The organism is Phenylobacterium sp. (assembly GCF_031425575.1).
Lineage (GTDB): Bacteria > Pseudomonadota > Alphaproteobacteria > Caulobacterales > Caulobacteraceae > Phenylobacterium.
Genome location: NZ_JANPJP010000081.1, coordinates 1 through 45,417 on the forward strand (window position 1 = coordinate 1; position 45,417 = coordinate 45,417).

Annotated in this window: 44 protein-coding genes and 1 pseudogene; 22 read left to right on the forward strand and 23 right to left on the reverse strand. The window is 68.4% G+C overall.

Annotated elements, in window-relative coordinates; all coding sequences use genetic code 11:
* Positions 1–248, reverse strand: a 248-nt coding sequence (locus tag RMO97_RS04380) for an NAD(P)-binding protein (protein WP_310539323.1), incomplete at its 3' end; no start/stop codon positions are given.
* Positions 249–358: 110 nt separating this feature from the next.
* On the opposite strand from RMO97_RS04380, the gene RMO97_RS04385 reads away from it, so the two are divergent.
* Positions 359–1,255 carry an aminoglycoside phosphotransferase family protein gene (locus RMO97_RS04385; protein WP_310539324.1) on the forward strand — a complete coding sequence of 299 codons (897 nt, stop codon included), beginning with the start codon at positions 359–361 and terminating at the stop codon, positions 1,253–1,255.
* A 139-nt stretch (positions 1,256–1,394) separates the two neighbouring features.
* Here RMO97_RS04385 and RMO97_RS04390 read toward each other — a convergent pair whose 3' ends face one another.
* From RMO97_RS04390 to RMO97_RS04400, 3 genes and pseudogenes are all read right to left on the reverse strand, one after another.
* A complete protein-coding gene (locus RMO97_RS04390; RefSeq protein WP_310539325.1) occupies positions 1,395–3,539 on the reverse strand; it encodes a malate synthase G in 2,145 nt (714 codons plus the stop codon).
* Between the two features lie 129 nt (positions 3,540–3,668).
* Positions 3,669–4,154: a DUF2083 domain-containing protein gene (locus RMO97_RS04395; protein ID WP_310539364.1), complete on the reverse strand. Its 486-nt coding sequence runs from the start codon at positions 4,152–4,154 to the stop codon at positions 3,669–3,671.
* A gap of 6 nt (positions 4,155–4,160) precedes the next feature.
* Positions 4,161–5,078: pseudogene (locus RMO97_RS04400) on the reverse strand (ImmA/IrrE family metallo-endopeptidase); the annotation flags it as partial.
* 146 nt (positions 5,079–5,224) lie between these two features.
* Here RMO97_RS04400 and RMO97_RS04405 point away from each other — a divergent pair.
* The 3 genes from RMO97_RS04405 (at position 5,225) to RMO97_RS04415 (ending at position 8,738) form a co-directional block, all read left to right on the forward strand.
* Entirely contained in the window at positions 5,225–6,817 is a 1,593-nt protein-coding gene (locus tag RMO97_RS04405) for an isocitrate lyase (RefSeq protein WP_305338124.1), read from the forward strand.
* 495 nt (positions 6,818–7,312) lie between these two features.
* Positions 7,313–7,981 (forward strand): HAD family phosphatase, encoded by a 669-nt coding sequence (locus tag RMO97_RS04410; protein WP_310539326.1) that lies wholly within the window; start codon positions 7,313–7,315, stop codon positions 7,979–7,981.
* 85 nt (positions 7,982–8,066) lie between these two features.
* Positions 8,067–8,738 (forward strand): hypothetical protein, encoded by a 672-nt coding sequence (locus RMO97_RS04415; protein WP_310539327.1) that lies wholly within the window; start codon positions 8,067–8,069, stop codon positions 8,736–8,738.
* 8 nt (positions 8,739–8,746) lie between these two features.
* Here the strand turns inward: RMO97_RS04415 and RMO97_RS04420 are convergent, their stop codons facing one another.
* A complete protein-coding gene (locus tag RMO97_RS04420) occupies positions 8,747–9,934 on the reverse strand; it encodes a serine hydrolase domain-containing protein (protein ID WP_310539328.1) in 1,188 nt (395 codons plus the stop codon).
* Positions 9,935–10,005: 71 nt separating this feature from the next.
* Between RMO97_RS04420 and RMO97_RS04425 the strand changes: the two genes are divergently transcribed.
* The 5 genes from RMO97_RS04425 to RMO97_RS04445 all read left to right on the forward strand — a co-directional run bounded on the left by RMO97_RS04425 (position 10,006) and on the right by RMO97_RS04445 (position 13,299).
* The gene (locus RMO97_RS04425; protein ID WP_310539329.1) at positions 10,006–10,599 is read left to right on the forward strand and encodes a helix-turn-helix domain-containing protein; all 594 of its coding nucleotides are present in this window, start codon (positions 10,006–10,008) and stop codon (positions 10,597–10,599) included.
* 95 nt (positions 10,600–10,694) lie between these two features.
* The gene (locus tag RMO97_RS04430) at positions 10,695–11,066 is read left to right on the forward strand and encodes a YciI family protein (protein ID WP_304783130.1); all 372 of its coding nucleotides are present in this window, start codon (positions 10,695–10,697) and stop codon (positions 11,064–11,066) included.
* Complete coding sequence (locus RMO97_RS04435; RefSeq protein WP_310539330.1) at positions 11,063–12,319, forward strand: RNA polymerase sigma factor; 1,257 nt, start codon at positions 11,063–11,065, stop codon at positions 12,317–12,319. The genes RMO97_RS04430 and RMO97_RS04435 overlap by 4 nt, the downstream gene beginning before the upstream one ends.
* A 97-nt stretch (positions 12,320–12,416) precedes the next feature.
* Positions 12,417–12,827 carry a VOC family protein gene (locus tag RMO97_RS04440; RefSeq protein WP_310539331.1) on the forward strand — a complete coding sequence of 137 codons (411 nt, stop codon included), beginning with the start codon at positions 12,417–12,419 and terminating at the stop codon, positions 12,825–12,827.
* A 118-nt stretch (positions 12,828–12,945) separates the two neighbouring features.
* On the forward strand, positions 12,946–13,299 hold the full coding sequence (locus tag RMO97_RS04445) for a YciI family protein (RefSeq protein WP_310539332.1): 354 nt from the start codon (positions 12,946–12,948) through the stop codon (positions 13,297–13,299).
* Between the two features lie 3 nt (positions 13,300–13,302).
* Here RMO97_RS04445 and RMO97_RS04450 read toward each other — a convergent pair whose 3' ends face one another.
* Positions 13,303–14,247 carry a DUF808 domain-containing protein gene (locus RMO97_RS04450; protein ID WP_310539333.1) on the reverse strand — a complete coding sequence of 315 codons (945 nt, stop codon included), beginning with the start codon at positions 14,245–14,247 and terminating at the stop codon, positions 13,303–13,305.
* 148 nt (positions 14,248–14,395) lie between these two features.
* On the opposite strand from RMO97_RS04450, the gene RMO97_RS04455 reads away from it, so the two are divergent.
* Entirely contained in the window at positions 14,396–14,818 is a 423-nt protein-coding gene (locus tag RMO97_RS04455; protein ID WP_310539334.1) for a hypothetical protein, read from the forward strand.
* On the opposite strand, the gene RMO97_RS04460 is transcribed toward RMO97_RS04455, so the two are convergent.
* A complete protein-coding gene (locus RMO97_RS04460; protein WP_310539335.1) occupies positions 14,815–15,840 on the reverse strand; it encodes an AraC family transcriptional regulator in 1,026 nt (341 codons plus the stop codon). The genes RMO97_RS04455 and RMO97_RS04460 overlap by 4 nt on opposite strands.
* Before the next feature lie 84 nt (positions 15,841–15,924).
* On the opposite strand from RMO97_RS04460, the gene RMO97_RS04465 reads away from it, so the two are divergent.
* Positions 15,925–16,725 (forward strand): DUF2306 domain-containing protein, encoded by an 801-nt coding sequence (locus RMO97_RS04465; RefSeq protein WP_310539336.1) that lies wholly within the window; start codon positions 15,925–15,927, stop codon positions 16,723–16,725.
* A 37-nt stretch (positions 16,726–16,762) separates the two neighbouring features.
* Here the strand turns inward: RMO97_RS04465 and RMO97_RS04470 are convergent, their stop codons facing one another.
* From RMO97_RS04470 to RMO97_RS04480, 3 genes are read right to left on the reverse strand one after another with little or no spacing between them, the layout of a single operon-like run.
* Positions 16,763–17,353, reverse strand: a complete 591-nt coding sequence (locus tag RMO97_RS04470) for a hypothetical protein (protein ID WP_310539337.1) — start codon at positions 17,351–17,353, stop codon at positions 16,763–16,765.
* A gap of 2 nt (positions 17,354–17,355) precedes the next feature.
* Positions 17,356–18,582, reverse strand: coding sequence for a M48 family metalloprotease (locus RMO97_RS04475; protein WP_310539338.1), 1,227 nt, complete (start codon positions 18,580–18,582; stop codon positions 17,356–17,358).
* Between the two features lie 8 nt (positions 18,583–18,590).
* The gene (locus RMO97_RS04480; RefSeq protein WP_310539339.1) at positions 18,591–19,265 is read right to left on the reverse strand and encodes a hypothetical protein; all 675 of its coding nucleotides are present in this window, start codon (positions 19,263–19,265) and stop codon (positions 18,591–18,593) included.
* A 155-nt stretch (positions 19,266–19,420) separates the two neighbouring features.
* On the opposite strand from RMO97_RS04480, the gene RMO97_RS04485 reads away from it, so the two are divergent.
* Entirely contained in the window at positions 19,421–20,665 is a 1,245-nt protein-coding gene (locus RMO97_RS04485) for an MFS transporter (protein ID WP_310539340.1), read from the forward strand.
* A gap of 24 nt (positions 20,666–20,689) precedes the next feature.
* Here the strand turns inward: RMO97_RS04485 and RMO97_RS04490 are convergent, their stop codons facing one another.
* Both RMO97_RS04490 and RMO97_RS04495 read right to left on the reverse strand, forming a co-directional pair.
* Positions 20,690–21,133 carry a hypothetical protein gene (locus RMO97_RS04490; RefSeq protein ID WP_310539341.1) on the reverse strand — a complete coding sequence of 148 codons (444 nt, stop codon included), beginning with the start codon at positions 21,131–21,133 and terminating at the stop codon, positions 20,690–20,692.
* A 25-nt stretch (positions 21,134–21,158) separates the two neighbouring features.
* Positions 21,159–22,823, reverse strand: a complete 1,665-nt coding sequence (locus RMO97_RS04495; protein ID WP_310539342.1) for a class I adenylate-forming enzyme family protein — start codon at positions 22,821–22,823, stop codon at positions 21,159–21,161.
* A gap of 219 nt (positions 22,824–23,042) precedes the next feature.
* Here RMO97_RS04495 and RMO97_RS04500 point away from each other — a divergent pair, with 219 nt between their 5' ends.
* Positions 23,043–23,759 (forward strand): TVP38/TMEM64 family protein, encoded by a 717-nt coding sequence (locus tag RMO97_RS04500; protein ID WP_310539343.1) that lies wholly within the window; start codon positions 23,043–23,045, stop codon positions 23,757–23,759.
* On the forward strand, positions 23,756–25,180 hold the full coding sequence (locus RMO97_RS04505; RefSeq protein WP_310539344.1) for an FAD-dependent oxidoreductase: 1,425 nt from the start codon (positions 23,756–23,758) through the stop codon (positions 25,178–25,180). The genes RMO97_RS04500 and RMO97_RS04505 overlap by 4 nt, the downstream gene beginning before the upstream one ends.
* Here RMO97_RS04505 and RMO97_RS04510 read toward each other — a convergent pair.
* The 6 genes from RMO97_RS04510 to RMO97_RS04535 form a co-directional block, all read right to left on the reverse strand.
* Complete coding sequence (locus RMO97_RS04510; protein ID WP_310539345.1) at positions 25,164–26,270, reverse strand: FAD-dependent oxidoreductase; 1,107 nt, start codon at positions 26,268–26,270, stop codon at positions 25,164–25,166. The genes RMO97_RS04505 and RMO97_RS04510 overlap by 17 nt on opposite strands.
* Before the next feature lie 13 nt (positions 26,271–26,283).
* The gene (locus tag RMO97_RS04515) at positions 26,284–27,096 is read right to left on the reverse strand and encodes a DUF1499 domain-containing protein (RefSeq protein WP_310539346.1); all 813 of its coding nucleotides are present in this window, start codon (positions 27,094–27,096) and stop codon (positions 26,284–26,286) included.
* A gap of 80 nt (positions 27,097–27,176) precedes the next feature.
* Positions 27,177–27,788: a CDP-alcohol phosphatidyltransferase family protein gene (locus tag RMO97_RS04520; protein ID WP_310539347.1), complete on the reverse strand. Its 612-nt coding sequence runs from the start codon at positions 27,786–27,788 to the stop codon at positions 27,177–27,179.
* A 99-nt stretch (positions 27,789–27,887) separates the two neighbouring features.
* Positions 27,888–28,037 carry a DUF2256 domain-containing protein gene (locus RMO97_RS04525; RefSeq protein ID WP_310539348.1) on the reverse strand — a complete coding sequence of 50 codons (150 nt, stop codon included), beginning with the start codon at positions 28,035–28,037 and terminating at the stop codon, positions 27,888–27,890.
* Positions 28,034–29,572, reverse strand: coding sequence for a cryptochrome/photolyase family protein (locus RMO97_RS04530; protein ID WP_310539349.1), 1,539 nt, complete (start codon positions 29,570–29,572; stop codon positions 28,034–28,036). The genes RMO97_RS04525 and RMO97_RS04530 overlap by 4 nt, the downstream gene beginning before the upstream one ends.
* Positions 29,573–29,758: 186 nt before the next feature.
* Positions 29,759–30,991 (reverse strand): cytochrome P450, encoded by a 1,233-nt coding sequence (locus RMO97_RS04535; RefSeq protein WP_310539350.1) that lies wholly within the window; start codon positions 30,989–30,991, stop codon positions 29,759–29,761.
* 285 nt (positions 30,992–31,276) lie between these two features.
* Here RMO97_RS04535 and RMO97_RS04540 point away from each other — a divergent pair, with 285 nt between their 5' ends.
* Positions 31,277–31,516, forward strand: a complete 240-nt coding sequence (locus tag RMO97_RS04540) for an AbrB/MazE/SpoVT family DNA-binding domain-containing protein (RefSeq protein WP_310539351.1) — start codon at positions 31,277–31,279, stop codon at positions 31,514–31,516.
* Positions 31,517–31,519: 3 nt separating this feature from the next.
* The gene (locus RMO97_RS04545; protein WP_310539352.1) at positions 31,520–31,909 is read left to right on the forward strand and encodes a PIN domain-containing protein; all 390 of its coding nucleotides are present in this window, start codon (positions 31,520–31,522) and stop codon (positions 31,907–31,909) included.
* A gap of 187 nt (positions 31,910–32,096) precedes the next feature.
* Here RMO97_RS04545 and RMO97_RS04550 read toward each other — a convergent pair whose 3' ends face one another.
* Both RMO97_RS04550 and RMO97_RS04555 read right to left on the reverse strand, forming a co-directional pair.
* Positions 32,097–33,137 carry a LacI family DNA-binding transcriptional regulator gene (locus RMO97_RS04550; protein ID WP_310539353.1) on the reverse strand — a complete coding sequence of 347 codons (1,041 nt, stop codon included), beginning with the start codon at positions 33,135–33,137 and terminating at the stop codon, positions 32,097–32,099.
* 100 nt (positions 33,138–33,237) lie between these two features.
* On the reverse strand, positions 33,238–34,569 hold the full coding sequence (locus tag RMO97_RS04555) for a pectate lyase (RefSeq protein WP_310539354.1): 1,332 nt from the start codon (positions 34,567–34,569) through the stop codon (positions 33,238–33,240).
* A 117-nt stretch (positions 34,570–34,686) separates the two neighbouring features.
* Between RMO97_RS04555 and RMO97_RS04560 the strand changes: the two genes are divergently transcribed.
* From RMO97_RS04560 to RMO97_RS04575, 4 genes are all read left to right on the forward strand, one after another.
* Positions 34,687–35,517, forward strand: coding sequence for a 2-keto-4-pentenoate hydratase (locus RMO97_RS04560; protein WP_310539355.1), 831 nt, complete (start codon positions 34,687–34,689; stop codon positions 35,515–35,517).
* Positions 35,518–35,599: 82 nt separating this feature from the next.
* Complete coding sequence (locus tag RMO97_RS04565; protein ID WP_310539356.1) at positions 35,600–36,886, forward strand: MFS transporter; 1,287 nt, start codon at positions 35,600–35,602, stop codon at positions 36,884–36,886.
* A 73-nt stretch (positions 36,887–36,959) separates the two neighbouring features.
* Positions 36,960–38,216, forward strand: a complete 1,257-nt coding sequence (locus tag RMO97_RS04570) for a cytochrome P450 (RefSeq protein WP_310539357.1) — start codon at positions 36,960–36,962, stop codon at positions 38,214–38,216.
* 398 nt (positions 38,217–38,614) lie between these two features.
* Positions 38,615–41,143 carry a TonB-dependent receptor gene (locus RMO97_RS04575; protein WP_310539358.1) on the forward strand — a complete coding sequence of 843 codons (2,529 nt, stop codon included), beginning with the start codon at positions 38,615–38,617 and terminating at the stop codon, positions 41,141–41,143.
* A gap of 120 nt (positions 41,144–41,263) precedes the next feature.
* Here the strand turns inward: RMO97_RS04575 and RMO97_RS04580 are convergent, their stop codons facing one another.
* The 3 genes from RMO97_RS04580 to RMO97_RS04590 are packed head-to-tail and all read right to left on the reverse strand — an operon-like array spanning position 41,264 to position 43,350.
* Entirely contained in the window at positions 41,264–41,992 is a 729-nt protein-coding gene (locus tag RMO97_RS04580) for a dienelactone hydrolase family protein (protein ID WP_310539359.1), read from the reverse strand.
* A gap of 7 nt (positions 41,993–41,999) precedes the next feature.
* Positions 42,000–42,569 carry a hypothetical protein gene (locus RMO97_RS04585; protein WP_310539360.1) on the reverse strand — a complete coding sequence of 190 codons (570 nt, stop codon included), beginning with the start codon at positions 42,567–42,569 and terminating at the stop codon, positions 42,000–42,002.
* A gap of 10 nt (positions 42,570–42,579) precedes the next feature.
* Positions 42,580–43,350, reverse strand: a complete 771-nt coding sequence (locus RMO97_RS04590; RefSeq protein WP_310539361.1) for an SDR family oxidoreductase — start codon at positions 43,348–43,350, stop codon at positions 42,580–42,582.
* 122 nt (positions 43,351–43,472) lie between these two features.
* Here RMO97_RS04590 and RMO97_RS04595 point away from each other — a divergent pair, with 122 nt between their 5' ends.
* Both RMO97_RS04595 and RMO97_RS04600 read left to right on the forward strand, forming a co-directional pair.
* The gene (locus RMO97_RS04595; RefSeq protein WP_310539362.1) at positions 43,473–44,972 is read left to right on the forward strand and encodes an FAD-linked oxidase C-terminal domain-containing protein; all 1,500 of its coding nucleotides are present in this window, start codon (positions 43,473–43,475) and stop codon (positions 44,970–44,972) included.
* On the forward strand, positions 44,950–45,417 hold a 468-nt coding region (locus RMO97_RS04600), incomplete at its 3' end, for an FAD-binding protein (RefSeq protein ID WP_310539363.1). The genes RMO97_RS04595 and RMO97_RS04600, both read left to right, overlap by 23 nt.

Consider the following 45,417-nt stretch of genomic DNA (forward strand, 5'->3'; position numbering starts at 1 on the left):
AGGATCGAGGGGCCGTCGGCGATGGCCTTGGCCTGGGTCCACGGCTTGAAGGCGTAGCCCAGGGTGAACATGTCGCTGTCGGAGCGGATGCCCGGATATCGGAACAGATCCCAGGTGCCGCCGATCGCGTCGCGGCCCTCCAGGATCACATAGGATCGGTCGGGGCAGTTGGCCTGCAGGTGGTAGCCCGCGCCGATGCCCGACAGGCCCGCGCCGACGATCACCACGTCGAAATGTTCGTTCGCCATACCCAATCCTCGAAGTGTTGCGTGGCAGCATAGACACATGCCGCGCGGGGAAAGGAAGCCCCCAAGCCGCCGCACTCGCCAAGCTTGGCCAGGGGTGGAAACATCGCGCCATGACCGAGACCAAATCCAAGCGCATTCCGTTCGACGCCGACCTCGTCCGCCGCCTTGTGGCCAGCCAGTTTCCCCAGTGGGCCCACCTGCCCGTCCGCCCGGTGGTCTTCGGCGGCAAGAACAACACCACCTTCCACCTCGGCGATGAGATGAGCGTGCGGCTGCCCAGCGCGCGGGCCTATGTGGCGCAGGTGGAGAAGGAGCAGGCCTGGCTGCCGAGGCTTGCCCCTCATCTGCCCCTGCCGATCCCCGAGCCCGTGGGCCTGGGGGAACCGGGCGAAGGCTATCCCTGGCCTTGGTCGGTCTATCGCTGGATCGAGGGCGAGACCGCCAGTCTGGAGCGTATCCCCGACCTGCCGCAATTCGCCCGCGACCTGGCGGAGTTCCTGAAGGCGCTGCAGGCCCTCGACGTGACCGACGGCCCGGCCGCCGGCCAGCACAACTTCTTCCGTGGCGGCCCGCTCGCCACCTATGACGACCAGACCCGCAAGGCGATCGAGGACCTGGGCGACAGCATCGACGGGGCCACGGCCCTCGCGATCTGGGACCAGGCCCTGGCGGCCGAATGGACCAACCCGCCCGTCTGGCTGCACGGCGACGTGGCGGCCGGCAACCTTCTGGTGAGGGACGGCAGGCTCAGCGCCGTCATCGATTTCGGCATCCTCGGCGTCGGCGATCCTGCCTGCGACCTGGCCATCGCCTGGACCCTGCTGCACGGCGAAGCGCGCGCGGTGTTCCGCGAGGCCTTGCCGCTGGATCCCGGGACCTGGGCGCGGGGCCGCGGCTGGACGATCTGGAAGGCGCTGATCGTGGCGGCGGGCCTGCCCGGGTCGAGCGAGGAGGAGCAGGCGAGGAGCCGGGCAATCATTGTGGATTTGGTGGGGGAGCACACATAACCCCGCTCATCCCCGCGAAAGCGGGGACCCAGGCTTTTTCTCCCAGCTCAAGTCACGGCGCGCATCTGGCTGTTTGAACTCAGCAAACCAAAAACACCTGGGTCCCCGCTTTCGCGGGGATGAGCGGTACGTGGGAGCCCTAAGCCAACTGCGCCTTACGTTCACGACGGCGGCGCGACAGGATGTGCTCGGTGTAGCCGTTGGGCTGCGACCGTCCCTCGAACACCAGCTCCAGCGCCGCCTGGTAGGCCACGCTCTCGGGGTTTCCGGCCATGGGCTGATAGAGCGCGTCGCCGGCGTTCTGGCCGTCCACGACCTTGGCCATGCGGGCGAAGGTCTCGCGGACCTGGTCCTGCGTGCAGACGCCGTGGTGCAGCCAGTTGGCGATGTGCTGGCTGGAGATCCGCAGGGTGGCGCGGTCCTCCATCAGGCCCACGTCGTGGATGTCGGGCACCTTGGAGCAGCCAACGCCCTGGTCGATCCAGCGCACCACATAGCCGAGGATTCCCTGGACGTTGTTGTCCAGTTCCTGGGTGATATCCTCGGCGTTCCAGTTGGAGCGGGCCAGCGGCGGAGTCAGCAGGTCATCGAGGCCGGTGGCGGACTTGGCGGCCGCCATGCTCGACTGCAGGCCGGGCACGTCCACCTCGTGGTAGTGCAGGGCGTGCAGCACGGCGGCCGTGGGCGACGGCACCCAGGCGGTGTTGGCGCCGGCCTTGGGGTGGCCGACCTTGGTGGCCAGCATGTTCTGCATCTGGTCGGGGGCGGCCCACATGCCCTTGCCGATCTGCGCCTTGCCGGGGAAGCCGGTGGCCAGGCCGATCTCGACATTGCGCTTCTCATAGGCCGGCAGCCAGGGCTCGGCCTTGATCGCGTCCTTGCGGACCACGGGGCCGGCTTCCATGGCGGTGTGGATTTCGTCGCCGGTGCGGTCGAGGAAGCCGGTGTTGATGAACACGATCCGCTCGCGGGCGGCGTGGATGCAGGCCGCCAGGTTGGCGCTGGTGCGGCGCTCCTCGTCCATGATGCCCAGCTTGACGGTGTTGCGGTCCAGGCCGAGCGCGTCCTCCACCAAATCAAACAGGCGGACCGCCAGGGCGACCTCGTCGGGCCCGTGCATCTTGGGCTTCACGACATAGACCGAGCCCGCTGGGCTGTTGAGACGCTTGCCCTTCAGGTCGTGCAGGGCGGCAGTGACGGTGACCAGGGCGTCCACCACGGTCTCGAACACCGGCGCGCCGTTGAAGCGCACGGCGTCCAGCAGCATGTGGTGCCCGACATTGCGCACCAGCATCAGGCTGCGGCCGCGCAGGGTCAGGCCCCCGCCCTTGGCCGAGGCATAGGTGCGGTCGGCGTCGAGGCGCCGGGTCTCGGTCTGGCCGCCCTTCTGGAAGCTGGCCGACAGGTCGCCGCGCATCAGGCCCAGCCAGTTGCGGTAGACGCCCGCCTTGTCTTCGGCGTCCACCGCGGCGACGGAATCCTCGCAGTCCTGGATCGCCGTGAGCGCGGCCTCCACCAGCACGTCGGAGACGCCCGCAGCGTCGTCCTTGCCGATATTGTGGGCGCGGTCGATCTGGATCTCCAGGTGCAGGCTGTTGTGGGCCAGCAGCACGCCCTCCGGCGCGTCCGCCGATCCCCGCCAGCCGGCGAACTGGCCCGCGTCCTTCAGGCCGGTGGTGGCGCCGTCCTGCAGGCCGACCGCCAGGGCGCCGTCCTTCACCACATAACTCGTGGCGTCCGAATGCGAGCCCGTCGCGAGCGGCGCGACGCGGTCCAGTAGGCCGCGGGCGAAGGCCACCACCTTGGCCCCGCGCACCGGATCATAGCCCTTGCCGCCGGTCGGCGGCTCCAGGGCGTCGGTGCCGTAGAGGGCGTCATAGAGGCTGCCCCAGCGGGCGTTGGCGGCGTTGAGCGCAAACCGGCCGTTCGAAACCGGCACCACCAGCTGCGGCCCGGCGACCTTGGCGATCTCCGGATCGACGTTCACCGTGCTGATCTCGAAGGGGGCGGGCTCGGGCAGCAGGTAGCCGATCTCGCGCAGGAAGGCGATCTCCTCGGCGACGCTGAAATCCTTGCCCTTGCGCGCCTTCCACCAGGCGTCGATCTTTTCCTGCAAGGCGTCGCGGCGGGCCAGCAGTTCGGCGTTGCGCGGTGTGAAGTCGGCCAGGATCGACTCCAGGGCGCCCCAGAACTTGGCGGCGTCCACCCCGGTCCCGGTGAGCAGCTCCTGCTCCACGAAGGCGTGCAGGATGTCGTCGACGGTCAGGGTGCTGCTGATGTCCATGTGCGTACCGGGCTCTCGGATTGGGCGTTCAAGGGCCCGCCGCACCGGCGACGCACCCCACTCAACGGCCGCTTTACTGCACGGAAGCGCGCGGCTTTGAAGCCCCCAATTTCAGGGAGGGGCCAAGTTTCAGCTGTCGGAGAAGCCGAAGGGCAGGCTGGTGCGGCGGATGTCATCGGGCAGGATCTGACGGCCGATGGGGGGCGCCGAGCGGGCCGTGCATTCGGTGCGGTGGCACAGGCGGCAGGTCACCCCGATGGGGGTCGCGGCCTCCGGCGGCAGGTTCTGGGTATAGACCAGCTTGCCGGCGTGCTCGGCGGCGCAGCCGAGCGCGATGGCCCGCTCCACCCGGGGACTGCCGAAGGATCCGCCGCCGGCCGTCACCGTGCGGGCGATGGAGAAGAACCGCTGGCCGTCGGGCAGTTCCAGCCACTGGGTGACGATCTCGCGGGGCGTCTTGAACACCTGGTGCAGCGACCACAGCGGACACCCCCCGCCGTGCCGCGCGAAGGGGAAGCCCGCCCCGTCCAGCCGCTTGGAGACGTTGCCGGCCGGATCGACCCGGATGAAGAAGAACGGCACCCGCTCCTGTCCCGGCTTCTGCAGGGTGGTCAGCCGGTGGGCGGTCTGTTCGAAGCTGGCGCCGAACTGCCGAGCCAGGGCCTCGACGTCGTAGCGTCTCGCCTCCACCGCCCGGGCGAAGGCCGAATAGGGCATGATCACCGCGGCGGCCGCTTAGCTGGCCAGGGCGCGGCGGGTCAGGCGCTCGCCGCTTTCGGTGACGAAGGTCCCCTCGGCCAGGACGGCGTCCACCTCCTCGCGCATTTCCAGATAGGCCAGCTGCAGGGCCAGCTGGAACATCTGGCTGGCCGTATCCAGGCCGTCGTCCAGCAGGATCTCCTTGCGGTGCCAGTCCAGGCGGCGGATCGAGCCCACCATGACGGCCGAGGGCATGCGGCGAACCCGCAGGCCATGCCGCGCCTTGAGGTAGCCCACCAGGTTGTCCTGTCCGGCGACCCCCTGGGCGATGCGCTCGGCGGCGTCGTCCAGGCTGGGGAAGCTGTTGCGCCGGGCGGCCAGGAAGCGCCGGGATTCGGCGACGGGATCGGTGGCGTCGCTCCCCTCCCCGCCGGTCTCGTGGGTTTCGGCCCCCCGGTCAGCCAGGGCCAGCTGCTCCTCGCGATAGGTGGTGTAGAGCCGCAGCAGGGCCTCGGTGATGCCGGGGAAGTTGCCGGTGAGGTCGGAGGTTTCCAGGGCCGGCAGGTCGATGTCGGCGAACATCGGGTCCTTCAGCACCGCCTGCAGCCGCGCGGTCTCGTCGGCCCCGCTGGTCCCCGCCAGGGTCGACATGTCCAGCTTGTAGGTCTGGGCCAGGCGCAGCAGCATCTCGGCCGACAGCGGCCGGTGATTGCGCTCCAGCAGGGCGACGTAGGAGGCCGAGACCTCCAGGTCGCGGGCCATGTCGGCCTGGGTCAGGCCGAGGTCCCGGCGCAGGCGGCGCAGGCTGGGGCCCACGTAGAGGCGGCGTTCGGCGGCCATGTTAATTACAATTCCCGTTGTCGAAACATTACAACATGACAAAGAGCCCACGTAAAGTTCGACAACTAGACCTCGCAGGCTCTCCCCAAGGCGTGAACGGCTCTGCTATTGCCCCGCTCAACATCACTCCTGGCATCGAGGCCGACATGGCGTACCAAGATCATATCATTCAGATGGGCCAGCTCATCTCGTCGAAGAAGGGTCCGTGGGAGGCGATCGACGCCGAATCCGTGGCTCGCATGCGCGTCCAGAACCGCTTCAAGACCGGCCTGGAAATCGCCCGCTACACCGCCGGCATCATGCGCAAGGACATGGCGGCCTATGACGCCGACTCGTCGCAGTACACCCAGTCCCTGGGCTGCTGGCACGGCTTCATCGGCCAGCAGAAGCTGATCTCCATCAAGAAGCACTTCGGCACCACCGACCGCCGCTACCTCTACCTGTCGGGCTGGATGGTCGCCGCCCTGCGTTCGGAATTCGGCCCCCTGCCCGACCAGTCGATGCACGAGAAGACCTCGGTGCCGGCCCTGATCGAAGAGCTCTACACCTTCCTGCGCCAGGCCGACGCCCGTGAGCTGGGCGGCATGTTCCGCGACCTCGACGCCGCCCGCGCGGCCGGCGACAAGGCCAAGGAAAAGGCCATCATCGACGCCGTCGACAACTACCAGACCCACGTCGTCCCGGTCATCGCCGACATCGACGCGGGGTTCGGCAACGCTGAGGCCACCTACCTGCTGGCCAAGAAGATGATCGAAGCCGGCGCCTGCGCCCTGCAGATCGAAAACCAGGTCTCCGACGAAAAGCAGTGCGGTCACCAGGACGGCAAGGTCACCGTGCCGCACGAGGACTTCCTGCAGAAGGTTCGCGCCTGCCGCTACGCCTTCCTCGAGCTGGGCGTTGAAGACGGCGTCATCGTCACCCGCACCGACTCGCTCGGCGCCGGCCTGACCAAGCAGATCGCCGTCTCCACCACCCCGGGCGACCTGGGCGACCAGTACAACAGCTTCCTCGACTGCGAAGAAGTCGCCCCGGCCGACATGAAGAACGGCGACGTGGTCCTGAACCGCGACGGCAAGCTGCTGCGTCCGAAGCGTCTGCCTTCGAACCTGTTCCAGTTCCGCGAAGGCACCGGTGAAGACCGCTGCGTCCTGGACTCGATCACCTCGCTGCAGAACGGCGCCGACCTGCTATGGATCGAAACCGAAAAGCCCCACGTCGAGCAGATCGCCGGCATGATGGACCGCGTCCGCGCCGTCATCCCCAACGCCAAGCTGGTCTACAACAACAGCCCGTCCTTCAACTGGACCCTGAACTTCCGCCAGCAGGTCTATGACGCCTACAAGGCGGCCGGTAAGGACGTCTCGGCCTATGACCGCGACAAGCTGATGAGCGTGGACTACGACACCACCGACTTGGCCGTGGAAGCCGACGAACGCATCCGCACCTTCCAGGCCGATGGCGCCAAGCGCGCGGGCATCTTCCACCACCTGATCACCCTGCCGACCTACCACACCGCGGCCCTGTCCACGGACAACCTGGCCAAGGAATACTTCGGGTCGCAGGGCATGCTCGGCTACGTGAAGAACGTCCAGCGCAAGGAGATCCGCGAAGGGATCGCCTGCGTGAAGCACCAGAACATGTCGGGCTCCGACATCGGCGACGACCACAAGGAATACTTCGCCGGCGAAGCGGCCCTGAAGGCCGGCGGCGTCCACAACACCATGGGCCAGTTCGCCTAGGCGACCTGATCTACGGACGACAACAGGACGGCCCGGAGCTCACGCTCCGGGCCGTTTTGCTTTGGGATTTCGCGCTACTGGACTAACCTTAGCCTATGCGTTTGGCGAACATACTGACAGGTCTCGCAGGCCTCCTGTGGTTCGGCCTGTTTCTACTGGGCTGGGACCTAATCAAGGGCGTCGTCGCTCGGGGGGTGCTTGGGTACCCGAACGCCGGCCAGATCGAATTCTACGTCGTATGGCCCGCGCTAGTGGTCATGGCGCTGACCACGAGCGCATGGGTCTGCAACGGAACTCGTCGATGGCCGCGGCTCTTGTTGGCATCAACAGGCGTTTCTCTCGCCGCTCTCCTGCCGTTCATGTTCTTCTATACCGGCGGCGTCTAGGATCACGGACAATTCCGGGCCGCTTTTGTTTGGGCCGTCGGGCAGCGGCTCAGTTGGCCTGCGCGCAAGGCCGGCGCCAACTCAGCCGCTCCTGGAGAAGAGACCCAGCATGAACTTGCCCCATCGCCCAAGCGCCGTGATCTTCGACATGGACGGCCTGCTGTTCGATACCGAGGCGCTCTGGCAGGAGGGTCTGCTGGCCGCCGCCGCCGAGGCTGGGCGCACGATTCCGGACGAGGTCTACACCGGGTCGATCGGCGTGCGGCGGTCGCAATGCGGGCCCCTGTTCCGATCGCACTTCGGCGAGGACTTCCGGTTCGAGGACTTCCACGCCGAATGGCGGCGGCACTTCTGGCTGGTGGCCGAAAACAGGCCCGCCATGAAGCCGGGCGTGCTGGAACTGCTGGACGCCCTGGACCGGCTCGGGCTGCCGCGCGCCATCGCCACCTCGTCCTCCCGCGCGACGGTCGATCGTCACCTGGCCGCGCACGGCCTGACCGAGCGGTTCGACGCGATCGTTTGCCGTGGCGACTACGAGAACGGCAAGCCCGCCCCCGATCCCTTCCTCAAGTCCGCTGAACGGCTCGGCGTCGAATCCCGGTTCTGCCTGGCCCTCGAGGACTCCCACATCGGCGTCCGGTCGGCGGCGGCGGCCGGCATGATGACCGTCATGGTCCCCGATCTGATGGCGCCGACCGAGGACATTCGCGAGCTCTGCGTCCTTGTCGTGCTCGACCTCCATGAGGTCCGCGACCTGGTTGGTGAGCCTGGGCGGTAGTTGGTCGTCCAGGGTCACGCCACAACTCGCGTGACGCCGTTCGGCGACTGGTACATCCTGCCCTGGAGGCTTCCGGGGGGAAGGCATGGACGGCGAACGGAACCAACCGACGGTCAGCGGACCCGAGCCCTCGGGTTTGTCGACGCTGTGGGCTCGGCTCAAGGCGGCGCTGGCCGCCCTGGCCGCGCGGCGGCCGAGGTCCGCCGACCCGGCGCCTCGCCAGAAGGCCACCCGGCGAGCGACCAAGGCCCGTCAGGACCCGGCGGCGGCGGCCGAGGTGAAGGCCTGGCGCAAGGTCCATGGACGGCCGGCGTTCTGGATGGCCCCCTTCTTCCTGGTGTTCGCCGCCCTCTATGCGGTCCCGCATCTGGCGCTGATGCTCGAGCCGCAGGCGCCGCGCAGCCTGATCAACGACCTGGTCGCCGCCTTGCCGGACTGGGCCAAACCGCTTTCAGCGATGCTGGCCGGGTGGCTGTGGGCGCCGTGGTGGCTCGGGCTGATCGCCCTGCTCTTCCGGCTGCGGGCCGCCTGGACGGCCGGGAAGGCCGTGCTGGACGCCGTCGGCTGGGGCATGGCCGCCCTGGTGGTCGAGGGCGGGGCCTGGCTGTACTTCGGCCGCGAGGCGCTGGAGGCCTTCAGCGTGGCCGAACAGACCGGCGCCTGGCGGCTGCTGGCGGCGGAATTCATCTTCCTGTTCCTGACCGCCGTGCTGTTTGGGCCCAACACCTACCAGCGCGTCCGGTTCGAACACCGCTAGAGCGGGTTCTAGCTCGTCGCCAGGGCGTGGAACTCCAGGATCGCGCCGTAGCCGCCGAGGCCATAGCCGGCGGTCAGCTGCTCCAGCTCCAGCATGTTGTGCATGAGCAGGATGGCCACCGAGCCGTTGGTGGGATCGGCTTGCCACCAGCCGCCATAGGCGCCGGGCCAGCCCACCGTCCCCACCCCGCCCTTACCGCGGATCACCGGGCCGGTGGCCGGATCCATCGTCACCGCGACCCCCAGGCCAAAGCCGCAGCCGGGACCGAAGGTGGGCATGCCGAACATCTGGGTTTCCAGCCGCTGAGCCTCGGTCAGCCGGTTGGTGGTCATTAGCGCCAGCGTCTGCGGCGAGAGCAGGCCTCCGTCTACGAAGGTCCGCGCGAAGGCCAGGTAGTCGTCCACCGTCGACCACAGCCCCGCCCCGCCCGAGGCGAACGCCATGTCGTCTGGCCGCTCAGGCAGGGCCGCGCCCCCCGGCACGGCGGGGAGCTTCTTCAACTTGCCCTCCATGTCGAAGCCATAGAGCCCGGCGCGCCGATGGCGCTTCTCCGGCGGCACGGAGAAGCCGGTGTCGGTCATGCCCAGGGGCTCGAGCACCCGGTGGCGCAACACCTCCTCAAGCGGCGCGCCCTCCATGCGGGCCAGCAGCAAGCCCAGCAGATCGGTGGACCGGCCATAGGTGAAGGCCGCTCCCGGCTGGCCGATCAGCGGCAGGGTGGCGAGCGCCGCGATCCAGGCGTCGGGCGACAGCGGACTGTCGAGATCAGGACCCAACACCTCGCGGTGGACGGCGTCGATGGGGCCGGTGTGGAAGCCCGCCTGGGTCAGCCCCGCCCGGTGGGTCAGCAGGTCCTCGAAGGTGATCTGGCGGTCGGCGGGGGTGGTGTCGTCCAACGGCCCGTCCGGATCGCGCAGCACCCGCATCGCCAGGAACTCCGGCGCCACGCGGGAGATCGGGTCCTCCAGGGAAAAGCGGCCCTCCTGCAGCATCGTCAGGGCGGCCATCGAGACGATGGGCTTGGACATCGAGGCGATGCGGAAGATGGAGTCCCGCTGCATCGGCAGGCCCGCCTCGATGTCGCGCCAGCCGACGGCGGCGACCCTGGCCTCCCCGCCGCGCCAGACCAGGCCGACGACGCCTGCGAGGTCCCCGGCCGCCACCACCGCCCCCAGCGCCTGTTCGATCGCGTCCATGCCCGACTCCATAAAATAGGATGCCTATAAAATAGACTTCCTATTAATTGGCAATCGCCTAGATTCCTCCCATGAACCAGGAGACCCGTCGCAAGCCCAAGGGTGACAAGCGCGCCCGCACCCGCGCCGCCCTGATGGAGGCCGCGCGCCAGCTGATCCGCGAGAAGGGCTTCGAGGCGGTCACTCTGGAGGATGTCGCGCGCCGCGCCGGCATGACCAGCGGGGCGATCTACGGCAACTTCAGGAACCGCCAGGATCTGTTCCTGGCCATCGCCCAGACCGACTGGGCGCCCATCAAGCCGGTGATCGCGCCGGGCTCCAGCTTCGCCGAGATCATGCGCGCCTTCGCCCAGGCGACCCTGGCCGCCGCCCCCGACCTACGGCTCGCAGCCCCGGCCCGGCTCAATGGCATGGCCCACACCCTCAACCACGAAGAGGTCCGCGCCCGGGTTCGCGAGATCACCGCCGAGAGCTATGCCGGCGGCGCGGCCTGGCTGGCCGACATCATGGCGGCCGGAGACAGCCCCATGCCGCCCGAGGTCCTGGTGGTGGTGATCCACGCCCTGACCGAGGGCCTGCTGTTCCAGCGGTTCATGACCCCGGACCTGGTCCCCGACGAGGTGTTCTACGCAGCCTTCGCGGCGCTCGCGCCCAAGCCGCGCTAGGCGCCCCCCAGCCGGACGGCCGCCGTCTTTATTCTTCGGCCCCCTGTCGGCTGAGGGCATACTCGTTCGTCCTAGCCTCGATCAGGGACGCCGAAATGCTTTACGCCATCCTCTGCTACAACTCCGAAGAGATCGTCTATTCCTGGAGCCAGGAAGAGGACGACAAGGTCATGGCCGACCTTGATGTCGTCCACCAGAAGCTGCACGCCCAGGGCCGACTGGGCCCCTCCCTGCGCCTGCTGCCCACCACCGCGGCCACCAGCCTGCACCGCGAGGGCGGCCTGATCACCGACGGCCCCTTCGTGGAGACCAAGGAGCAGCTGCTCGGCTTCTACGTCCTGGAGTGCAAGGACCTCGAGGAGGCCATCGAGACCGCCAAGGAGCTCACCAAGGCCAACCCCGGCTCGGGCGGCGGCTATGAGATCCGTCCGATCCGCCTCTTCCTGCCGGGGGGCGACGTGGCATGAGCGACCTGGCCTGGATCGAGCAGGCGATCACCGCCGCCCGGCCCCAGGCCGTCGGCGCCTTGCTGCGCTATTTCCGCGACCTCGACACCGCCGAGGAGGCCTTCCAGAACGCCTGCCTGCGGGCGCTGAAGTCTTGGCCCGAGAACGGCCCGCCCCGCGACGCCGCCGCCTGGCTGATCATGGTGGGCCGCAACGCCGCCATCGACCAGGTCCGCCGCCAGGCCAAGCAGACCGCCCTTCCGCCCGAGGACCAGCTCTCCGACCTTGATGACGTGGAAACCCCGATGGCCGACCGGCTGGACGGGGCCCACTACCGCGACGACATCCTGCGACTGCTGTTCATCTGCTGCCATCCCGACCTGCAGCCCACCCAGCAGATCGCCGTCGCGCTGCGGATCGTCTCGGGGCTTTCCGTCAAGCAGATCGCCCGCGCCTTCCTGGTGGGCGAGAGCGCCATGGAGCAGCGGATCACCCGGGCTAAGGCCAAGATCGCCCGCGCCGACGTGCCCTTTGAGACCCCCGGCGCTGCGGAGCGCTCCGAGCGCCTCGGCGCGGTGGCGGCCATGGTCTACCTGCTGTTCAACGAGGGCTATTCGGCGGGCGGGGCGGAGATCGCAGCTCGCAGTCCGCTCTGCGAGGAGGCCATCCGGCTTTCCCGCCTGCTGCTGCGCCTGTTCCAGGCCGAGCCGGAGATCATGGGCCTGACCGCCCTGCTGCTCCTGCAGCACGCCCGTGCGGCGGCCCGCTTCGATGCCGCAGGCGACGTGATCCTCCTGGAGGATCAGGACCGCTCGCTGTGGAGCGCGCGCAACATCGCCGAGGGCCTGGCCTTGATCGACAAGGCCATGCGCCACCGCCGACCGGGCGCCTATCAGGTCCAGGCCGCCATCGCCGCCCTGCATGCCCGGGCGGCCCGGTACGAGGACACCGACTGGGCCCAGATCGACCACCTCTATGCGACCCTGGAGATCATGACCCCCTCCCCGGTCATCACCCTGAACCGCGCGGTGGCGGTATCGAAGGTGCGCGGGGCCCAGGCGGCGCTGGACATGATCGAGCCCCTGGCCAATCGCCTGGGCGGCTACTTCCACTATTTCGGCGCCCGCGGCGCCCTGCTCCTGCAGCTTGGCCGGGCCGACGACGCCCGCGAGGCCTTCAACCGAGCCATCGCCCTGGCCAACACACCCGCCGAAGCCGCCCACATCCGCATGCACCTCGACCGGCTTCAGGAGGATAGCGCCAGGAGCGCGTGAGCCAGACGCAGTGAAAACGCTCGTCGATGTCGGACCGCGGCCGCGCTGTTCGTCCTGAGACCGGAGCGCCGCCGGGGCGCGAACTTGGAGCCTTGATATGACCCAGACCCTCGACCCCGTCTTCACGGGCGTCATCCCCTATCTCAGTGTCGAAGGCGCGGGCGCGGCCACCGAGTTCTACCAGAAGGCCTTCGGCGCCCGGGAGCTGCGCCGCATGCCCGCCGAGGACGGCAAGCGCTTCATGCACATCCACCTGGAGATCAACGGCGGCTCCCTGATGCTCAGCGACGCCTTCCCGGAGAGCGGTTACCCCCACCAGCCCTCGCACAGCTTCACCATGCAGCTGGTGGTCGCCGACCTCGACAGCTGGTGGAAGCGCGCCGTGGACGCGGGCGGCACGCCGACCTCCGAGCCGCAGGTGATGTTCTGGGGCGACTATTACGGCGCAATGGTCGACCCGTTCGGCGTCCACTGGGCCTTCAACCAGCCGGCCGAACAGCCGGCCTGAGCCAGCTACGTTCCTCCCCCGTTTACGGGGGAGGAAAAGGCCGGACGTTGTCGAGTTCGGCTCATCTCGTTCGTCGAGTCTGCAGGGCCGCGCCGGCCCAGCGCCAGGAGACACCGCCATGCCCCGCTACCTGCTCAGCATCATCCAGCCTGACGGCCCCGCCCCGTCACCGGAATTCCTGGCGCCCATCATGGCGGACCTGGCCAAGGTCAACGCCGACCTCAGCGCCGCCGGCGCCCGGGTGTTCTCCGCGGCCCTGACGCCACCCTCGGGCGCCAAGGTGCTGACCCCGCAGGACGGCGAGGTACAGGTCACCGATGGCCCCTTCGTCGAGGCCAAGCAGCAGATCGGCGGCTTCACGATCATCGAGGTCGCCGACGAGACCGCCGCCCTGGCCTGGGGCGCCCGCTTCGCCAAGGCCATCACCCTGCCGATCGAGGTCCGCGCCCTGCAGGCCGATCACTCGGCCTGAGGATCAGTGGGCCGAGCCGCCCCGGACCTTGTGCACCAGGTGGACGATGCCGACGATCACCGCCCCGGCCACCAGGCCCACCACCGCCGAGCCCACCGCGAAGCCAAGCCAGCCGGTGACGGCCCCGACGCCAGGGGCTCCGGCCGCCCAGTGGGACAGGCCTTCCACCAGGTGCGGGATCTCCATCCAGCCGTAGTGTTCCAGGCCGTGGACCAGAATGCCGCCGCCGACCCAAAGCATCGCCGCCGTGCCGATGGTCGCCAGGCCCGACAGCAGGAACGGCATGGCCTTCACCATGCCCCGCCCCAGGGCCTGGCCGGTACGCGTGCCGCCCTTCGACAGGTGCAGGCCGATGTCGTCCATCTTCACCAGCAGGCCCACCACGCCATAGACCACCACGGTGATCCCCAGGCCCACCACCGCCAGGGCGACGGCCTGGATCGGGAAGGGCCTGTCGGCGAGATCGGCCAGGGCGATGAACATGATCTCGGCTGACAGGATCAGGTCGGTGCGGATGGCGCCGGCCACCTTCTGGTCCTCCAGCTCGGTGGAGCTGAGCGCCAGCTCCTCCAGCTCCTCGCCCGCCTCGTGAGGCACGAAGACCTCCAGAATCTTCTCGCTGGCCTCGAAGGCCAGATAGGTCCCGCCTATCATCAGCAGCGGCGTCACTAGCCAGGGAGCGAAGACGCTGAGCGCCAGGGCGCCGGGAAGCAGGAAGATGAACTTGTTGCGCAGGGAGCCCAGCGCGATCTTCCAGACGATGGGCAGCTCACGGTCGGGCGTGAACCCCATGGCGTAGCCGGGGGTCACGGCGGCGTCGTCCACCACCACGCCCACGGCCTTCGACCCGGCCTTGCCGGCCGCACCGGCGATGTCGTCCACCGAGGCGGCCGCGATCTTGGCGATCGCCGCCACGTCGTCCAGCAGCGCGGCAAGGCCGGAAGCCATCGGTCAGTCCCTCAAAGAATGGTCAGCCTCCAATCGGTGAAAACAGCCGAGGTTCCAAGCGGAAACCCCACGGCCATGACCTGGCGGGTAATGGCGCCGCTTCCGCCCGGCCCCTAGTCTGATCCCAGGTGAAACGGGAGGCGAAGCGATGTCGAGGTTCTGGCGCAACTGGTTGACGGTCTGGGGTTGGGCGGTCGCCCTGTTCGGTCTGGTCCTGGCCGGGGCCGGGTTCGAGGTCACGAGCGGTCCGACCCGCCTGCTCTTCGGCGTGCTCAGTGGACCGCAGGACCTCGTCCTCGACGCCCAGATGCGGTTCGCCGTGGGGCTGATGGGGGCGGTCACCCTCGGCTGGGCGCTCACCTTGCTCGTGACCTTCGACGCGGCTCACAGGCTGGGCGCGGCAGGCGGCCCGACCTGGCGCGGCGTGCTCGCCAGCGCGGCGGTCTGGTACGTGATCGATTCAGGCCTCTCCATCGCCACCGGCTTTGGCCTCAACGCGGTCTCCAACACCCTGCTGATGGCGGGCCTGCTCACGCCCATCCTGGCCAGCGGCGTGCTGCGCAGGTCTTAGCCGTCCTTCCAGCCGCGCGGCCCCTGTCCGGTCCACCGCTTGAAGGCCCGCGAAAAGGCGCTGCGGTCGGAGAAGCCCAGCAGGTAGGCGGTCTCGTTCACCGACAGCCGCGCCAGATAGGTCTTGGCCAGATCCTGGCGCAGGTCGTCCAGCACCTGGTCGAAACTCACCCCTTCGGCCTTCAGCCGGCGGTACAGGGTCGGGCGGCTGAGGTTCATGGCCCTGGCCGTCGCCGCCATGCCGGCCGCCCCCAGGTGGAGGCGCGGCAACAGCAGGCGCTCCACCTCGCCGCGCACGGTGCGGGTGGCCTCCAGCCGCGCCATCAGGGCTTGGGCCCGGTCGTTGAAGATGCCGAACACATACTGGTTGGCGCCGTGGGTCTTCAGAGACAGCCAGGACGGTTCGATCCGCAGGGCGTTGCGCGCGGCACCGAATACGACCGGCGCCCTGAGCACCGCGTCATAGGCCGCGGCATGGGCGGGCCTGGCATGGGTCACCTCCACCGCCGTCACGAAGGGGACGTCGCCGTGGCTGCGCGCCACCTCGCAAACAAACCGGGCGAAGGTCTCCTCGGTCAGCTCCGGGAAGGCGTTCGGGTCGGGCCGGCGGTCCTCCAGCCACAGCTCTGCGCCCTGGGGGACCAGTTCGAACCGCTCGCCACCCCCCAGGTCCACCTCGGCGATCAGCCGCCGGTAGCGGTTCAGCTGCTGCAGGGCCTCGCCCATGGTCCCGGCGGCGCGGCAGATCAGCCCCACCAGTGACACCTCCTCGAAGTTCGTCCCCGCCCCGAACCGCAGGCCCAGGTCCGGGGCGTCGCAGATCGCCTTGGCGGACCGCATCAGGGCCACATAGCTCGCCAGCGGCACGCGATCGTCCCGGTCGGTCAGGGAGTCGGGCGCGATCCCCGACCGCGCCAGCAGCTCGGCCCGCCCCGCCCCCTGCGACACCGCGAAGTCCAGCAGCGCCTGGGCGTAGCCCGCCGAGACGGTGGGCCGGTCGGTGCGGTTGATCCCTGGGGTCACAAGTCTGGGTCCTGCGGTCATCGACGCTCCGGCGCGCACCGCTAGGGTCGCACGAGGAAGCTTCACCGGCAGGAAAGTAGAGTCATGTCCACCGCGCCGAAAGCCGAACGGCTGCTGCGGGCCTCGGCGGTCCTCTGGTACGCGGTCGCGGTCGCAGGCCTCGGGGCCTTTGGCGTCTACATCGCCGCCCTCTATGGCGCGGGCCTCGCGGGAGGCGATCTCAGCCGTTGGAACCGGGTCCTGCCCGACGGCCACGGCTATGTCGCGGGCGACATGAGGGGCAACCTGGCGCTGGGCGCCCACCTGGCCACGGCCTTCATCGTCACCCTCAGCGGGGGGCTGCAGCTGGTCCCGCAGATTCGCGCCCGCGCGCCCTGGCTGCACCGGTGGAACGGACGTCTGTTCATCGCCGTCGCGGGCGTGGCGGCGACGAGCGGACTCTTCATCGCCCTGACCCGCGGCGCGGTGGCGGGGACCTACATGACCGTCGGCAACGCCCTCAACGCCGCCCTGGTCCTGACCTTCGCCGCCCAGGCCTGGCGCACGGCGCGGGCGCGGGCTTTCGTCAGCCACCGGCGCTGGGCCCTGCGCCTCTTCGTGGTGATCAACGCCGTCTGGTTCTACCGCCTGGGCATGATGCTGTGGTTCGCCGCCAACCGGGGACCGGTGGGGCACACGGCCGCCTTCGACGGCCCCTTCGACATCTTCCTGGCCTTCGCCCACGTGCTCCTGCCCTTGGCGGTCCTGGAGCTCTACCTGGCGGCTGGAGCGCGGGGCGGCGCGTGGGCCAAGGGCGCCATGGCCGCGCTTCTGTTGGTGCTCAGCGTTGCGACGGCCGCGGGGGTCCTGCTGGTGGCGATGGGGATGTGGCTGCCGCGCCTCTAAGGCAGCCTCTCTGTCGCGACGGCTTCCCGTATGGCGGCTAGCCAGTGATCCGGGCGGAGGCCAGGATCGACTCCACCTCTGGGAGGCTGGCCTGGAAGTAGTGCTCGGCCGGCGCGAGATAGACTGTCAGGTAGAGCTTTCCCGAAACCTCGGCGACAATGCCGGTGCCCTTGATCTCCAGGCCCTCGCTGGTGCTGGCGTTCAGGTCGAAGCGCACGCCGGGCGCCCCGCCCAACAGCGCGGCGCGGGGGCGGACCAGTTCCACCCGCTGATAGCCCATGGCCGCCACGCTGTCGGAGACGAATTCCAGCCTCTCGCTGGCCGACATCCCGGCGCGCATCAGCGGAGTCGGGCGCTCCTTCACATACGACCTGACGATGTTGTCGCCGGGGACCAGACCACTGCCTACATAAAGGGCGTTCAGCAGGGGCCCGTCGATGGACAGCACCCGCACCTTCTTGCCCCTGTTGAGCATGATCGGCGTGATATCCGACCACATGCGGCCCAGGGTCACCTCTTGGCCGTCGCCCGCCTGGAAGCGGCCGGCCGGGGCGGCCGTCACGGTGGCGCAGCCCGCCAAGGCGAGCGCGACGAGTGCGGCGGCCAGGGGCCGAGTTACAAAACGCATGGTCATTTTCCCGATGTCAGGCTGTTCAGGCTGTCTTGCACGATCCAAGCGTCCTCCGCGGCGGGCGCCTTGGTCAGGTAGCTGTCATAGGCGGCCTTGGCGCTTGCCGGGTCGCCTTCCTTGCGCCGCAGATCGCCGAGCTCGCGCCACACGGCGACGGGGGCGTCTGGATAGGCCGACGCGGCCAGATAGGCCTCCCGCGCCAGGGTGAGATCCCCATCGCCCCGCCGCTGGCGGTAGGCCTCGCCGCGATAGAAGTTGAGCACGCCCAGATCCTCGCCGTCTCTGGCCAGCCGGCCGATGAGATGCAGGGTCTGGCCGAAGTCGCGCCGTCTCAGGTCATCCCGCAGCCATGCGGCGAGGTGCGGTCGAATCGCCGCTCGATGCCGGGCGCGGCCGGGTGCTCCGGCGTCAGGCAGAGCCTTCAGGTCGGCCTGCAGCGCCTGTATTCGCTCGGCGTCCACCGGATGGCTGGCGAAGATGTTGGTGCGGGCGCCTGAATTGCGCACCCGCTTGAAGTCCGACGCCTGGACCTCGTCCATCTGCGCACGCCAGATCTCGGTCGCCGCCGCCGGCCTATAGCCGGCCTGCGCGGCGCGACCGAGGCCAAGGCGGTCGGCCTCCAACTCGTTAGTCCGGTCAAATCCGAACAACGAGGCCATGCCGGCCAGATAGACCACGTCGATCAGGCCCCGGGTCGCATCCATAATCGAGCTTGCCCCGTCGTAGGTGTGGGCGCTGCTCGCCGCGGCCGCACCCGCCACCGCCACTCCAACGGAGAGCACCATCATGGCGTTCGCCGTCGACTTCCTCCGCCGCCAGGAGGTCAGCGAGTGGTTGCGGTCGAAATGACTGATCTCATGACCCAGGATGAAGGCGAGCTGCGCCTCGTCGGCGGCCCGCAGCAGCGTTCCCGACCACACCTCGGTGTAGCCGTTGGGCGCCATGGAGGCGTTGAAGAACGGGCGGTCCATCACATAGACCCGGATGTCGTCGCAGTGGTCCCGCGCCACCTTGCAGGCCACGTCGCGTACATAGGCGTTTAGCGCCGGGTCGCGGTCCAGTTCAGCTGACTGCCGGGCGCCGATCTCCGCCTTGTCCGACACCGACCACAGTCCGCCTTCGTCGCTGGTTAGGTCAGGGCGCGCGCCGGCCAGCCGCTGCGCCTGGGCGGCGGAGCCGACGGCCAGGCTGGCGACCGCGACGGCCGCCAGTAACCCGCCACGCAATGAAGCCCTCAGAGCGGCGCATCCTTGAGCATCGCCGTAACCAGCAGCTTGGCCCCGTCCAGCTGGCGCATGTCGGCGTTGGGGCCCGCAAGCGCAGTATTGTACCAGACGATCCGGCCGGTCTTGAGGTCCACGAGGGACGCCATGGCGTACTGGTTTCCCAGGGGAACGCTCACCCCCAAGGCCGCCAATCCGATCATGGCCACGACGCGACCGCCGCTGGCATAGGTTCCGCGCGCGGTGACGAATAGGGCGTAGTCCGCCTCATAGGCGCTCCCAAGCGCCCGGGCGCCCTCCCCCAGTGTCCAGTCGAACGCACCCTTTTTGGTGGGGATGTAACCATAGGGGATGGATCGGGTGACGGCCTCGTTGAGCCGCAGTAACTGGCCGGTCCGCCCTTCCATCGCGCCTTCCGGATCGATCATATTGAACTGATGGGCGCGCCCCCTCAGCGAGGCCGACATCTCGGCCGCCAGGTTGTCCTCGCCCTGCTGGCTCCAGTCGGCGCGCGCCTCCTGGAGGCCCGACGCGGTCAAGACCGCCAGGTGCACCTCCGGCTGCAACAGGATGATGCGCGCTCCGGCCGGGGGCTTTGGCGCGTCCTTGAAGGCCAGCTGGGTGCTGGTGGTCGTGCAGGCGGCCAGCAGCAAGCACGCGGCCACCGCCGCAACGATGCGTTTCATCTGGAAAGGCCCCCGGCTCTAAGCGCGGCCTACGCACCGCAGGTACAACCTAGGCGTTTCCTGGTGGCCCTGTCGACCCTGATTCCGGGCCAACCCCTGGCCCTAGCGAAGGCCACAGCCCTAAGATAGCGGCGCGTCTGGGGAGCGGCGGCAGGATGAACGGTTCAAAAGCTCGCGACGTCTTCCGCCTTCCCGGCTTCCTGGCCTTCTGGAGCGCCGAGACCGTCTCGGAGTTCGGGACCTACATCACCACCCTGGCCCTGCAGGTTATGGTGGTGGTGACCCTGCAGGGCGGCGCCACCGATGTCGGCCTGATGAACGCCTCGAGGTGGCTGCCCTATCTGGCGCTCGGCCTGATCATCGGCGCCCTGGTGGATCGCTGGCGGCGCAAGCCTCTGCTGGTGGGGACCGACCTTGGCCGCGCCGTGCTGTTGGGCGCGATCCCGGCCCTCTGGTGGCTGGGCTGGCTCAGCCTGCCGCTGCTGATGGTGTTCGTGGCCCTGTTCGGGGTGCTGACCCTGCTCAATGACGCGGCGTCCCAGTCCTTCGTGCCGCGCCTGGTCCCCGCCCCCTTCCTGTTGGCCGCAAACGCCCGCCTGGACCAGGGCGCCTCTGCGGCCCAGACCTCCGGCCCGGCGGTGGCCGGCGCCCTGGTCACCGCGGTGAGCGCGCCCCTGGCCGTGCTGTTGGACGCCGCCTCCTACCTGGTCTCCGCCCTGATGGTCTGGCGCATTCCGGTGGAGGAGCCGCGCCGCGCCGCCGCCGGCCCCCGCCCGCATCTGGGCCGAGAGATCGGCGAGGGTCTGGCCTTCGTCTACCGCCACCGTGTGCTCAGCCCCTTCGCGGTCGGCACCCACGGCTGGTTCCTGTTCAACGCCATGCTGACCACCGTCTTCGTGCCCTTCGTCCTGCTGGAGTTGAGGCTAAGCGCTTTTCAGCTCGGCCTCGCCCTGGCCGCCGCCGGGGTGACCGGCCTGGTGGGCAGCCTGCTGGCGACCCGGATCGGCCGCGCCTGGGGGGCCGGCGGGGCGGTGATCGCCTGCCGCGCCCTGATGCCCGTCGCGTGGGCGGTCATCGCGCTGGCGCCCGCCGCGGGCGGCACCTGGACCCTGGTGGCGCTGGCGGTCGGCCAAGGTCTTTACGGCCTGGCCATGGGCGCCTCCAACGCCAACGAGATGGGTTACCGACAGTCGGTCACGCCCGACGCCCTGCAGGCCCGCATGAACACCACCATGCGCTCCCTGAACCGGGCCATGATCGTGGTCGGCGCGCCCCTGGGCGGCTGGCTGGCCGACACCCTGGGCTATCGCCCCACCTTCTGGATCGCCATAGCGGGCTTCGTGGCCGTAACCCTCTTCCTCGCCGCCAGCCCCTTCCGCCGCGCGCGGCATGGGGACTGAGCCTGGGACAGCGCGGGCCGCTCCCTAGCGCCAGTCGTCAGGCCCCGGCGAGTCCATTGGGGGCTGGCCGCCCTTCCGGATCGGGGCGTCTGGCCGGGTCCAGAAGGCGCCGGTATGGGCGTTGTCGCTCCGGTGGATGGTCACGCTGGCGGGGTCGAAGTTCACGAACATGCGGGCGTTGACCGCGCGGATCGTCTCGGGCTGGTCCAGGGCGGTGTGGTGGGTGACACAGCCGCAGGTCTTGCAGCGCCAGAAGCCGATCCACCGGTTGCCCCAGATATAGGCCTCAACCGCGTCCTCCCCCTGGACGAGCTCCACGCTGAGCTCGGTCTTGCCGATAGGATCGGAGCGGTAGGCCCAGAGCACGCCGTAGCGTCGGCAGATCGAACAGTTGCAATCCAGCACCCAGGCCGGCGCCGGCTCCAGGGTGATCCGAACGGCTCCACAGTGACAGGCGGCCCTCACCATCGGCGGCTCCTTCTCCAGGCGAGACTCAGCCCCATCGCGCGGCCGCCTCGTCCCGCAGTTGCCGCTTCAGGATCTTGCCAGAGGCGATCCGTGGCAAGGGTTCGATGGCGAAGTGGACGTATCGGGGGATTTCGAAGCGGGCCAGGCGAGGCTCCAGGAAGGCCCGCAGCTCGGCCTCATCTAGGGCTGAGCGGGCGTAGATCGTCGCCCCCACCTCCTCGCCCAGGCGTTCGTCGGGCACGCCGTAGACGCTGGCTTCGATCACCTCGGGATGCTCCAGCAGCGCCGCCTCCACCGACCCGCAGCCGATGTTCTCCCCGCCGCGGATCACCAGGTCCTTGATGCGGTCGACGATGTAGACGAACCCGTCCTCGTCCACATAAGCCACGTCCCCGGTGCGCATCCAGCCGTCGACGAAGGTCTCGGCGTTGGCGTCGGGCCGGTTCCAGTAGCCGCGCATGATCGAGGCGCCGCGGATCTGCAGCTCGCCGCGCGTGTTGGCCGGCTGGGCCACGCCCGCCTCGTCGACGATGCGGATGTCGAGCACCCCTGACACCCGGCCCGAGCTGGCCGGATGGGCCAGGTAGTCGGCGCCGGCGATGGACGTGCCGATGGCGTTGGTCTCGGTCATGCCCCAGCCGGTATTGGGGGCGGCGTTGGGGAAGGCCTTGTCAATGGCGCGGACCTGCTCCGGCGCGCGGCTCGCCCCGCCGCCGCCCACGGCGATCAGCGAACTGAGGTCGCGGCCCTCCCGCCTCGCGATCTCCACCAGGTCGCCGGTCACCGCCGGCGGGCCGTTGAAACCGGTGATCTTCTCGCGCTCGATGATCTCGACGGCGCGGGCCGGGTCCCACTTGTACATGCAGACCAGCCGTCGCTGGGCGCGGAAGCTCTGCAGCAGACTGACGTGCAGGCCCGAGACGTGGAACAGCGGGATCGACAGCAGCGCCGCCGGCTGGGGTCCGCCGACCACCGGCGCGAACCCGGCCAGCATGCCGGCCTGGGCGTCCAGCTCCCAGGACAGCAGGGCCGACATGATGTTGCGGTGGGTCGAGACCGCCCCCTTGGGATGCCCGGTCGAGCCTGAGGTGTAGAGCATGATGGCGTCGTCGTCGGGGCCGACTTCACGCTCGGGGGGCGCCTCGCCCGCGCCGGCCATCACCGCGTCATAGCTCCGCACGCCGGCCGCCAGCGCCTGCGTCGCCCGCACCGCGATCACCGACAGCCCCTCGGGGTGCGCCTCACAGGCGGCCAGCCGGTCCAGCCGCTCCTGGTCGGCCAGCAGCAGCTTGGCGCCGGAGTCCTTCAGCCCGTATTCCATCTCGTGCGGCTGCCAGAGCGCGTTCATCGCCACCGCGATCGCCCCGATCGAGGTGGCCGCCATGAAGCCCAGGATCCATTCCGGATAGTTGCGCATGGAGATGGCGACCCGGTCGCCCTTGGCCACGCCATAGTCGGCGACCATCGCCGCCGCCAGCCGCTGCGACTGCGCCCACGCCTGCTCGAACGTCAGCCGCTCATCCTCATAGACGGTAAACGGCAGGTCGCTCCGCCCGGCTTCGAACAGGGCTCTCAGGTTGACCGGCGCATTGGCGAACGCCCGCACCCGGCGCCCGAGGGCCTCGATCTCCGTCAGCTCATAGGGCAACCCCTGGCCGGTCAGCTGCGCCAGCGCCTCGATCCTGTTCACGGTCTCACATCCCTGAAGTCGCCCGAACTGACGCCGAGCCAAGTGCGCGCTAGGCGCCAGAGTTCGAGAGCGATGTCCAGTCGGCGTGGCCCTTGGGCGCCCGCCGGGTGACCGTGAGGCCGCGATAGCGGGCCCTATGGGCGGCGAAGCGCTGCGATGAGTCGATCACAGCGTCAGCATAGCCTATGACGGGGTGTTCAACGCGCCACCGGAGATCCAATGGGCCACGTCAAACGGTATCTCCCCCTGTTGCTGCTGCTGGTCGCCGTCGGCGCCATGTTGGCCAGCGGGGTCACGCGCTACATCAGCCTCGAAGCGCTCCAGGCCAATGAGGCCGCCCTGCGTCAGCTGGTGACGGAGCGGTTACCCTTGGCCCTGGCGGCCTTCGTGGTGATCTATGCCGTGGCCACGGCGGTCAGCCTGCCGGGCGCCACCATCCTGACCCTGACGGGCGGATACCTGTTCGGAACCTGGCTGGGCGGAGCCGCCACGGTCATCGGGGCCACCATCGGTGCGGTGCTGGTCTTCTATGCGGTGAGGACCTCCCTCGGCCAGACGCTTCGGGATCGCGCGGAAGCTTCCGGGGGCCGCCTGAAGGCGGTGATCGACGGTGTTCAGGCGGGCGCCTTCGGCTACATCCTGACCCTGCGTCTGATCCCTCTTGCCCCGTTCTGGCTGGTCAACGTGGCCGCCGCCCTGGCCCATGCGCCGTTGCGAGCCTACGCCCTGGCGACGTTCTTCGGCATCATGCCCGCCACCTTCATCTACAGCGGCATAGGCGCCGGCATCGGAGAACTGTTGGCCCGGGGAGAGACCCCCGATCTGGGCGTGATCTTCGAGCCGAAGATCCTGCTGCCGCTGGTCGCCCTCGGTCTCCTCTCCCTCGGGACGACCCTGTTCCAGCGCCATCGCGCCAGATCGGGCCCGGCGCTATGAGCAAGATCGCAAAGATGCGGGCCGATATCGTGGTCATCGGCGCCGGCTCTGGCGGGCTTTCCGTCGCCGCCGGCGCGGCCCAGCTCGGCCTGAAGGTCGTGCTGTTCGAAAGGGGCGAGATGGGTGGGGACTGCCTCAACTATGGCTGCGTCCCCTCCAAAGCCCTGATCGCCGCCGCCAGCGCCGCCCACGACGCCCGCCCAGGTGGCCGGCTTGGTGTGACGACGGAAGGCGTGACGGTCGATTTCACCCGCGTGATGGCCCACGTGCACGCCACCATCGCCACCATCGCCCCGGTCGACAGCCAGTCTCGGTTTGAAGGCTTGGGGGTCACCGTGGTGCGCGAATCCGCCCGGTTCGTGGACGCCCGCACCGTGGCCAGCGAAAGCGTCCGGGTCGTCGGTCGCAAGATCGTCGTGGCCACCGGGTCGCGGGCCGCGGTTCCGCCGATCCCGGGACTCGATCAGGTCCCTTACCTGACCAACGAGACAGTGTTCGACCTGAAGGCGCTGCCGGAACGGCTGATCGTGCTTGGCGGCGGGCCTATCGGGATCGAGCTGGGCCAGGCCTTCCGCAGGCTGGGCGCCGAGGTGGTCATCATCGAGGCCGGCGAAGTCCTCGGCCGCGAGGACCGCGGCGCGGCCCAGGTCGTCATCGACCAGCTCGAGGCCGACGGGATCGAGCTGCTGGGCGGACACAAGGCCGTGCGGGTGGAGGCGGGGCCGACGGTCATCGTGCAGTCGGAGGCGGGCGAACGCGCCATTACAGGCTCCCACCTGCTGGTGGCGGTGGGCCGCCAGCCGGCCTTGGAAACGCTCGACCTCGATCGTGCGGGGGTGGCCTACGACCGCGACGGCATTCGAACCGACAAGTCCCTGCGCAGCAGCAACCGTCGGGTCTACGCCGTCGGGGACGCCGCCGGCCGCGGCCAGTTCACCCACCTGGCCGGCGCTCATGCGGGCCTGGTGGTCCGCCGCGCGATCTTCGCCCTGCCCGTCGACGCCGACGACCTACAGGTCCCAAGGGTGACCTATGCGGACCCTGAACTCGCAGCCATCGGGATCAATGAGGCCGAGGCGCGCAAGGCCCACGGCGACAGCATTCGGGTCGAGACGTTTGAATTCACCGACAACGACCGCGCCCAGGCGGAGGGCGACACCCGCGGTTTTGGCAAGCTGGTCACCACCGGCAAGGGCAAGGTGCTGGGCGTCACCATCGTGGGGCGACATGCCGGCGATCACATTCACATCTGGGCGTTGATGTTGTCGTCGCGGCTGAAACTCAGTCAGATGACCTCCGCCATCGCGCCCTATCCGGTCCGCAGCGAGATCGGCAAGCGGCTGGCCGGCCAGTGGTACACACCGGCCCTGTTTTCCGACCGGACACGGATGCTGGTGTCGATCCTCAAGCGGTTCGCCTGACCCGCGCGACAAACCCGACGTCCAGGCGGCGCTTGAGCCACAGGGCGCTGCGCCCCTGCCACCAGCATCGTCCGCGCAGCGCCAGGCCCGAGCCGTCGCCAAGGTCCATGATCGAAAGCCAGCGCCGCTGCGGAAGGTAGGGCTCGAGGCCGCCGGCCGCTGTCGCCGCGAGGTTGCGCAACAGGGTCGGCGCGGCCCGCACGCCGAAGACGCCGGCCATCGGCCTCGGCTCAGGGTCGATCACGCCGCAGTCGCCGGCGGCGAAGACACCCTCGTCGTTGATCGACCGCAATTCGGGTGTGACCCGCAGGCGTCCGCGGCCGTCCAGCGGCAATCCCAGGGCCGCGACGATCGGCGCAGCCTTCAGGCCGGTGGCCAGCACCAACATGTCGCAGGGCCGCTGCGCGCCCTCTGACAGCATGCAGTGGTCACCCGCCCGCGCCAGGACCTCGCCCGGCAGGATCACCACGCCGCGCCGAGCCAAGGAGCGCGTCAGCCGGGTGATCGCCGCCGCCGGCGCCCAGCCGGACGCCGCGCCCACCAGGCTCACATCTGGAACCATGCTGTGACGCTCCAGAAGTCCGGCCAGCGCGGCGGCGATCTCAAATCCCGACGGTCCGCCCCCGGCCACGACGACGCTGGGGGAGCGGCCCCTGGCCCGCAGGAACCTTTCGATCGCGCTCCGGAGGTCAAGCAGCCTGTCCAGGGGCTTGGCGGTCCAGACGCCCGGATCCGCCGCCAGGCCCCGGCGGTCTCGGGTGACGCTCCCCACATTGAGGGAGAGCCGGTCAAATTCGTGTTCTGTCCCGTCGTCCAGGATCAGGCGCCGCCGGGCCAGGTCGATGTCCGACGCCTCACAGGCCAAGTAAGCCACCCCCAGTCGCGCCGCCAGCGCCCCCACGTCGATGCGCGCCGCCGCCACCTCGAGGGCGCCCGAGAGCACGCCGGTGGCCAGGCCCGAATAGTGGAACTGAGGCGGCGCGATCAGGGTCGGCTCGACACCTGCCGCCCGCAGTCGATCGAGGTGGTGGATGACGTGCAGATGCGCATGGCCCGCGCCCACCAGGGCCAGCCTGCGGACACCCGTCACCGCCGGTCGGACCTCACCCCTTCGGCAACCGCTTCGACAGCCCCGCCAGATAGGCCTCGATACGGGCGGCGTTGGCCCCAAGATCGCTCAGCCCCACCCGCGAGGTAGAGCGCACATCGACGAGCGAACCCTCGCCGTCGGGGGCGCGCCGAATACGCACGGCCACGTCGTCCTTGAAGCCGAACCAGAAGGTCTCCGCCGTCGCCTCGATCACCCCCGAGCTCGGCGCACCGGCCGCGAGCGTCCAGCCCTCGGCGCGGGCCTGCGCCTGCGCGGCGTCATAGGTTGCGGCGGGGGTCGCCGACACCGCCAGGGTCTTGACGGTCGGATAGGCCGCCTGCCCCACCTCGCCCAGGGTCCGTGGGCCCAGGGCCGCGAACTGCGGCGCCTGATAGGGCTTCAGCGTCGACATCTTCGCACTCAGCGCGTTAACCGGATTGGCCCCCTGCGCCTGGCGGTCCGCCAGCACCCTCGCCGAGTGGATCGGCGGGTCGACCACGTTGGTGGCGATGTCGTGGATCGGCGGAATGGCCGCACCCCGCGCCCGCACCGTGGCCAGGTAGCCGACCCCCAGCGCCGGGATCAGCAACGCCGCCAGGGCGATGACCCAGCCCCGCCGGGGCGCGCGGACCAGGCAGGCGATCAGGGCGATCAACGCCAGGGCCAGGCCGATCCCCAAAACCGGCAGGGCGAACTTCGCGATCAGCACCCCCAGTCCGAATTGCCAGGGCCACAGGCCGAACTTCACCCCCAGGGCCGCGGCCATGAAATAGACGGGGATCAGCAGAGAAACGGCCAGCGACAGCCGCGCAAGGTTAAGTCTCATGATCTCGGCCCCGGGTTTCCATAGTGCAGTTGGAAGGGCGACAGGGTCTGCCGTCAACCAGGCAAGCGAGTCGGTACGATCTAGCGATCTTGCCGGAACTCGGCCCGGGCGATCAGACTCCTCTGAACCACGGTGAGCAGGCACAGGACCGTGAACAGACTGGCGATCACCGGGAACGCGGCGGGAAACAGGCACATCAGCGTGAAGGCCGCGATGGTCTCGGCGCCCTCGGCCAGGCCTGTGCTGTAGAAGAAGCTCTTGGCGCCGTGGCTCACGCTCTCCAGCCCGCGCTTGGCCGCCAAGGTCGCGTAGGCCAGGAAGCTCACGGCGGTCAGGGTGAAGCTGGCCACCAGGGCCAGGGCGTAGGGCAGATGCGCCGGCTCGGCGAACCCGAACCCCAGGGGTACGGCCAGGTAGAAGACGTAGTCGCACAGGATGTCGAGATAGCCGCCGAAGTCCGTGGGCCGGGTGGCCCTCGCGATCGCCCCGTCCAGGCCGTCCAGAAGCCGGCTCAGCGCGATCAGCGCCAGCCCCACCAGCGGATGCTGCAATCCGATGGCCAGACCCGCCAGCCCACCCGCCACCGCGCCGGCCACCGTCACCTGGTCGGCCGTGATCCCCCGCCGCGCCAGGGCCAGCCCCAGGCGGTTCAGCGGCGGATCGATCAACGGTCGCAGCTTTGAATCGAACACCGCAGAGGCCCTATCCTGAGAGGTGCGCGACGGGCGACGCACGTATGGCAAGTATAATACCCCCGCTGGCCTCGTGAGGCCCGGCCTTGGCAGGCCCCGTCAGGTTCCCCCGCTTCGCCGCCCGCGGCAGGCCTCCGAGCAGTAGCGCACCTCGTCCCACACCTTCGCCCACTTCTTCCGCCAGGTGAACGGTCGGTTGCAGACCAGGCAGGTCTTGGTGGGTAGGTCGCCCTTGGCGACGCCCTTCACAGGGTCCCCTCGCGCATGGCGGTCAGGTGCCGCTGGGCCTGGTCGCGCAGTCCCGCCTGCCGCGCCGGCCCCATCCTGTCCCAGGTGGCGTAGACGAAGGGCATGCGGACGTTGCGGCTGAACCGCTCGCGATGACGCGCCATGAAGTCCCAATAGAGCGCGTTGAACGGGCACGCCCGCTCCCCTACCGCCACGGTGGGGTCATAGGCGCAGCCCTGGCAGTAGTTACTCATCTTGCGGATATAGGCGCCGCTGGCGGCATAGGGCTTGGAGGCCAGCACCCCGCCATCGGCGTGCAGGGCCATGCCCAGCGTATTGGGCGCCTCGACCCACTCATAGGCGTCGGCATAGACCGCCAGGTACCACTCGTGCACCGCCTTGGGCGCCAGGCCCGCCAACAGGGCGAAGTTTCCGGTGATCATCAGCCGCTGGATGTGGTGCGAATAGGCGTGGTCATGGGTATGGGCCAGGGCCTCGCGCACACAGGCCATGCGCGTCTCGCCGCTCCAGTAGAACCAGGGCAGCGACTCGTGGGCCGCGAGCGCGTTCTGCTCCAGATAGCCCGGCATGAACCGCCAGTAGACCCCGCGCACAAACTCCCGCCAGCCGAGGATCTGGCGGATGAACCCCTCGGCGGCGTTCAGCGGCGCATGGCCCTCGCGCCAGGCGGCCTCGGCCTTGCGGCACACCTCCAGCGGATAGAGCAGGCCCGCATTGATATAGGCCGCCAGCAGGGAGTGGCGCAGCCACGGCTCGCCCCGGAGCATGGCGTCCTGATAGTCGCCGAACCCCGGCAGAATGTGGGCGATGAAGTGGTCCAGCTCCCGCAAGGCCTGGCGCCGGGTCACCGCGAAGTGGAAAGGCTCCAGCCGGCCGTAGCCCTCCGGGAACCGCCGCCGCACCAGCTCCAACACCTCGCGGGTGATGGCGTCCTTCTTGAAACTCAGGCGCCGCGGGGACGTAAGCCCCGCCTTGGGCGGCTTGCGGTTCTCCGCATCAAAGTTCCAGCGGCCCCCGGCCGGCTTGCCGTCCGGCTCCATCAGCACATCGTGGCGCCTGCGCATGTCGCGGTAGAAGTACTCCATCCGCAGCTCACGCCGGTCCCCGGCCCAGGCGTTGAACGCATCGTGCGAGCACAGGAACCGCGTGTCGGGCAGGATCTCCAGCTCCACCGGCAGGGCCAGCCGCAACGCCTCAAACCCCTCCCGCAGCCGCCACTCCCCCGGCTCGGTGACCGCCACCCGCTCAGGCACCAGCTCCGCCACCGCCCGCAGAATCTCGCCCTCCAGGCTCTGGCTGTTGCCGTCGTCCTCCAGCGCCACATACCGCACCTGGTACCCCGCCGCCCGCAGCGCCGCCGCGTAGTGGCGCATGGCCGAAAACAGGAAGGCGATCTTCTTGACGTGGTGGTTCACATAGGACGCCTCGGCCATCACCTCGGCCATCAGGAAAACGTCGCGCGCCTTGTCGGCGCCGGCGACGACCTCCAAGCGGGTGGAGAGCTGGTCGCCGAGGATGACGCGCAGAACGGTCACGGGACGCTAGGTGGCTTGGCCGGTCAGGGCGCGCGGGAGCGGCGGCGCCTCGTGGGCGAAATCAGGGACCATGGCGGCTCGCGGGGAAGGAAAACGAAACGCCTACCTACCGGGGAACGGTGCGCCTGTCCCCTATCTCGAACAGCCCGCCAACCCGGTCCTGACGCCCCCAAGTTGAACGGGTTGTCAGGGGCGCAGTTCAAGCTTTTCCAGGCCTCGGAAGAAGGGCAGCGAGCGCCACGCCGGCTTCGCGTCCGGCTCCGCGAAACGCAGGTTCGGGAAGCGTTCGAACAGGCGCAGCAGCGCCACCTGCGCCTCCAACCGCGCAAGCGGCGCGCCGATGCAGATGTGCGCACCGCCGCCGAACGCGACATGCGGCACGTGCTTGCGCGTGATATCGAAGCGGTGCGGATCGTCGAATGCGGCGGGATCGCGGTTGGCGCCGCGCAGCGACATGATCAGCGACTGGTGCGCCTTTACGGGACAGACGCCCACGGCCATGTCGCGCGACGCGATGCGGGCGGTGATGTCCACCGGCGGCTCGTAGCGCAGAACTTCTTCGACGGCGGCGTTGATCAGGCTCGGATCGGCGCGCAGCTTGGCCAGCTCGCCGGGGTTGAGCAGGAACAGGCGCACGGCGTTGCCGATAAGATCGGTGGTGGTGAGATTGCCGCCGACCAGCAGCGCGGTCAGGTTAATGCGCAGCTCCTCGTCGGAGAGGTTCGCGCCCTGCGCCTGCAGCCGCGTCATGTCGGAGATCAGATCGTCCTGCGGCGCCTTGCGGCGGGCCTGCAGCATCTCCGTGAAATAGCCGTTCAGCGCCTCGCTGGCCTTTTCCATCCGCACCGTGGCTTCCGGCGTGCGCATCGGGTTCAGCGACTGGATCACGTCTTCGGACCACGTGCGGAAATCACCGAGGCGGGAATGATCGACACCCAGGATGGCGGCGATGACGTCGATCGGGATCGGCACGCAGAAGGTGTCCATCAGGTCGAAGCTGTCGCGGCCGTCGAGCCGGTCGAGCGATTCCTTCACGATGCGCTCGATCTCCGGCCGGAATTTCGCAACCCGCGCGTAGAGCGCCTGCGTCAGCGGCCCGCGCACGCGGGCGTGGTCGGGATCGTCGAGCATCAGGATGCTGGTGGAGTGCGAGCGCGGCGTGGCGGGATCGTAGTTCTCGAGCAACCGCCTCTGCATCATGGAGGCTTCCTCGGCGTGCAGCGGATCGCGCCACAGCGTGCGGTCAGACACCAGCGCCCGGACATCGGCGTGGCGGGAGACCATGAAGACGCCGGCCATGTCGTCGCGATGCACAGGGCTCTGCGTGCGTAGCGCGTCAAGCAGCACGTGCGGATCGTCACGGAAGGCCGGGTTAAGCGGTGTCAGCTGCAGCAGGCTCGGCGGCGGCGTTTCGGCCATGGTCGTCCCTCTTCATCGTCTGGCATGTTCCCGGAATCTTACCACACGAAAGGCCCGCATCGGCGTGTCGTCCGAGACAGAGATCGTGGGCGTTGCGGTGACACTGCAGGATACACATCGCGCCCAACGCCTGCGAAATTGCGGTGCATTTAACGCCGTCGGGAGCTGGGAGCGGGCACAAACGCACTGTCCTAGGCCAAGGCTAGGATGAAGGACGTGGCGGTGGTGTGTCTTGAACCCACGCCTCAGCTGCCGTATATACTCGTGATCACGGAGACCATCGCCATGACCATCGCCGACAGCCGGACCTTCCGAAGCGGCAATAGCGAGGCGGTTCGTCTACCCAAGGGCGTGGCCTTCGGGCGCGAGGTCGAGCTGACCATCATCCGTTCCGGCGACGTGCTGACCATCTTTCCGAGCCGGCCGCCCATCGGCGATCTGGTCAAGACCCTAGCGGCGCTCCCCGCGCCCCGCGAGATCGAGGTCCGCGATGTCGAGGAGCTGCCCGAGCGGCCCGGCCTCTGAGCCGTGGCCGCCTTCCTGCTCGACACCAATGTCCTGATCGGCCTGCGCGACGGCGACCCGACCGTCACCAACCGGGTCTCGGCCCTGGACGGCGCCATCCTTATGTCGATCGTCAGCCGCGTGGAGCTCGAGGGCGGGGTGTATCGCGATCCATCCCAGGCGGGCCTGCGCCGCCCGCGCCTGGACGCGATCCTGGCGGCGCTTCCGGTCCTGGCCTTCGACGACGCGGCGGCCGACGCCTACCGGGTCATTGTCGAGAGCGCCGGCTATTCGCGGCGCAAGCTATTGGACCGGATGATCGCGGCCCAGGCCCTGGTCCACCGCGCCACCCTGGTCACCCAGAACCCGGCGGACTTCCAGGACGTGCCAGGGCTCGACCTGCTGGCCTGGTGAGCCGCGGCCCATCCCCTCCCCCGTCATCCTAGGCCTTGTGCCTAGGACCCCTCTGTCGACGGGCATCGCGATGCAGGTCAAAGCCTCAACCGCGCCACTACACCCTGCGGCGCCCATGGATCGGAGACAGGGGTCCTAGGCACAAGGCCTAGGATGACGGGCTTGGGATGTTCGGCGCCAAGTCCCCCTACCCCACCTTCCCCGTAGACTCCCGCACCACCAGCTGCGGCTGCACCTCGTGCGCGTCGGCCCGCTTCTCGCGCAGGGCGTTGGGCACCAGCATTTCGCCGGCCATCCGGCCCATGTCCCGCAGGGGCAGGCGCACCGAGGTCATGGGGGGCCAGAGGCGCACGGCGATGGGGGCGTCGTCGTAGCCCACCACCGAGACGTCCTCGGGAATGCGCAGGCCAGCTTCCCGGGCGGCGGTGTAGACGCCGGTGGCCATCTCGTCGTTGAGGCAGAAGATGGCCGTGGGGCGGGCCTCCAGGGCGAACAGCTCCAGGGCGGCGTTGACGCCGCTCTCATAGGTGTAGGCGCCGATCTTGGCGAGGTCTGGGGAGAGCGTCAGGCCGGCCTCGGCCAAACCTTCCTCGAAGCCCTTCTTGCGCTCAATCGAAGAGCGGAAGGTGGGGGGGCCGGAGATCAGCGCGATGCGGGTGTGGCCGAGGTCGGCCAGGTGGCGCGCAGCCTGGGCCGCGCCGCGGCCGTCGTGGCTGACCAGCATGCGGTCGGGCTCGTCGAGGGCCACCGAGCCGATCCTCACATAGGGGACGTCCAGCTCGCGCAGCAGGGCGGCCAGTTTCTCGTCCTCCGAGACCGGCGAGGGCAGGACCACGGCGAACAGTTTCTGGCGCTCCACGAAGTCGCGCATGTCGGCCAGCAGGCGGGGCGAATTGCGGTCCACCGGGCGGACCACCAGTTCGAAGCCCGAGCCGGCCATGGCGTCCAGCAGGCCCTGCTGGTGGCTGATGGTGTGCTGGGGGTTGGGGTTGTCGTAGATCAGCCCCACCAGGAAGGCGCGGCGGAAGGCCAGGCCGCGGGCCTGCGGGTCGGGGACGTAGCCCGTCTCGCGCATGATCTCCAGAACCGCCTTGCGGGTCTCCTCCTTGACGAAGGGGCTCTCGTTGATGACCCGGCTGACGGTCTTCTTCGACACCCCGGCCAGGCGGGCGACGTCATTGATGGTGTGCCGCTTGGTCTTGTCGGAGCCTGGGTCGCGTGCCGCCACGGGGGAAATGTCCTCATTCCTGTCCCGGTGTCATAACCTGCGCCGCGCCGTCGCGCCAAGCGGACCTGTCGGGGGTGGGATCGGGCCGACAAGCTGACCTCTAGGTGCCCCGCGCCTTGGTCCCGGAGTCCAGCACCTCGGGCCGCCTGGAGGTCATGTCCTCCAGGTTCCAGTCGCCCTCATTGAAGGGCCGCCGGGTGGGGGTCTGGGTGGGATAGCCGTGCAGGTCGTTCTCGGAATCGATGATCCGGCCCCGCCCCTCGGCCACGTCGGCGATCAGGCGGACGTCGTCATAGTCCCGGTCCCAAGGCCGGGCGCCGGCGGTCATCAGCACGCTCTGCTGCACGGCGGCGGCGGCCATGGGCTTGAGGCCCGGCGGCCAGACCGGCGCGGTCTTCACCTCGATGATCCTGGCCGGCGAGGTGGTGTAGCGCCCGAGCATGGGCAGCGGCCGTCCGATGCGGTCCACGGCGATGTTGTCGCGGGCGTAGTACTCCACGTCGCCATAGCCGCCGAGTTGGAAGAAGGCGATCTGGTCGACCGGGGTGTCGATGCCGGCCCGCAGGGCGTTGCCCACCGCCACGATCTTGCCGACCTGGAAGGGACGGTTGCCCCACTCCTCGGCCTGCAGGTTGTAGTGCACCGCGCGCTGGCCGGGGTCGTAGATCAGGTTGTTGGCCATCACGGCGTGGACCCCGCCCTTGAACAGCGCGCTGCGCTCGTAATTGTGGGCGTACAGATTACCCACGATCAGCAGGTCGGTGACGTTGTCGTGGACCAGGGTGCCCTTGGAATGCTCGATCTTGTCGTGGGTCGAGTGGGCCAGGCTCTCGGCGATGATGTTGTTGGAGAAGGTGATGCGTCGGCTGGTGCCCGCGCGCCATTCCTGGGGCGTGTTTCCGGTGAAGCGGGGACCTGAGACCGAGAGGTTCTCGTCGCTGGCCCAGGTCAGGGTGCAGTGGTCGATGATGATGTTCCAGGCCGCGCCGGCGGTGGAGATGGCGTCCTCGTTCCAGCCGCTCTTCTTGGCCTGACCGGCCTCGCCGGGGCGCACGCGGATGTGCTGGATCACCACGTCGTGGCCGCCGATGTCCATGCCGCCGCGGATCAGGGTGACGCCCGGCGAGGGCGCCGTCTGGCCCGCGATGGTCAGGAAGGGCTCGGTGACCTTGATGGTCTTGCGATCCAGGTCGATCACCCCGCCCACCTCGAAGACCACGATGCGCGGTCCCTTGGCTTCCACGGCCTCGCGCAAGGAGCCGGGGCCGGCGCCGGCCAGGCTCATGACCTTGATGATCCGCCCGCCGCGCCCGCCGGGCGTTGTCGCCGCCCAGCCCTGCGCGCCCGGAAAGGCCAGGGGCTCTGCGGCTTGGCCGGCGCCGGCGGCCAGCAGGATGAAAAGCGCCGCGGCGATGGCGAGACGGATGCCCATGAGGTTCTCCCTGACGCCCGAAAATTGCGAATTTGGGACTTGATTTGAAAATGACACCGGTTTCCTCTAGAGACAACAGCGCCTTTCGAGGGCGAGGGAGTGGGGAGGCGATTCCGCGTGAGCGTTCCGGCGGCAAGCACGGCCGATGGCTTTCCCACGGACGACGTGGCGGCGCGGTTCGTGCGCGCGCGCCTGTCGGCCGCCGCCCTTCCAGACTTCCCCGGCCCCGTGCCCAGCGACCTCGCCACCGGTTACCGCGTGCAGGAGGCGGCGCTCGCGCTCTGGCCTGACGAGGTGGCCGGCTGGAAGGTCGGACGGGTGCCTCCCGAACACGAGCAACGCCTGAACAGCAACCGCATCTGCGGCCCGATCTTCGCCAAATCGCTGTGGCATGTGAGGCCCGGCGAGGTGACCCCCTTCCCGGTCTTCGAAGGTGGGTTCGCGGCCGTGGAGGCTGAGTATGTGGCGCGCATCGCCTTCGACGCCCCGGCCGACAAGCTGACCTGGACCCTGCAGGAGGCCGCCGACCTGATCGGCGCCCTGCACATGGGCATGGAGCCCGCCGGCAGCCCGCTGGCCAGCATCAACCTCCTGGGCCCCACCGTGGTGGTCTCCGACTTCGGCAACAACGCCGGCCTGATGGTGGGGGCGGAGATCGCCGACTGGCGCGAGCGCCGGCTGGAGGACCTGCGCTGCGAGACCGTGATCGAGGGCAAGATCGTGGGCCAGGGCGGCGCCTTCATCCTGCCGGGCGGGCCCGTGGAATCCATCCGCTTCCTGGCCGAACACGTCGCCCGGCGCGGACGTCCGCTGAAGGCCGGCATGTACATCTGCACCGGCGCGGCGGCCGGCATCCATGACATCGCCGCGGGCCAGAAGGGCGCCGTGCGCTTCGAGCGCTCCGGCGAGATCGCGTGCGCGGCCTATCCGGCCAAGCCCGCGACCTGACGCGACAATCTCCCGCGCTAGGCGACGGCGCGGGGGTTCAAGAGATGTCGCCAAGGCGAAGAAACAGAAGGGCGTCCTGTCCATGACCACCACCACCGACACCGGCCCCGCCGCCACGGCGGACGGCAAGATGACGCGCCGCCGCTGGGTGATCTGCGCCCTGCTCTTCACCGCCGTGGTGATCAACTATGTCGACCGGCAGATGCTGGGGGTGCTCAAGCCCTTCATGTCCGACGAGATGGGCTGGAGCGAGACCGACTACGCCGACATCGTCTTCTACTTCCAGGCGGCCTATGCCGCCTCCTACCTGCTGTTCGGGGCCTTCGTGGACCGGGTGGGCGCCAAGATCGGCTACGCCACGGCCTTCATCATCTGGCAGCTGGCCCATATCGCCCACGCCGGCGCCAGCACGCTCAACCAGTTCTTCCTGGTCCGGGTCCTGCTGGGTGTGGGTGAAGGCGGCAACTTCCCCGGCGGGGTCAAGGCCGTCACCGAGTGGTTCCCCAAGAAGGAGCGCGCCTTCGCCACCGGCATCTTCAACGCCGGCGCCAATATCGGGGCGGTGATCACCCCCCTGGTGGCCCCCATGATCATGCTGGCCTACGGCTGGCGCGCGGCCTTCATCATCACCGGCGTCATCGGCATGCTGTGGATCGTGGCCTGGCTGGTCATGTACCGGTCGCCGGAAAAGGAGCCCAAGGTCAACGCCGCCGAGCTCGCCCACATCCGTTCCGACCCCGAGGATTCCGACCAGAAGGTCAGCTGGCTGAAGGTGGCCACCAAGCGCGAGACCTGGGCCTACGCGCTCGGCAAGTTCCTGATCGATCCGGTCTGGTGGATGCTGCTGTTCTGGCTGCCCGACTATTTCAAGAAGACCTTCGACCTCAACGTCACCACATTCGGCCTGATGCTGGCGGCGGTCTATCTGATCTCCGACGTTGGCAGCGTCGGCGGCGGCTGGATGTCTTCACGGCTGATGAAGGCCGGGCGCAGCCTGAACGTCTCGCGCAAGATGACCATGCTGGTCTGCGCCTTCGCCACCCTTCCCTACTTCTTCATCACCCAGATAGACGACCTGTGGACGGCGACCGCCGTGGTCGGCCTCGTGGCCGCCGCGCATCAGGCGTTCTCGGCCAATCTCTACACCTTGCCCGGCGACGTCTTCCCCCGAAGCGCCGTGGGCTCGGTCATCGGCATCGGCGGCATGCTGGGCGGCATCGGCGGCATGGTGATGGCCAAGTCGGTGGGCCAGGTGCTGGAGTCGGCCGGGGGCTATGGCCCGATCTTCGCGGTCTGCGGCTGCATCTACTTCCTGGCCCTGCTGGCCGTGCACCTGCTCTCGCCGAAGATGGCCCCGGCCAAGGTCTAGGCGGGGGCGGCGCCATCTCAAGTTGACGCAGGCGTCATTTTCCTCCAATGCCAGGGCAACCGGAGGAACGGAAATGAGCGACGGATCGATCGACCTCAACAGCGACGTGCGCGCGAAGGTCTACGCCACCCCCCTGGAACTGCTGAATCCGGCGCAGCCGGAACTGTTCCGGCAGGACGCGCACTGGGCGATCTTCGAGCGCCTGCGCAAGGAAGACCCGGTCCACTACACCGCCGAGCACGAGTTCGGCCCGTATTGGTCGATCACCAAGTACAACGACATCATGACCGTGGACACCAACCACGAGGCCTTCTCCTCCGAGGGCGGCATCACCATCGCCAACCAGACGGCCGGCGAAGGCCCCCTGCCGATGTTCATCGCCATGGACCCGCCCAAGCACGACGTGCAGCGCAAGACCGTCAGCCCGGCGGTCTCGCCGATGAATCTGGCGATCCTGGAGCCGCTGATCCGCGAGCGCGCCTGCAAGATCCTCGACAGCCTGCCGATCGGCGAGGAGTTCGACTGGGTCGACAAGGTCTCCATGGAACTGACCGCCATGACCCTGGCGACCCTGTTCGACATGCCGCAGGAAGACCGCCGCAAGCTGACCTACTGGTCTGACGTGGTGACCGCGGCGCCGGGCCAGGGCCTGATCGACACCATCGAGCAGAAGATGGAGATCTTCGTCGAGTACCACGGCTATTTCACCAAGCTGTGGAACGAGCGGGTCAACGCGCCGCCGGCCGGCGACCTGATCTCCATGCTGGCCCACGGCGAGGCCACCCGGAACATGGAGCCCCGCGAGTACTTCGGAAACATCGTGCTGCTGACCGTCGGCGGCAACGACACCACCCGCAACACCATCACCGGCTCGGTCCTGGCCCTGAACCAGAACCCCGACCAGTACAAGAAGCTGCGGGAGAACCCGGGCCTGATCCCCTCGATGGTCTCCGAGACCATCCGCTGGCAGACCCCGCTCGCCCACATGCGCCGCATCGCCACCCGCGACTTCGAGATCGGCGGCAAGACCATCAAGGCCGGCGACAAGGTCGTCATGTGGTACGTCTCGGGCAACCGCGACGACGAGGTGATCGTGAACCCGAACGCCTACATCATCGACCGCGAGCGTCCCCGTCAGCACATCTCCTTCGGCTTCGGCATCCACCGCTGCGTGGGCAACCGTCTGGCCGAACTTCAGCTGAAGATCATCTGGGAAGAAATCCTGGCCCGTTTCCCCGACATCCAGGTCGTCAGCGAACCGAAGCGGGTCTATTCCAGCTTCGTGAAGGGGTATGAGAGCATGAAGGTGATCATCCCCACCCGTTATTGATCAGTGCCGATTTCTGACAGTATCGCGCAATAATCACGCCGCCCCTCGAGATGGGGGCGGCGTTTTGCTGTCACGCCTGCCCGCTGGCTTAAATCCCTTTCGCGGTCGGGCTTGCACGCGATCAGGTTCGAATAACATCGTTCCGTCATTTCCCAGCCGCATTAAGATGAGGATTGTTAGAACGTTGTTTTATTGGCGTGGCCGCACAATAATATGGTGAATTTTCAACTGTCACCGGGTGAGATGGTTACCCAAGGTCAAGTGCAACATTGAATTTACACATAAATTCGTCTCTATCCGAACGTCGTTCGAGTCTGCTATCTCCAAGTATTGCCGCCGAGAGCCGTACAAGAGCTCCGGACGCGTTGGGAGGTACTAGGATGAGGAATTCTCTGCTTATGCGGAGCGCGCTGGTAGCCGGCGTCTCCGCCGTCGCTCTGGCTTCGGCCGGCTCGGCCATGGCGCAAGCGGGCGCCGGCACCATGATCGAGGAACTGGTGGTCACCGCTGAAAAGCGTGAGGCCAGCCTGCAGGACGTGCCGGTGGCGATCACCGCCTACACCAGCGAAAAGCGCGACCTCCTGGGTGTCGCCACCGTCGAGGACCTGGCGCGCGTCAGCCCCAGCATGGCCTACACCAACAACGACCGGATTTCGATCCGCGGCTTCGGCCGCCTGACCAACGCCATCGGCACCGATCCCTCGGTCGCACTCTATTCGGACGGCATTTTCTCGAACTCGATGTCTGATGCCTCGACGCCGTCGCTGTTTATCGAGCGGACGGAAATTCTGCGGGGTCCCCAGGGCACGCTCTATGGGCGCAACTCCATCGGCGGGGCGATGAACATCATCTCCAAGCGCCCCACGGACACCTTTAACGGCGAAGTTCGCGCCTCGGTCGGCAACTATGGCGCCTGGACGACCCAGGCCCTGCTGCGCGGTCCGATCACCGACGGCCTGCGATACTCGATCGGCGGTTCGCTGGAACGCCGTGACGAAGGCTATATCCACAACAACGGCCCCGGCGGCGACACCAGCGCCGTGAAGCGCTACTTGATCGACGCCCAGATCGAAGCGGACCTCGGCGAGAATATCACCGCCCGCCTCAGCTACCGAAAGATCGACTGGGACGACAGCTACGGCGTGGGCAACATCCACGAGGCCGTGGTGAACCCCTTCGACACCACTTCCATCACGGGGCTGGGCAACTCGGCGCTCTACTACAACCCGACTCTGGGCTTCGCCGGCGTCAATCCCTCGATCGCCGACCGCTACACCATCGCGATGAACGACACGATGGAGGGCAAGCTCTCCGATCACCACCGCCTGAACTTCGACATGACCTGGGATATGGGCTGGGCGACCCTGAAGTACATCGCCGGCTACCAAGCCTACGTCTACAATACCAACGGCGACGAGGATCGCTCCTCAAGGGCGGGTCTGTTCAACGTTTCAGCGGCCACGCCGTTTGGCGCTTATACCGCCAGCAACGTCTCGCCTCGCGAGCGCTTCTTCTACCAGGAGAAGCAGAAGTGGTGGTCGAATGAAATCAACCTCTCGTCCAACAGCGATGGCCCGCTGTCCTGGATCGGCGGCATCTATCAGTATCACCAGGAATACTCCCAGCCGCAGGGCCTGCGCGTCCTCGGAGATCCGACGGTTCAGAACCCGATCAACCTGGCGACCGGCGGCCCAGCAGCGCCCAACCCGAACGGCAACTACCTGTTGGTTGACGGCACCCTACAGGTCGACTCCTACGCCGCCTTCGCACAGATCGAATACAAGCTGACGGAGAGCCTCACCCTCCAGGCCGGCCTGCGCTACACCACCGATGACAAGACCGGCACCGACTTCGCCCGGTATGTTTCCCGCAGCCCGACCACCACGACCGTGCTTCGGTCCGGCGGCGTGCCGCTGGCTGCGGCCGGTGACCTCGCTGTCGACTTCACCACCTTCGTGGTCTGCGGCGGCCCGACCATCGCCACCTGCCTCGCCAATCCGCTTTATGCGAACCTGACCCAGGTGGCGACTGGCGGCCTAAGCCGCAAGATGGCGGCCGACTATCAGGCCTGGTCCGGGACGATCGGTCTGCAGTGGCAGCCCGACTCCGACACCAACGGCTACGCCCGCTACAGCCGCGGTTACAAGTCGGGAGGCTGGATCGCCTCCAATGGCCTGTCGCCGTTCCCCTATGCCGAGCCGGAATACGTGGACAACTATGAGGTGGGCTTGAAGAAGACCTTCGGCGGCCGCGTCCAGTTGAACTCGTCGATCTTCTACGCCGACTATAAGGGCTTCCAGACACCGCTCACCGTGGTCTTGAACTCGACGACCGGCTCGACGGGCACGCAGTTCCTGAACCTCGACTCCATCAACTGGGGCGTGGAAATTGAAGCGCAGTGGGCGCCGATCGAAAATCTCTCGATCTTCGGCAGCTACGCCTATCTGAACACCGAACTGCAGACCGGTTGCTGCTTCGTCGACACCGCTGATCCGAAGGCTTTGAAGGCCGGCGCACGTCCGACTGGCGTCGTCCTGCCCAATGGCAGCCGTCCGCAGACCCTCGTGGGCAATCACTTGCCCCTGACGCCTGAGCACAAGTTCAACCTCGGCGCCAACTACACCTTCGTCTTTGAGCCGGGCAGCCTGACGCTCGGCGCGACGGCCACCTATACGGGGGACCAGCAGAGCACGATCTTCGCACAGGACGGCTATCTCTCGCCCTCCAACACGGTGGCCGACCTTCGGGCTCTTTGGAAGGACTCCGAAGATCGCTTCACCATCATCGGCTATGTCAAGAACGTGACAGACGAGGTGGCCATCCAGAGCTCGGCCATCGGCTCGCCGGCCTCGAGCGGCGTTCAACGGCAGACGCTGAAGCTGAACTTCCCGCGCACCTACGGCGTGGAAATCCAGTACCGCTTCTAAGCTGCAGACTGAGAACGACAATTTGGGCGGCGCTAGAAATAGCGCCGCCCTTTTTCGTGGCATAAAGACAATTCGAGCTAACCCGCTCGGTATGGCCGCGTCGCTTCTATCAGAGACGCTCTAGCCCAGATTGCGCTTGAACAGCGCCAGCAGGCGCTCCCAGTGGCGTTCGGCGGCGGTCTTGTCGTAGGCGGGCCGCTGGGGGAAGGCGAAGCCGTGGTGGACTCCGGCATAGAGCTCGACCTCGCCGTTGACCCCGTTGGCGGTCACCGACTGGGCCAGGGCCTCCACCATCTCCAGCGGCGCATAGGCGTCGATCTCGGCGCAGGCGAAATAGACCTCGCCCTGGACCTTCTGGGCGGCCAGGTGGGGACTGTCGTGGTCGTCGGTGACGAGGGAGACGCCATAGATGGAGGCCGCCGCCTTGACCTTGTCGGGATAGTAGGCCGCCGCGTTGATGGCGTACTGGCCGCTCATGCAGTAGCCCACCGCCCCCATGGGGCCCTTCCGGGCCGCCGGGTCGCTGTCGATATAGGTCAACAGGGCGGCGGTGTCGGACATGATCAGCGGGATGTTGATGGAGGCCATCAACTCGAACATGCGGGCACGATCGGCCTCGGTGGCGAAGCCGCCCAGCTCCAGCACGCCAGCCCGATAATAGAGGTTGGGCAGGACCACGTAGTAGCCGGCGCTCGCCAACCGCCGGGCCATGTCGCGCAGCTCCTCGCGGATCGCCGGGGCGTCCATGTAGAACAGGATGACAGGGTGCGGTCCGTCCCGCTCCGGGTGGACGATGAAGGTGGTGGTCGCCCCGTGCGGGGTGACGATCTCGACGGTCTGTTCGATCATGGCGTCCTCAGGGGATGAGCTGGCAGGCGCGGGCGAGCGACACCCGGGTCAATTGGCGGCGTCGGGCGAAGACCTGCATCGCCGCCGAGCTCGGGTCGCGGGAGGTCTGCCACTCGCCGAGATCCCGGTAGCGGGTGATCAGCAGCAGACGGCGCGCGCCGCTGACCCGGTCGGCGGCGCTCTCGGCGGCCAGGAACAGGCCGAAGATTTTCGTCTCGAAGCGGGCCTCGAAGTCGGGCCAGGCCTCGCCCGACAGGCGCACGAACTCGTCCACCGCGTCGGCGTCGATCGTGAACCAGTTGTGCACATAGATGCCGCCGGCCATGGGCGGGACATCGTCCGTCGGCCGAAGGGTGGACGTCAGGCTGTGGTGCTCGGAGGCGACCACGCCCGGTGCCGAGGCGATGGCGGCGCCAGCATCCTTCACCAGCACCAGGGCTGTGTCAGAGGCGAAGCCCAGGACCGGCGCGAACACCGCCACCAGTTCTGCGCCCATAGCCCCGCGCAGGTGATCGGAGAGCGCCTTCTGGGCCGTGCGCTCACGGCCCAGGGTCAGGGAATAGTAGTCGTAGGCCATGGCCTTGGTCCTAGTAGTTCACACGGGCGCTGATGGCGCCGTCCACCAGCATGTTGATGCCGGTGGTGAAGGCCGAGCGCGGGCTGGCCAGGAACACGGTGGCCGCGGCCACCTCCTCCGGGGTCGCCATGCGGCCGGTCGGGTTGCGCTTGATCATCTGCTCGAAGAAGGCCGGCATGCCCGCCTTCACATTGCCCCAGACCCCGCCCTCGAAGAACACCGTGCCCGGCGAGACCACGTTGCAGCGCACATGCTTGGCGGCGCCCTCCTTGGCGAGACCCTTGGCGTAGTGGATCTGGGCGGCCTTCATGGCGCCATAGGCCGAGGCGCTGGAGGCCTCGGCGGCGGAGACCGAGGAGGTGATGACCATGCAGGCGTCGCCCTTCTCCTCGGCCGCCTTCTCCAGGAAGGGCTTGGCCGCCTCATAGGCGTTGACCGCCCCCATCAGGTCGATGTCGAACATCGCCTTCCAGTCGGACTCCCGCGCGCCCTGGACCAGGGCGCTGGCGTTAGAGACCAGGATGTCGATGCCGCCCAGGGCTTCGCCGGCCTTGGTGACGAAGGCCTTGAGGGCCGGGCCGTCGGCGATGTCGACCACCTCGCCCCAGGCGTTGACGCCCTTGGCCTTCAGGGCCGCGACCGTCTCGGCCACCTGGTCGGCGTTGCGGGCGCAGATGGCGACATTGGCGCCCTCCTCGGCGAACAGGTCGGCGATCGCCCGGCCGATGCCCCGCGTCGCGCCGGTGACCACCGCCGTCTTGCCCTTGAGTTGCAGATCCATGGCCTATCTCCCGGTTTGTTTGTTGCGACCTTTCTAGCGCGGGCAGGGCCCGCCGCGAGGTCTTTCTGACCTGGGCGTTCCAAGTGATTGACGCCCGTGCGGCGCCCGGACCAAGAAGGGTGATGCTCGATCAGTTCGACGCCCGCCTCGACGCCGATTTCCCGCCCGTCGATCCCGCGCGCCTGATCGCGGCGCTCAGCCCGCTGTTGCCGCCGGAGAACCTCAAGACCAAGCTCGAGGCCCTGCGGCCCTACGAGACAGACGGCCTGGCCGCCTACCGCTCTCTGCCGGCCGTCGTCGCCCTGCCCGAGAGCGTGGAACAGGTGCAGGCGATCCTGCGGGTCTGTTCGGCGCTTGGCGTCCCGGTGGTGGCGCGTGGGGCGGGCACCGGCCTGTCGGGCGGGGCCCTGCCCTATCCCGGTTGCGTGCTGCTGAGCCTGGCCAAGTTCAGCCGCATACTGGAGGTGGACGCCCAGGCGCGGACCGCACGCGTGCAGCCCGGCGTGCGCAACCTGGCGATCTCCGAGGCCGTCGCACACCTCGGCCTGTTCTATGCCCCCGACCCCTCCTCCCAGATCGCCTGCTCCATCGGCGGCAATGTCGCCGAGAACGCCGGCGGGGTGCACTGCCTGAAGTACGGCCTGACGGTGCACAACCTGCTGAAGCTGCAGATGGTGACCCTGGAGGGCGAGGTGCTGCACCTGGGCTCCGACGCCTATGACGCGCCGGGCTTCGACCTGATGGCCCTGATGACCGGGTCCGAGGGGCTGCTGGGCGTGGTCACCGAGATCACCGTCAAGCTGACCCCCCTGCCCGAGACCACCCAGGTGCTGCTGGCGGCCTTCGACGATGTGGCGGTCGCCGCCCAGGCGGTCGCCGAGATCATCGCTGAGGGGGTCATTCCGGCGGGGCTGGAGATGATGGACGGCCCGGCCCTGCGGGCCGCCGAGGACTTCGCTCTCGCGGGCTATCCCAAGGACGCCGCCGCCATCCTGCTCTGCGAACTGGACGGCGCGGGACCCGACGTGGCCGAGGAGATCGCCCGGGTCTCGGCCTTGCTCTCCGGCTGCGGGGCCACCGAGGTCCGCCACGCCCGGGACGAGGACGAACGCCGGCGGTTCTGGGCCGGGCGCAAGGGCGCCTTCGCCGCCGTGGGGCGGATCGCGCCCGACTACTACTGCATGGACGGCACCATCCCCCGGCGGTCCCTGCCCCAGGTGTTGACCGAGATCAGCCGGCTGTCGGAGGTCCATGGCCTGGCGGTGGCCAATGTCTTCCACGCCGGCGACGGCAACCTGCACCCGTTGATCCTCTATGACGCGGCCAAGGAGGGCGACCAGGACGCCGCCGAGGCTCTGGGCGGCGCGATCCTGGAGCTCTGCGTCTCGGTGGGCGGCACCATCACCGGCGAGCACGGGGTGGGCCGCGAGAAGATCAACCAGATGTGCGTCCAGTTCAGCAGCGCCGAGATCGACGCCTTCCACGCCTTGAAGGCCGCCTTCGATCCCAAGGGCCTGCTCAATCCCGGCAAGGCCATCCCGACGCTCGCCCGCTGCGCCGAGTTCGGCGGCATGCACATCCACCATGGGGAACTGCCGTTTGCGCACCTCCCCCGGTTCTGACCTGACCGAGGCCATCGCCGAGCGCGTCCGCGCCGGCGGCCCATTCCGCCTCCAGGGCGGCGGGACGCGCGCCTTCTACGGTCGTCCCGTCGAGGCTGAGCTGTTGTCGCTGGCCGGGCACAGCGGCGTCGTGGACTATGACCCCAGCGAGTTGGTGATCACCGCGCGGGCCGGGACACCGATGTCGGAGATCGAGGCCCTGCTGGCCGGCGAGCACCAGATGCTGGCCTTCGAACCCCCGGTGTTCGGCCCCGCCGGCACGCTCGGCGGCGCGGTGGCGACAGGCCTCTCAGGCCCCCGCCGGCCCTTCGTGGGTCCGCTGCGCGACTATGTGCTGGGCGCCCGGCTGATGAACGCTCAGGGTGAGGTCCTGCGGTTCGGCGGCACGGTGTTCAAGAACGTGGCTGGCTTTGACGCCTTTCGGCTGATGGCCGGCTCCCTCGGC

What these genes read in the sequence shown, in the direction of transcription:
- RMO97_RS04420 (WP_310539328.1), bottom strand. Translation starts at nt 9,934, where the DNA reads ATGGACGCGATCGAACAGGCGCTGGGGGCGGTGGTGGCGGCCGGGGAC.
- RMO97_RS04590 (WP_310539361.1), bottom strand. Translation starts at nt 43,350, where the DNA reads ATGGATCTGCAACTCAAGGGCAAGACGGCGGTGGTCACCGGCGCGACG.
- RMO97_RS04595 (WP_310539362.1), top strand. Translation starts at nt 43,473, where the DNA reads ATGCTCGATCAGTTCGACGCCCGCCTCGACGCCGATTTCCCGCCCGTC.
- RMO97_RS04540 (WP_310539351.1), top strand. Translation starts at nt 31,277, where the DNA reads ATGACCATCGCCGACAGCCGGACCTTCCGAAGCGGCAATAGCGAGGCG.
- RMO97_RS04455 (WP_310539334.1), top strand. Translation starts at nt 14,396, where the DNA reads ATGTCGAGGTTCTGGCGCAACTGGTTGACGGTCTGGGGTTGGGCGGTC.
- RMO97_RS04415 (WP_310539327.1), top strand. Translation starts at nt 8,067, where the DNA reads ATGGACGGCGAACGGAACCAACCGACGGTCAGCGGACCCGAGCCCTCG.
- RMO97_RS04435 (WP_310539330.1), top strand. Translation starts at nt 11,063, where the DNA reads ATGAGCGACCTGGCCTGGATCGAGCAGGCGATCACCGCCGCCCGGCCC.
- RMO97_RS04410 (WP_310539326.1), top strand. Translation starts at nt 7,313, where the DNA reads ATGAACTTGCCCCATCGCCCAAGCGCCGTGATCTTCGACATGGACGGC.
- RMO97_RS04565 (WP_310539356.1), top strand. Translation starts at nt 35,600, where the DNA reads ATGACCACCACCACCGACACCGGCCCCGCCGCCACGGCGGACGGCAAG.
- RMO97_RS04440 (WP_310539331.1), top strand. Translation starts at nt 12,417, where the DNA reads ATGACCCAGACCCTCGACCCCGTCTTCACGGGCGTCATCCCCTATCTC.
- RMO97_RS04575 (WP_310539358.1), top strand. Translation starts at nt 38,615, where the DNA reads ATGCGGAGCGCGCTGGTAGCCGGCGTCTCCGCCGTCGCTCTGGCTTCG.
- RMO97_RS04405 (WP_305338124.1), top strand. Translation starts at nt 5,225, where the DNA reads ATGGCGTACCAAGATCATATCATTCAGATGGGCCAGCTCATCTCGTCG.
- RMO97_RS04570 (WP_310539357.1), top strand. Translation starts at nt 36,960, where the DNA reads ATGAGCGACGGATCGATCGACCTCAACAGCGACGTGCGCGCGAAGGTC.
- RMO97_RS04515 (WP_310539346.1), bottom strand. Translation starts at nt 27,096, where the DNA reads ATGAGACTTAACCTTGCGCGGCTGTCGCTGGCCGTTTCTCTGCTGATC.
- RMO97_RS04445 (WP_310539332.1), top strand. Translation starts at nt 12,946, where the DNA reads ATGCCCCGCTACCTGCTCAGCATCATCCAGCCTGACGGCCCCGCCCCG.
- RMO97_RS04505 (WP_310539344.1), top strand. Translation starts at nt 23,756, where the DNA reads ATGAGCAAGATCGCAAAGATGCGGGCCGATATCGTGGTCATCGGCGCC.
- RMO97_RS04485 (WP_310539340.1), top strand. Translation starts at nt 19,421, where the DNA reads ATGAACGGTTCAAAAGCTCGCGACGTCTTCCGCCTTCCCGGCTTCCTG.
- RMO97_RS04465 (WP_310539336.1), top strand. Translation starts at nt 15,925, where the DNA reads ATGTCCACCGCGCCGAAAGCCGAACGGCTGCTGCGGGCCTCGGCGGTC.
- RMO97_RS04585 (WP_310539360.1), bottom strand. Translation starts at nt 42,569, where the DNA reads ATGGCCTACGACTACTATTCCCTGACCCTGGGCCGTGAGCGCACGGCC.
- RMO97_RS04490 (WP_310539341.1), bottom strand. Translation starts at nt 21,133, where the DNA reads ATGGTGAGGGCCGCCTGTCACTGTGGAGCCGTTCGGATCACCCTGGAG.
- RMO97_RS04555 (WP_310539354.1), bottom strand. Translation starts at nt 34,569, where the DNA reads ATGGGCATCCGTCTCGCCATCGCCGCGGCGCTTTTCATCCTGCTGGCC.
- RMO97_RS04430 (WP_304783130.1), top strand. Translation starts at nt 10,695, where the DNA reads ATGCTTTACGCCATCCTCTGCTACAACTCCGAAGAGATCGTCTATTCC.
- RMO97_RS04535 (WP_310539350.1), bottom strand. Translation starts at nt 30,991, where the DNA reads ATGGCCGAAACGCCGCCGCCGAGCCTGCTGCAGCTGACACCGCTTAAC.
- RMO97_RS04450 (WP_310539333.1), bottom strand. Translation starts at nt 14,247, where the DNA reads ATGGCTTCCGGCCTTGCCGCGCTGCTGGACGACGTGGCGGCGATCGCC.
- RMO97_RS04425 (WP_310539329.1), top strand. Translation starts at nt 10,006, where the DNA reads ATGAACCAGGAGACCCGTCGCAAGCCCAAGGGTGACAAGCGCGCCCGC.
- RMO97_RS04500 (WP_310539343.1), top strand. Translation starts at nt 23,043, where the DNA reads ATGGGCCACGTCAAACGGTATCTCCCCCTGTTGCTGCTGCTGGTCGCC.
- RMO97_RS04390 (WP_310539325.1), bottom strand. Translation starts at nt 3,539, where the DNA reads ATGGACATCAGCAGCACCCTGACCGTCGACGACATCCTGCACGCCTTC.
- RMO97_RS04480 (WP_310539339.1), bottom strand. Translation starts at nt 19,265, where the DNA reads ATGAAACGCATCGTTGCGGCGGTGGCCGCGTGCTTGCTGCTGGCCGCC.
- RMO97_RS04580 (WP_310539359.1), bottom strand. Translation starts at nt 41,992, where the DNA reads ATGATCGAACAGACCGTCGAGATCGTCACCCCGCACGGGGCGACCACC.
- RMO97_RS04470 (WP_310539337.1), bottom strand. Translation starts at nt 17,353, where the DNA reads ATGCGTTTTGTAACTCGGCCCCTGGCCGCCGCACTCGTCGCGCTCGCC.
- RMO97_RS04385 (WP_310539324.1), top strand. Translation starts at nt 359, where the DNA reads ATGACCGAGACCAAATCCAAGCGCATTCCGTTCGACGCCGACCTCGTC.